This is a genomic window from Candidatus Binataceae bacterium, assembly GCA_036495685.1.
In the GTDB taxonomy this organism is placed as follows: Bacteria; Desulfobacterota; Binatia; order Binatales; family Binataceae; genus JAFAHS01.
In genome coordinates this window covers 1-57,671 of record DASXMJ010000172.1, presented here as the reverse complement: position 1 = coordinate 57,671, position 57,671 = coordinate 1, and the positions used below count along the sequence as shown (strand labels likewise).

The 57,671-nt window shown below is 61.3% G+C and carries 50 protein-coding genes (1 of these 50 running past the window's edge); 22 read left to right on the top strand and 28 right to left on the bottom strand.

What is annotated here, in order from left to right; all coding sequences use genetic code 11:
- The 5 genes from VGI36_15940 to VGI36_15920 all read right to left on the bottom strand — a co-directional run.
- Window positions 1-86: the 5' end (the start) of a lipopolysaccharide kinase InaA family protein gene (locus tag VGI36_15940; GenBank protein ID HEY2486638.1), read on the bottom strand. It extends 760 nt beyond the left edge of the window; only the first 86 of its 846 coding nucleotides appear in the window; its start codon is at window positions 84-86; its stop codon lies off the left edge, out of view.
- A gap of 74 nt (window positions 87-160) precedes the next feature.
- Window positions 161-715, bottom strand: coding sequence for a superoxide dismutase [Cu-Zn] SodC (gene sodC / locus VGI36_15935; protein HEY2486637.1), 555 nt, complete (start codon window positions 713-715; stop codon window positions 161-163).
- An 80-nt stretch (window positions 716-795) separates the two neighbouring features.
- Window positions 796-1,815: a TIGR03617 family F420-dependent LLM class oxidoreductase gene (locus VGI36_15930; protein HEY2486636.1), complete on the bottom strand. Its 1,020-nt coding sequence runs from the start codon at window positions 1,813-1,815 to the stop codon at window positions 796-798.
- A 120-nt stretch (window positions 1,816-1,935) separates the two neighbouring features.
- A complete protein-coding gene (locus VGI36_15925; GenBank protein ID HEY2486635.1) occupies window positions 1,936-2,751 on the bottom strand; it encodes a glycerophosphodiester phosphodiesterase in 816 nt (271 codons plus the stop codon).
- Window positions 2,752-2,809: 58 nt separating this feature from the next.
- Window positions 2,810-4,219, bottom strand: a complete 1,410-nt coding sequence (locus tag VGI36_15920) for a M23 family metallopeptidase (GenBank protein HEY2486634.1) — start codon at window positions 4,217-4,219, stop codon at window positions 2,810-2,812.
- A gap of 148 nt (window positions 4,220-4,367) precedes the next feature.
- Here VGI36_15920 and ruvX point away from each other — a divergent pair, with 148 nt between their 5' ends.
- The 9 genes from ruvX (at window position 4,368) to VGI36_15875 (ending at window position 15,026) form a co-directional block, all read left to right on the top strand.
- Complete coding sequence (gene ruvX, locus VGI36_15915) at window positions 4,368-4,784, top strand: Holliday junction resolvase RuvX (protein ID HEY2486633.1); 417 nt, start codon at window positions 4,368-4,370, stop codon at window positions 4,782-4,784.
- A gap of 58 nt (window positions 4,785-4,842) precedes the next feature.
- Window positions 4,843-5,880: an endolytic transglycosylase MltG gene (mltG, locus tag VGI36_15910; protein HEY2486632.1), complete on the top strand. Its 1,038-nt coding sequence runs from the start codon at window positions 4,843-4,845 to the stop codon at window positions 5,878-5,880.
- A 14-nt stretch (window positions 5,881-5,894) separates the two neighbouring features.
- Window positions 5,895-7,373, top strand: coding sequence for a hypothetical protein (locus VGI36_15905; GenBank protein HEY2486631.1), 1,479 nt, complete (start codon window positions 5,895-5,897; stop codon window positions 7,371-7,373).
- 24 nt (window positions 7,374-7,397) lie between these two features.
- Window positions 7,398-8,414, top strand: a complete 1,017-nt coding sequence (locus VGI36_15900) for an AAA family ATPase (protein HEY2486630.1) — start codon at window positions 7,398-7,400, stop codon at window positions 8,412-8,414.
- Window positions 8,415-8,645: 231 nt separating this feature from the next.
- On the top strand, window positions 8,646-9,545 hold the full coding sequence (locus VGI36_15895; protein ID HEY2486629.1) for a DUF58 domain-containing protein: 900 nt from the start codon (window positions 8,646-8,648) through the stop codon (window positions 9,543-9,545).
- A gap of 5 nt (window positions 9,546-9,550) precedes the next feature.
- Window positions 9,551-11,356: a VWA domain-containing protein gene (locus tag VGI36_15890; protein HEY2486628.1), complete on the top strand. Its 1,806-nt coding sequence runs from the start codon at window positions 9,551-9,553 to the stop codon at window positions 11,354-11,356.
- A 4-nt stretch (window positions 11,357-11,360) separates the two neighbouring features.
- Window positions 11,361-13,943 carry a VWA domain-containing protein gene (locus tag VGI36_15885; protein HEY2486627.1) on the top strand — a complete coding sequence of 861 codons (2,583 nt, stop codon included), beginning with the start codon at window positions 11,361-11,363 and terminating at the stop codon, window positions 13,941-13,943.
- Between the two features lie 163 nt (window positions 13,944-14,106).
- Window positions 14,107-14,673: an NUDIX hydrolase gene (locus VGI36_15880; GenBank protein HEY2486626.1), complete on the top strand. Its 567-nt coding sequence runs from the start codon at window positions 14,107-14,109 to the stop codon at window positions 14,671-14,673.
- 140 nt (window positions 14,674-14,813) lie between these two features.
- Window positions 14,814-15,026 carry a hypothetical protein gene (locus VGI36_15875; protein ID HEY2486625.1) on the top strand — a complete coding sequence of 71 codons (213 nt, stop codon included), beginning with the start codon at window positions 14,814-14,816 and terminating at the stop codon, window positions 15,024-15,026.
- 278 nt (window positions 15,027-15,304) lie between these two features.
- Here the strand turns inward: VGI36_15875 and VGI36_15870 are convergent, their stop codons facing one another.
- The 3 genes from VGI36_15870 to VGI36_15860 all read right to left on the bottom strand — a co-directional run bounded on the left by VGI36_15870 (window position 15,305) and on the right by VGI36_15860 (window position 19,509).
- Window positions 15,305-16,978, bottom strand: coding sequence for an ATP-dependent DNA ligase (locus VGI36_15870; GenBank protein HEY2486624.1), 1,674 nt, complete (start codon window positions 16,976-16,978; stop codon window positions 15,305-15,307).
- A 187-nt stretch (window positions 16,979-17,165) separates the two neighbouring features.
- The gene (locus VGI36_15865) at window positions 17,166-17,981 is read right to left on the bottom strand and encodes an alpha/beta hydrolase (GenBank protein HEY2486623.1); all 816 of its coding nucleotides are present in this window, start codon (window positions 17,979-17,981) and stop codon (window positions 17,166-17,168) included.
- A 217-nt stretch (window positions 17,982-18,198) separates the two neighbouring features.
- Window positions 18,199-19,509, bottom strand: coding sequence for a glycosyltransferase (locus tag VGI36_15860; protein ID HEY2486622.1), 1,311 nt, complete (start codon window positions 19,507-19,509; stop codon window positions 18,199-18,201).
- Between the two features lie 308 nt (window positions 19,510-19,817).
- Here VGI36_15860 and VGI36_15855 point away from each other — a divergent pair, with 308 nt between their 5' ends.
- Entirely contained in the window at window positions 19,818-21,065 is a 1,248-nt protein-coding gene (locus tag VGI36_15855) for a D-alanyl-D-alanine carboxypeptidase family protein (GenBank protein HEY2486621.1), read from the top strand.
- Window positions 21,066-21,204: 139 nt separating this feature from the next.
- Here the strand turns inward: VGI36_15855 and VGI36_15850 are convergent, their stop codons facing one another.
- The 7 genes from VGI36_15850 to VGI36_15820 all read right to left on the bottom strand — a co-directional run bounded on the left by VGI36_15850 (window position 21,205) and on the right by VGI36_15820 (window position 29,891).
- Entirely contained in the window at window positions 21,205-24,660 is a 3,456-nt protein-coding gene (locus tag VGI36_15850; protein ID HEY2486620.1) for an adenylate/guanylate cyclase domain-containing protein, read from the bottom strand.
- Between the two features lie 451 nt (window positions 24,661-25,111).
- Window positions 25,112-25,954: an alpha/beta hydrolase gene (locus VGI36_15845; protein ID HEY2486619.1), complete on the bottom strand. Its 843-nt coding sequence runs from the start codon at window positions 25,952-25,954 to the stop codon at window positions 25,112-25,114.
- A 102-nt stretch (window positions 25,955-26,056) separates the two neighbouring features.
- Window positions 26,057-27,553: a D-aminoacylase gene (locus VGI36_15840; GenBank protein ID HEY2486618.1), complete on the bottom strand. Its 1,497-nt coding sequence runs from the start codon at window positions 27,551-27,553 to the stop codon at window positions 26,057-26,059.
- A gap of 22 nt (window positions 27,554-27,575) precedes the next feature.
- Entirely contained in the window at window positions 27,576-27,809 is a 234-nt protein-coding gene (locus tag VGI36_15835; protein ID HEY2486617.1) for a sulfurtransferase TusA family protein, read from the bottom strand.
- A gap of 90 nt (window positions 27,810-27,899) precedes the next feature.
- Window positions 27,900-28,370, bottom strand: a complete 471-nt coding sequence (locus VGI36_15830) for a nuclear transport factor 2 family protein (protein ID HEY2486616.1) — start codon at window positions 28,368-28,370, stop codon at window positions 27,900-27,902.
- A gap of 86 nt (window positions 28,371-28,456) precedes the next feature.
- Window positions 28,457-29,221, bottom strand: coding sequence for an SDR family NAD(P)-dependent oxidoreductase (locus tag VGI36_15825; protein HEY2486615.1), 765 nt, complete (start codon window positions 29,219-29,221; stop codon window positions 28,457-28,459).
- A 46-nt stretch (window positions 29,222-29,267) separates the two neighbouring features.
- On the bottom strand, window positions 29,268-29,891 hold the full coding sequence (locus VGI36_15820; GenBank protein ID HEY2486614.1) for a DsbA family oxidoreductase: 624 nt from the start codon (window positions 29,889-29,891) through the stop codon (window positions 29,268-29,270).
- 168 nt (window positions 29,892-30,059) lie between these two features.
- Here VGI36_15820 and VGI36_15815 point away from each other — a divergent pair, with 168 nt between their 5' ends.
- Window positions 30,060-30,863, top strand: a complete 804-nt coding sequence (locus tag VGI36_15815; GenBank protein ID HEY2486613.1) for an SDR family NAD(P)-dependent oxidoreductase — start codon at window positions 30,060-30,062, stop codon at window positions 30,861-30,863.
- Between the two features lie 4 nt (window positions 30,864-30,867).
- Window positions 30,868-31,653 carry an SDR family oxidoreductase gene (locus tag VGI36_15810; GenBank protein ID HEY2486612.1) on the top strand — a complete coding sequence of 262 codons (786 nt, stop codon included), beginning with the start codon at window positions 30,868-30,870 and terminating at the stop codon, window positions 31,651-31,653.
- 111 nt (window positions 31,654-31,764) lie between these two features.
- Here VGI36_15810 and VGI36_15805 read toward each other — a convergent pair whose 3' ends face one another.
- Window positions 31,765-32,541: a class I SAM-dependent methyltransferase gene (locus tag VGI36_15805; protein HEY2486611.1), complete on the bottom strand. Its 777-nt coding sequence runs from the start codon at window positions 32,539-32,541 to the stop codon at window positions 31,765-31,767.
- Between the two features lie 104 nt (window positions 32,542-32,645).
- Here VGI36_15805 and VGI36_15800 point away from each other — a divergent pair, with 104 nt between their 5' ends.
- On the top strand, window positions 32,646-33,410 hold the full coding sequence (locus VGI36_15800) for a DUF6081 family protein (GenBank protein HEY2486610.1): 765 nt from the start codon (window positions 32,646-32,648) through the stop codon (window positions 33,408-33,410).
- 326 nt (window positions 33,411-33,736) lie between these two features.
- Here VGI36_15800 and VGI36_15795 read toward each other — a convergent pair whose 3' ends face one another.
- Window positions 33,737-34,516, bottom strand: a complete 780-nt coding sequence (locus VGI36_15795) for an SDR family oxidoreductase (protein ID HEY2486609.1) — start codon at window positions 34,514-34,516, stop codon at window positions 33,737-33,739.
- Between the two features lie 68 nt (window positions 34,517-34,584).
- Complete coding sequence (locus VGI36_15790; GenBank protein HEY2486608.1) at window positions 34,585-36,579, bottom strand: alkaline phosphatase family protein; 1,995 nt, start codon at window positions 36,577-36,579, stop codon at window positions 34,585-34,587.
- Between the two features lie 89 nt (window positions 36,580-36,668).
- Here VGI36_15790 and VGI36_15785 point away from each other — a divergent pair, with 89 nt between their 5' ends.
- On the top strand, window positions 36,669-37,013 hold the full coding sequence (locus VGI36_15785; GenBank protein HEY2486607.1) for a polymer-forming cytoskeletal protein: 345 nt from the start codon (window positions 36,669-36,671) through the stop codon (window positions 37,011-37,013).
- Between the two features lie 9 nt (window positions 37,014-37,022).
- Here the strand turns inward: VGI36_15785 and VGI36_15780 are convergent, their stop codons facing one another.
- Window positions 37,023-37,646 carry a hypothetical protein gene (locus tag VGI36_15780; protein ID HEY2486606.1) on the bottom strand — a complete coding sequence of 208 codons (624 nt, stop codon included), beginning with the start codon at window positions 37,644-37,646 and terminating at the stop codon, window positions 37,023-37,025.
- Between the two features lie 324 nt (window positions 37,647-37,970).
- Here VGI36_15780 and VGI36_15775 point away from each other — a divergent pair, with 324 nt between their 5' ends.
- Together VGI36_15775 and VGI36_15770 are read left to right on the top strand one after the other, a co-directional pair.
- Complete coding sequence (locus VGI36_15775; protein ID HEY2486605.1) at window positions 37,971-38,183, top strand: helix-turn-helix domain-containing protein; 213 nt, start codon at window positions 37,971-37,973, stop codon at window positions 38,181-38,183.
- Between the two features lie 157 nt (window positions 38,184-38,340).
- Window positions 38,341-39,516, top strand: coding sequence for an aminotransferase class I/II-fold pyridoxal phosphate-dependent enzyme (locus VGI36_15770; protein ID HEY2486604.1), 1,176 nt, complete (start codon window positions 38,341-38,343; stop codon window positions 39,514-39,516).
- A gap of 13 nt (window positions 39,517-39,529) precedes the next feature.
- On the opposite strand, the gene VGI36_15765 is transcribed toward VGI36_15770, so the two are convergent.
- The 9 genes from VGI36_15765 to nth all read right to left on the bottom strand — a co-directional run bounded on the left by VGI36_15765 (window position 39,530) and on the right by nth (window position 50,629).
- Window positions 39,530-39,931: a DUF983 domain-containing protein gene (locus VGI36_15765; GenBank protein ID HEY2486603.1), complete on the bottom strand. Its 402-nt coding sequence runs from the start codon at window positions 39,929-39,931 to the stop codon at window positions 39,530-39,532.
- Between the two features lie 338 nt (window positions 39,932-40,269).
- On the bottom strand, window positions 40,270-42,855 hold the full coding sequence (locus tag VGI36_15760) for a VWA domain-containing protein (GenBank protein ID HEY2486602.1): 2,586 nt from the start codon (window positions 42,853-42,855) through the stop codon (window positions 40,270-40,272).
- Entirely contained in the window at window positions 42,848-44,725 is a 1,878-nt protein-coding gene (locus tag VGI36_15755) for a BatA domain-containing protein (GenBank protein HEY2486601.1), read from the bottom strand. The genes VGI36_15760 and VGI36_15755 overlap by 8 nt, the downstream gene beginning before the upstream one ends.
- Before the next feature lie 2 nt (window positions 44,726-44,727).
- A complete protein-coding gene (locus tag VGI36_15750; GenBank protein ID HEY2486600.1) occupies window positions 44,728-45,633 on the bottom strand; it encodes a DUF58 domain-containing protein in 906 nt (301 codons plus the stop codon).
- A 10-nt stretch (window positions 45,634-45,643) separates the two neighbouring features.
- Window positions 45,644-46,690 (bottom strand): MoxR family ATPase, encoded by a 1,047-nt coding sequence (locus tag VGI36_15745; protein ID HEY2486599.1) that lies wholly within the window; start codon window positions 46,688-46,690, stop codon window positions 45,644-45,646.
- Complete coding sequence (locus VGI36_15740; protein ID HEY2486598.1) at window positions 46,687-48,048, bottom strand: hypothetical protein; 1,362 nt, start codon at window positions 48,046-48,048, stop codon at window positions 46,687-46,689. The genes VGI36_15745 and VGI36_15740 overlap by 4 nt, the downstream gene beginning before the upstream one ends.
- Window positions 48,049-48,189: 141 nt before the next feature.
- Window positions 48,190-49,008 (bottom strand): hypothetical protein, encoded by an 819-nt coding sequence (locus tag VGI36_15735; protein HEY2486597.1) that lies wholly within the window; start codon window positions 49,006-49,008, stop codon window positions 48,190-48,192.
- Between the two features lie 4 nt (window positions 49,009-49,012).
- Window positions 49,013-49,903 (bottom strand): NAD(P)-dependent oxidoreductase, encoded by an 891-nt coding sequence (locus VGI36_15730; GenBank protein HEY2486596.1) that lies wholly within the window; start codon window positions 49,901-49,903, stop codon window positions 49,013-49,015.
- 69 nt (window positions 49,904-49,972) lie between these two features.
- Complete coding sequence (gene nth / locus VGI36_15725) at window positions 49,973-50,629, bottom strand: endonuclease III (GenBank protein HEY2486595.1); 657 nt, start codon at window positions 50,627-50,629, stop codon at window positions 49,973-49,975.
- 244 nt (window positions 50,630-50,873) lie between these two features.
- On the opposite strand from nth, the gene VGI36_15720 reads away from it, so the two are divergent.
- From VGI36_15720 to VGI36_15695, 6 genes are all read left to right on the top strand, one after another.
- The gene (locus VGI36_15720) at window positions 50,874-51,848 is read left to right on the top strand and encodes a thiamine pyrophosphate-dependent dehydrogenase E1 component subunit alpha (protein HEY2486594.1); all 975 of its coding nucleotides are present in this window, start codon (window positions 50,874-50,876) and stop codon (window positions 51,846-51,848) included.
- Window positions 51,849-51,872: 24 nt separating this feature from the next.
- Complete coding sequence (locus VGI36_15715) at window positions 51,873-52,844, top strand: alpha-ketoacid dehydrogenase subunit beta (protein HEY2486593.1); 972 nt, start codon at window positions 51,873-51,875, stop codon at window positions 52,842-52,844.
- A gap of 23 nt (window positions 52,845-52,867) precedes the next feature.
- Entirely contained in the window at window positions 52,868-54,076 is a 1,209-nt protein-coding gene (locus tag VGI36_15710; protein HEY2486592.1) for a dihydrolipoamide acetyltransferase family protein, read from the top strand.
- Window positions 54,073-55,539 (top strand): M20/M25/M40 family metallo-hydrolase, encoded by a 1,467-nt coding sequence (locus VGI36_15705; GenBank protein ID HEY2486591.1) that lies wholly within the window; start codon window positions 54,073-54,075, stop codon window positions 55,537-55,539. Before VGI36_15710 ends, VGI36_15705 begins: the two co-directional genes overlap by 4 nt.
- Before the next feature lie 124 nt (window positions 55,540-55,663).
- Window positions 55,664-56,851 (top strand): FIST N-terminal domain-containing protein, encoded by a 1,188-nt coding sequence (locus tag VGI36_15700; GenBank protein ID HEY2486590.1) that lies wholly within the window; start codon window positions 55,664-55,666, stop codon window positions 56,849-56,851.
- 100 nt (window positions 56,852-56,951) lie between these two features.
- The coding region (locus tag VGI36_15695) for an acyl-CoA dehydrogenase family protein (GenBank protein HEY2486589.1) at window positions 56,952-57,671 on the top strand (720 nt) is incomplete at its 3' end.

The window sequence follows — 57,671 nt, the reverse complement described above, 5'->3', positions numbered from 1 at the left end:
AAGCCCGAACTCGCGACCAGTTCCTCCGCGCGCTCCGCAACCTCGCGCCAGCGCGGTTCGCGAGCGTACAGCACTTGCGTGCGCATCGTACCAAAGCCTATCGGTTTGGCGGTCGGCGCGCATCGAGGCGGCGGGCGCGCGCTCAGCGGCGCGTGGAGCGCTACTGAATGACGCCACAGGCGATGCGCGCACCGCCACCCCCGAGCGGCTTGGGTTGATCGGAGTAGTTGTCTCCGCCCTCGTGGATCATAATGGAATGGCCCGTCACATCTTTAACGCTAAGCCGGGGGGCCAGCACCGGCAGGGTTGCTTTTCCGTCGGCGGCAACCACCAGGGGTGGCAAATCGCCCAGGTGACCATCGGCGTCGTAAGGACCAAGATGTTTTTTCGATTGCGCCGGATCGAGGTGTCCGCCGGCCGCGAAGCCCGCTGCCATCTTGCCTTCATTCTCGGCCGGTCCGCACGCGGGCTTGGCATGAATGTGGAATCCGTGCACCCCTGGAGAAAGGCCGGAAAGATCGGGCGTTACCAGGAGGCCCCATTTGCTGTCCGCAAACGTTACCGTCCCGAGGTTGTTTCCGGTGCCGCTCGCGCTTATCTCGGTAACGGTCGCCTTCGCGCTTTCGGCATGGGCCGTCGCAGTCATCGACAGCGCGACCGAGCAGATGACGAGCAATACAGAAGTCGGCGCGGTTGCCAGTTTCATCCGGCTCATTGTGGTCTCCTTCGCCTGCCCGCGGATCATCGGGCCGGGCGCGCGATGCACCGCCAAGACGCGGCGCGTTGTACGAGCTTCTATCCGTTAAATCTGCGGGTGAGTTTGCGCCACTCGGCATCGTCGAGGCCGGCGCGGTAAGGAATGTAAAACCCGACCCGATCCAGCAGCCCTTCGTAACGCGCCATCACCTTGTCGGCAATGTCGTCGTAGGTGCCAGCCACCGCGTAGGTGTCGAGCATCTCGTCGGTTATTTCTGTGGCCATCCCACCCCAATCGCCTTTCGCGGCCTTTTCATTCAAGCGCGCCGACACCTCGCCCCACCCGTGCATGTCGAGGACCACCTTGTAGGTCCGGGTAGAGGCATAGAACGCGATCTGCTGGCGAACCCCGGCCTTGGCGCGTTCGATTTCATCCTGATTGCGACCCACGATCACGAACGCGGTGGTGCCGATCTGAAAGTCCTTGCGACTGCGTCCCGCCTTCTTGAGCCCTTGTTCGATGTGTGGAAGTACGAACTCGCGCAGGTACTTCGGCGAATTGAATGGGTGCGCGTGCAAGCCATCGCACAGCTCACCCGCCAAGCGCAGGATGTATTGGTTCACCCCGGCGATCCAAATCGGGATGTCAGGGTAATTGTGCTTGGGTGGCGTAAAGAACGGGGTCATCAGTGAGAAGTTGTAATACTTGCCCTCGAACTTGAGCCTCGTTCCACCTTCCGACCAGCACTTGAAAATCGCGCGCAAGGACAAAACGTATTCGCGCAAGCGAGGCACCGGGGCTTCCCATTTCACGCTGAAGCGACGCTCATTGTGGCCCTTCACCTGGGTGCCGAGGCCCAGGATGAATCGGCCCTCCGACATTCCGGCCAGGTCCCACGCGGTATAGGCCATCGCCATTGGGCTGCGCGGAAAAGCGATCGCAACCGAAGGCCCCATCTTAATGCGCTTGGTATGCTCGGCAATGAGCGCCAGGGGAAGAAACCCGTCGTTACCGGCCTCTGCCGTCCAGATCGCATCAAATCCTGCCTCTTCTGCCGCCTTGGCGGCCGCGGGGACGTCGCGCAGATTGCGCGCGGAAAGACCGGTGTCGAGTTTCATAAGCGAGTCACCTCTTGCAACAGAAAACCAGGGTGAGGGCGATGGTAACAAAGCTTCCGCGCGACTGAAAACGGTGCGCCTCAATTCCCTCCGCGAGGTCTTCGAAACCTACTGACTTCTTTATTTGAACGGCCCCCTGGAACGGGCGACCGCCAGCGCGCGGGCCGGGAAGTCCGAGATGAGGCCGTCGACGCCGCATTCAAGAAGCCAATTCATTTCGCTCTCTTCGTTCACCGTCCACACATGTAGTTCAACAGCGGCCCGATGCGCGAATTCGACGCTTTCGGTCGTCACCAGCCGCCATCCTTGGTACTCGGGCGGAATTTGTAGCGCCGCACCGCGTGGCTCATAGCCGGGACGTTGCCCCGCCATCGCCTGCAGGAACTCCGCGACCTCACCGTAGGAGAAGTTAGTAGGGATTTGAGGGGCAAGGTGCCGCACCTCGCCGATGGGCTCGTCAAACTCAGACGCGATCAACACCCTGCGGCGCAGGCGGCTCGCATCGACGGTCGCGAGCAGTTGTGACACCAGGCTCGGCTCCGTCTGCTTGATCTCGATGAGGTAGTTTACGTTGAGAAATGCTCCCAGCACCTCAATCAGGCGGGGAATTTTTATGGATCGCCCGCGAAACGGAAATGTCGCCCCTCCGTCGAAGGTGAGCATATATCCCGCGTCGGCGTCCTCAATCTCCGCCCAGTTCATTTCGCGAATCAGCGCGTCGCGTCCGCAGGTGCGGGTCAGCCCCTCATCGTGCGACACGACGATTTCTCCGTCCTGGCTCATATGGACGTCCAGTTCCAGGTAGATGGCGCCGGCGCGGACCGCCCGCTCGAAGGAGACCATGGTGTTTTCCGGAAATTCCCCGGCGGCGCCGCGATGTCCAAAAATCCGTGGCCGCGGCGGGACAAAGAAATCGGTATCGAAAGCGCGGCTCACCCCGAAGTTTCCGTGCCCGGTTCGGACAAAGCGGCCAGCTGGAAAGACTTTGCTCGCGCTACATCGCGCCTTCGTTCGTACCGGTGCCGGTGGGAGCGAAGTCGCCAGTTGCTCGAGTCCCGGCGTGATGGCCGCCGCGACGCGAATGACCAATAGTCACGCGATAACCTCCCGATGTGCGCCCCTCGCCCGGAGCGAAGCGGGCGCCGAGATCGGGAAGTTTTGCGAGCGCCAGTTCATACCGATGTCGCAAGTCGTTGAACAAATCGCGCATCCGCGGAGACACCTGATGGTTTACCCCTAGCTTTTCGGTTAGCGGATCGACGTAGTTGCCTTCGCGCTCGAGAGCAAAATGGAGGTGCGGTCCGGTGGACAGCCCGGTCGAACCAACCCAGCCTATGACCTGACCCAGGTGCACCCACGCGTTCTCATGAACATCGGGACTGATGCTCGAAAGGTGCCCATAGATGCTGCTCATGCCGCGCTGATGCTCTATGCGAATCGCGTTGCCCAGTTCTCCTGCCCAGCCGGCCTGTTCCACCTTGCCATCAGCTATTGCTCTGACCGGAGTGCCGTATTGCGCGACGAGATCGACTCCTAAGTGCGGCCGATAGATATGCAGAAGTGGATGATAGCGATGGTAGGTAAAGCCCGAGGTAATGTACTGAAAATTGAGCGGGAAGCGCAGCGACTGCGGACCGAGCGCACGTCCATGCTCATCGTAGAGGTGGGCGCTGCCATGCTCATCACGAAACGCGTAAGCGCTCAGGGTGCGCGAGCCGAAATGGACCTGCGCAGCCTCCACGTCCCCCACCAGATGATAGCTGCCGTCGCGGCTGATCTTCTCCTGGTAGATAACCTTCACTCCCGAACCGGGCTTCAACGGCGCCACGCCACTGCGGTCGGTGAATGCATCGAGCAGCGAGTCCACAATTGGTGAGGGAACTCCTTGACGCGCTGCCGCATGCTTGAAGTCTTCTTTGACCTCGAAACTCATCTCCACGGGTCTGATGTAATATTCGATCGGAAGCACGGCTGCTTTGATCACCATATTGCCGAGGTTGGCAACCGTGACGCTGGTCTGCAAATCAACATCATACTTGAGACCACGCAACTCACCGGTCTCCGGATCCTTGTAGAGTGTCAGCGGATGATCGCGAGAGAGAACCCGGGTCGCCGCAGCACTCTGGAAAACCAGACTCCAGCGCCGCGCCTCATCGGAGTCGATACCCGCATCGCGCAGGTAAGCGGAGACTGAGGCGGTACGATCGAGGGTGAGGCTTATCGTTATCGCGGTGGGCGCGGGATCGGCGGTGGTTTCCGGAGCTTCCAGTGCTGCCACTTCCGGGCGGCCCGCAAAAATGTCGCTGAGCGCCAGGGTCTCCGGCTGCGGGTCGGGGCGTACAAAAAGATGCAAAGCCGCGATAGTCGCTAAGACACCAACCACCAACGCCGTGAGGGCGCGCACGAACCCCTCTCTGCTTCTCCCCCGAGAATGCATCGGGCGCCAAATTAAGGCATTTAGGCTACGAAAGCAACTACTTGCGACGATTTGTTTAACATATCGCGACATTCTATAGGTGTCCTGACGACTCTATCTGTACGGACGCTCCGACATGGCTATCATTGCAATCGATTTCGGAAAGCGTCGCATAGGGCTCGCCATCGCCGAGTCCACAGATTCCGCGGCTTATCCCCTGGGCACGATAACCCGAGTATCCCTGGACAAGGACCTCGAGCAGCTAGGAAGTTGGATCAGCTCGCGTGCAGCCAGCCAGCTGGTGGTTGGTCTGCCGCTCAACATGGACGGCACCGAAGGTTCCTCTGCACGAGCCGCGCGGACCTTCGGGGCGCAACTCGCAACCCACTTGCATCTGCCCGTCGATTACACCGACGAGCGCTTGACCAGCTTTGAAGCACGCGAGCGGCTTTCGGATCATCGCCGCAAGCGGCATCGCAAAACCGCCGTTGATGCTGTAGCTGCTACGATCATACTTGAAGAATGGCTCGCGGCGCATCGAAATTCGTCATAATCGCTGAGGAAATTCGTCATAATCGCATAAGGAGGCTGGCGCGCCGGGGCACCATCCGATGCGGAAGCTGAAAGCAATCATCGCTCTACTGGGACTCGCAGCGATCGCCTTCGCCGCAATTGCGGCATTTGAATTCTATTGGCTCACCCCGACCGAGATTTTCGCGACTCCCCGCAGCGTAACGATCGAAAAAGGTGAATCGTTTCGATCGGTGGCGCACAAGCTCGCCGCGGCGGGCGCCGTTCGCAGCGCCCTCGCTATCCAACTCTATGGGCAGTTCACGGGGAGTGCGCGTCGGATCAAACCGGGAGACTATGAGTTCAAAGGCGGGGAACGGATTCCGAACGTGATGCACCACCTGGTCGCGGGCGACTTCATGGTCGTAACGGTCGTCGTACCCGAGGGTCTAACCGTTCATCAGATAGGAGAGCGTCTGGAGGCTGCGGGCTTGGTGTGCCAAGGCGATTTCGAGGATGCCGCGCGCGCCGGTGCGCTGGTCCGCGCGCTGGGACTTATGCCGCTAGGGGCGGAGGGTTACCTCTTTCCGGCGACCTACCGTTTTTCGCCGCACGCCTCGGCCGACCAGATCTTGTTTGCGATGCTGTCGCGGTTCTTTCGGGTGCTGACACCGCTGGTGGAAGCGCGGATGTTCGAGCTAGGACTGAACACGCGTCAGGTTGTGACCATGGCCTCGATCGTCGAGCGGGAGGCAAAAGTACCGGGGGAGCGGCCGCTGATTGCCGGGGTGTTTTACAATCGGCTCAGACTGGGAATGCCGCTTCAATCCGATCCGACCGCTGAGTATAGTTTGGATGGAACCGTCGGTGCAGCCGCCCAGGCAGTGAAAACTCCGAGCGCATTCAATACCTACGAAATAGCAGGTCTTCCGCCGGGGCCGATCGCGAGTCCGGGCCTGAAGTCTATAGAAGCCGCGCTATATCCCGCGCAATCGAACTTCCTTTATTTCGTGGCACGCGACGACGGAACTCATGTGTTTTCCAAATCTTTCACCGACCACAAGCGCGCCATCCTGGCGAGCAGCAAGGCCCACCGGTCCAACCCCGCGCGTCCTGTCGCGGCTGGTCGAGCCGATTAGGCTATAATTCCATCGTGCCTAATCCGGTTGAGATTCTAAGCCGTACGAGCGGTCGCATCGCCAAGGTCGCGGCGGCACAAACGCTCGCCTACGCAGTGCTGCCCGCTCTTGCAGCGGCAACGCTCGCAGCGACGCTGCATCGGCTGGGGCAGGCGACCTGGGAGAGATGGGGCTACGTGCTTAGTCCCGCGGGTATTCAGATTCTGACCGGTTCTCTGACGGCCATCGCGCTCCTCATAGTGATAACCGCCGTGGTGCTCGCGTGGCGTGCCTACCTGCGCGCCCGCGATTTTGTCGGCGCTGCCGCGCAAGTTGACGAAGCCGTCGGTGGTCATCAGCAGATCCTAACGTTTGCGACACTCGTTGACCCGGCAGCGCCGGAGGCTACAAAGGCCGGCCGCTCTCCGCTCTTCCCGCTTTTATGGAAGCGCGCGATCTCCTTCTTGGATTCTTTTGACGCCAGCCGCGCCTTTCCGTTCCGGCTCGGCCGTCCTATCAGGCGATCGTCGGTTCTGACCTTCGCCATCGCAATCGCCATGGTGCTCGCCACCCTGGGGCTGGTTCGCCCGCCATCGCCGCTGCAGAGCGAAGCGATGAAACTGCGCGAGAGCGCCAGCGAAATTGAAAAGTCATCCGCCGGCCCCGGGGATCTCGCGCTTGCCAGTAGCCTGCGCGATGTCGCCGATGAACTTGAGAATCCCAAATTACCCCCGGAGCAAAAGCTCAAGCGGCTCGAGGAAGTGATGCAGCAGGTGGCATCGCGCGGCGAACAGGGGAACGGCAAGGAGAAAGGCCAAGGTGGCGGAGGAACCGCCGCTTCCAAAGAGGGGAAGAACCAGGGCACGGGCGAAGGCGCCGGTTCAGCGAATGGTTCGGGCCAGGGCTCGGGACACAATCAGGCCAATACGGGCGCCGGACAGAACGACAAAGGCGACAAGGGCAAGGACAATTCTATTGAGCTTCAAAACGAACTCGCCAAGGCCGAAGCCCAGGTCGAAGAAGCCAAGAGTCCTGAGCAGACCCCGTCATCGAGCAGTGATCAAAACAAAGGCGAAGCGCCCGAAGTCGGAAAGGGAACGGACCAGAAGGCGGCGGGTAATCAGCCAAATCCACAACAGCCTGGGAATACTCCGATGCAGGGTGCCAACGCCGGCCGCAATCATCCGCAGGCCGGCGGCAACAATCAGCAGACCGGCAAAGACCAGGGATCAAACCAGGGCGACACTCGATTGGGCGAATTTCCGACGCCGACCAAGACCGAGCGCTTTTCGAAGGGCGGCAGCGATGCGCTTAACATTCACGACGCGCGCTACGTCATGTTTCGGCTCCCAAGTGCAATCCCGGTCGGCTCCGGAGGAACCACCGTAATCGATCCGAACCGGACCAAAGCAACCACGCCGTATGTTAACGCTCCGCTCAAAGAGACGAGTAGTGATGCTCCTCCGGATGAGCGGCAACTGGTTCCACCGCGCTATCGCGATTTGATTCACTAGGCAGAGGAGCGACGAGGACAAGGGATGGGAGCGGCACCGCAAGTACCACCCGACCAGCGTGTAGCTGAGTTTCGCAGGGTTTTTCTACGCGCCGAGCAGGAAGTCTCACGCGTGATCGTCGGGCATCAGGAGGTAATCCGCAAACTGCTGACCGCTTTGTTCTGCGGCGGCCACATTTTAATCGAGGGTGTTCCGGGGCTCGGTAAGACCCTGATGTGCAAGGCGGCCTCTGATGCGCTCGGCCTCATTTTCAAACGCGTGCAGTTCACACCCGATCTGATGCCTTCGGACATCATCGGTACCCAGGTCCTAGCGGAGCAGGATGGCAAACGGGAGTTTCAGTTCAAGCCGGGCCCGATCTTTGCCCACATGGTGCTCGGCGACGAAGTCAATCGCGCGACGCCGAAGACCCAATCCGCCCTGCTCGAGGCGATGGAAGAGCGCCAGGTTACGGTGTTTGGCGTCACCTATAAACTCGAAGCGCCGTACATCGTGCTGGCCACGCAAAACCCGATCGAACTCGAGGGGACCTATCCTCTGCCCGAGGCGCAGATGGACCGGTTTCTGTTCAAAGTGATCATGAACCCGCCCAAGCCGGAGGAGTTACGCGAAATCCTAAACCGCACGACCGGCGCTGAAGCTCGCAAATCGGAGTCCATCTTTGATGGCCGCAGCGCTCCACAAGTGATCGAGAGCTTGAAGGCGCTGGTGCGTGAAGTGATGGTGGCGGAGCCCCTGGAGCGCTACGTCATAGCGATCGTCGGCGGATGTACCCCAAACACTCCCGGCGCAATTTCCGAAGTATCGCAATATCTGCGCTTCGGACCGAGTCCGCGAGGTGCGCAGGCCATGATTTTGTGCGCGAAAGTGAACGCGCTCCTCGACGGGCGCGTGAGCGTCAGCTACGACGACGTTGACGACGCGATAGTGCCGAGCCTGCGCCATCGACTGTTGAGGAACTTTCAGGCCGAGGCCGAGAACGTTACCACCGAGTCGCTCCTCGAACAGGTGCAAAAGCGTCTCAAGCGCCCGCGCAGCTAGCGGGTCGTTGAAAGCTCCGCAGGTAATGAGGAATGTTCGTTTTCAAGGACCCCGCAATGCGGTGGCCGCCTCCTTCGGTAGTCGGCCGCCAGGGCAGACTGCGGTGAGGGAGCCAGATGAAAATCATTCTCCGTACCCCGCCAGTGTGATGCTCCGTTAATGATGGCGGCGAGACGTTTGACAAAACCCCAAACCAGCTGGGCGGAGGTTAACGCGACTTAAGCGCGGGCGATGTTCGATCTTCCCGACCAGTTTACGGCCCACTTTCTTGCGCGGCTGGAAGAACTCCGCATTCGCACTCGCCGGCAATACGCGGGCATAGGCAAGGGCGCTCATCTTTCGCCCAAACGGGGGTCCTCACTGGAGTTCAACGACTACCGCCATTATGCGCCGGGCGACGATTTTCGCCACATCGACTGGGGACTCTACGGACGCACCGACAAGTACTACATCAAGCTGTTCAAGGAAGAAGAGGACCTGCTCACCTACATATTCCTCGATGCCAGCGCATCGATGACCTATCCGGCGGGTGACGGCAAATTTGAATACGCGGTGGCAACCGCGCTAGCGCTCGCCTACGTCGCGTTGGGATCGGGCGACCGCGTGATGATTCGGGTGCTCGGCGGTAGCGCCCGGGGGCTGGCGCCCGCATTCGTGCACGGACGCCATCGAATTGTGGAGTTGGCGCGCAAGCTGCGCGAGGTTTCGCCTGGCGGGCAATATGATTTCGCGCAGGTCCTCGCCCGCGAGATGCTCTCAATTCGGCGCGCAGGGAAGGTCTTCGTCATCTCCGATTTTCTGATGATGCTCAACTCGGTGACCAAAGGACTCGGCTTATTCCTGGCGGCATCGATGGATCTCACCGCCGTGCAGATTCTTGGGGGACGTGAGCTTAAGGGGCATGGACTCGACGGTGATGTCGAAGTGATCGACTCCGAATCCGGCGAGCGGGTGCGGGTCGCGATCGGGGCCCGCGAGCGTGAGCAATACCAGGAGACGCTGATGCGGCTCACGCGCGAGATCCGTTCGTTCTGCCTCAAGCGGGGTTTACACTATTCGCTGTACGTGACCGATCGTGAGTTCCAATCGTTTTTCTTGCGCGCGGTCGCCGAACTGGGCCTCGCACATTGAGTCCTATGGGGCTGCTGTATCCCGGAGCTCTCGTCTTTCTCGCGATCGTGCCCGCGCTCGTGCTCGCCTACTTGGCGCGCGAACGCCCTGCGCGTGTGGTCGTCTCGAGCGTGCTCGCGTTTCGCGCGCTGCGCGGCCTGCGCAAGGAACGCTTCGGCGGACGGCCTCGTTTCGACTGGATGTTCCTGGTCGAGCTGGTCCTGCTGTTGCTGGCGGTACTGGCGATGGCGGGGCCCTACCTTATTCGCAAGAGCAGCCCGATCGCGCTGGTGATCGACAACTCAGCGGCAATGCATGTTAGGCTCGATTCCGGCGTGACCCGCTTTAAAGACGCGATTAGTAAAGCGCAGAGCAGGCTGTCAGCGACTGATGGTAACGGCACGATTACCATCTTTGCGACGGCCCCCGCGCCGCATCGCATCGCGCCGCCCTTCAATTCCCATGCCGAGGCCTTGCTCGCTATTCACCGAATGGAGCCGACCGACGCCCCCAACGACAGTAACTCGGTAGCAGCGTTGCTGAGCTCACTGGCCGCGGAAGGGCGCTTCAGCAGGATAATTTTCGTGGGCGGCCAGGCGATCGCACCGCCCGTACCCGCAACCATCGATTCAATCCTGGTGGACGATACGATTTCCAACCTCGCGCTCGGTTCATTCGGTTTGCGCCGCGAGGTGTTTGGCCAGGAAGCGCTTCGCGCGCAGATCACGGTCGCCAATTTCTCATCTCAGCCAAAGCGGGTTGAGGTCATCGTCGAGGGCGATGGGAATCAACTCGGCGATGCGCACGAAACCCTGGCAGCCGGCGAAACCGGTTCGCTGGAGTTCCCCGCGCTCAGGCCGGCCCGCGTCTACCGCGCGGTGCTGAAACCCGACGACGCCTTCCCGCTCGACAACGTCGCGTACGCGACCAGCGGATCGGTCAAGGAGGTTTCCATCCTCTTTGTTACCCCTTCCGCCGCCGAGTCCGCGGGGCTCGATTCAATTCCCGGAGTGTCGGTCAAAACCGTAGCGCCCGGTTCCTTTGCTCCTGAGGATTTGAAAAACGCCGACCTCGCAGTCTTCGAGTACTCGGCGCCCAAGGAACTCCCGGGGGTTAACTCGCTGCTGGTGGTCCCGCCGCCGGGGGATCCGGTTTTCGATTTTACGGTGACACCGGCGGCAGGAATCCAAGTCGCCCAGTGGCGCGACACCGACCAACTGACCGATTCCGTGAACTTCCGGCTGTTGAATATCTCGCAAGGCGAGTTCCTGGGTGAGCACCCGTGGATGGCCGCGGTGGTTTCGGGACAAGGGGGCGGGCTGCTTTTGCGCGGCGAACGTCAAGGTCACCGATATATCGCGACCGGCTTCAATCCGTTCCCTTATCTCGGCCGGCGCAACCTGCCGATGTCCGTGCTGACGCTCAACATCCTGAGCTACCTCGCCGGCCTCGGTACCAGCAGCGCGGGCTTTCGTACCGGGCAGCCATGGCTGACACCCGCCGGGGTCGAAACCATAACGCTTCCGTCGGGCAAGAAGGTAAAGGCTACCCCGGGAACGCTGTTCACGGACGTTGGTTCGCAGGGGATCTATGAACTCTCCGGCCCTGATATTCCGGCCACCCCCCGCGCCGTGAACCTTGACAACCTGACGGTATCCAATTTCCAGGATACGCCGCCGTTAAAGGTTGAAGAACGAGGCTCGGCCTCTCCGAACCAGCAGTTCACCGAAAAAGCCTCGATGAGCGCATGGGTGCTTGGGACGATTCTCGCACTGGGTGCGTTGGAAGCGATGCTGATTTACCGCCGCCGACGGAGGGTGCTCGAGGCGTAGCCGAATGGACCTTCACGCCCTTATCGGCGATCTTTCGCTGGCACGGCCTGCGACACTCTATCTGCTCGCGATTCCAGCGATTGTTTTGGCGTGGTCGCTGTGGAACGCGCGCGAATGGATCAAGATCTGGGCACCTCTGCTGCGCGTGATCGCATTGTCCCTGTTCGTCCTCGCAATCGCGAATCCGGAGAAGGTGATGCGTTTTGAGGGTGCCGCGCAACCGGCCGTGGTCGATGCCTCCGAGAGCATCACGCCCCAGATGCGTGCCTGGACCGTGCATCTGCTCAAGGACGATTTGAAACTCCGTCCGGCGGATCCCGCATTCATGTTCGCATCCTCGGCCGTTTCTAGGACGATTGGTGAAGTGGAAGCAGACTTTGAGTCGACCGCCTGCGATAGCTGCGCACCGGCGCACACCAACCTGGAAGCTGCGCTGCTGCGGCTGGCGGCCGATCCCGAAGCCGAGGGCGGCCCCGCCGTGCTGGTAACCGACGGCTGGGAAAACCTGGGCGACTCGACCCGCGCGATCAACGCGCTATATGCCGCGCGCATCCGGCTTGATGTCTTCACCCCTCCCGGGGCCACGTCGATTCCCAACGTGGCCATGACCGAACTTTCTTTGCCGCCGGCGCTGGAAAAAGCCGAGCCCTTCGCGCTAGGCGTCACGATGGACAACTTCAACCCGAGGCCTGTCAGTGGAACGATTTATGTTTATCGAGGTGATGAACTCCTGAGCGCGCGCAAGGTCACACTCAAACGTGGCTCTGAGCGTTTTGACTTTCCGGTGCATAACGAGGCGACCGGACTCGCCTCTTATCGCGCTACGTTTAAAGCCGACGATCCGAGCTTGAACAGGTATCTCGAAGACGATTCTCTGGAGGGCTGGGTCGGAGTCGGTGCTCAACGCAGGGTTTTGATTCTGACCGACTCGGGCAAGGACGCCGCGTACCTCCAGGCCGTCGCGCAGCGGCGCGGGTTCGATCCGTCGGTCGTGCCGGTGACCTCGGGCCAATGGAACGGAAGTCTCTCCGGCTACGATGCCGTCTTTCTGAACAATCTGCCCGCCGAACGGTTTACGCCGGCAGCGCACGATGCGCTGGTCAATTACGTCGAACGGGGGGGCTCGCTTGCGATGATTGGCGGCGACGCAAGCTTCGGCCTAGGGCAGTGGCAAGCGAGTCCGGTCGCCAAAGCCATGCCCGTCATCATGAAACCGCCCGAGCGCAAGGAACGCAAACGTGCTCTGATTCTGATTATCGACAAGTCGGGTTCGATGGGGCGCGCCGACAAGCTGACCTATGCCAAGGCAGCCGCTGAGACGGTGGGTAATACCCTCAAAGATTCCGATTTGATCGCGGTCATCGGTTTTGACTCCCAGCCGTTCGTCGTGGTGCCACTCGAGACTGTCGCCAAAAGCCGGAACTATCTGAACCAAATGATCAACCGGCTCGTCGCGCACGGAACGACTTATCTGCTCCCGGCTTTGCAGGAGGCAGAACGGATGCTTGCCTCGAGCGGCGCGCAACTCCAACACGTTGTGATCCTGACCGACGGGGAAGTTGGCGGTACCCCGTCGATGTACTACGACATCGTTTCGCGAATGCATCACGAAGGCGGCGCCACCATTTCCGCGATTGCGGTCGGCAATGACATGGAAGGGCTTGACTTGCTGCGGTCGATTAGTCGCTACGGCGGCGGCGCCTTCTATCAGACCGAGAGCGCCAAGAATCTGCCCGCACTCTTCGTCTCGGACTTCAAGCAGCACGGTGGTGAAACCACGATGCAGGAGGCGAAAGAGTTCACCCCGCACACCGTCTCTCCCGACCCGGTGCTCAAAGACTTCGCGGGCAAACAGCTCCCGTCGCTCAAAGGTTACGTCTCGACGCAAATCAAGCCGAATACCAACGTGAGCGCCTACATCGATCGCGGCGATACCAGGGAACCACTCATCGCAAGCTCTAGGTACGGGGCTGGCAAGACGCTCGCCGTTACCACCGATGCGAGCGGAAGATGGTCGGGGAACTGGGTGACGTCCAACGTATTCGGCCCACTCTGGGATCGCCTCTTCAACTGGCTGACACCCGAAACCCAGAATGCGCAGAAATTCGATGTAGCGCTGGGTTACCAGGGCGGGCGCATCAACATCAAGCTAAACGATTATTCCTCGGAATTCGGGAAGGGTCTCAGCGTTCTCAACCTGAGCGCGACCGGCCCGAACAACATCCGTTACGAGACAGCTCTGACGGAGCAGGTTCCCGGCGAGTTTTCGGGATCGATCGACGCGCCGGTGCCGGGGACTTACTACCTGACCATGCGCGCGCCGGGCGGATCCAAATCCGCCACTCTTCCGCCCCTTGCGTACACGGTAAGCCCTGCCGTGCTAGCCGAGTTGCCAAGACCCGAAGCGAACTACGGCCTACTGGAAAGACTCGCATCGGCGACCGGAGGGCGCTTGAATCCAAGCGTCAGTGAAACTGGGCTCTCGCGCCCGACGCTCGAACGGCGCGAATCATTGAGCTCGTTTCTGATTATCGCCGCGATGATCGTCCTCATCGGTGAGGCTCTGGTGAGGCGGCTGACTGCGTGATTCACTTCGATCCAACTTTGGGTTCGGTTCGTCCTTCGGGAGCTCAGCGAGGTAGTTTGACTCGTACAAGCTAAGCTTTCTACTTTCCTCGGCGTTGCTGGCGCTCGCGCGCTCGGGCGGCATCGATGGAAAGTGAAAAGCGACCAGCAGACTGGCGGCGGCGTTGAGTAGGATCAACAAGGAAGCAGTTCACCCCAATCACAGCGTGCAGCATCGCTTCCCGCGCGAGGCCCGCTTCTGCCCCTTGTGCGGCGGACCGATGGAGCGCCGTCCGATCCTGCCCGAGGGAAATGAACATCCCGTGTGCGTGCGATGCGGTTTCGTGTTCTTTGCAGCGCCGAAGCTCGCGGTGGGATGCCTGGTGATTGATGGTGGACGCGTGCTGCTGCTGAAGCGTGGTAACCAACCCGCGATGGGCAAATGGACATTCCCGGGCGGGTTCGTAGAGTTCGGCGAACGGGCGATCGACGCAGCCGTGCGTGAAACGAGCGAGGAAGTCGGGTTGCGTGCCATCGTCGATGGCTTGCTCGGAGTGTATACCGATACTTCAAATCACAATGCGCAGCTGATTGCGTATCTGGCTCACGCGCAAAGCGGCGCGGCGACGCTGTCTTCCGAAGCCGTCGAGGTCCGTTATTTTGCGCCGCCCGAGATTCCCTGGAACGCCATCGCATTTTCTAGCACCGCCGACGCGTTGACCGACTGGACAAGGTTGCTCAAGCGATCGTAACAGTCGCGCTAATCCTGAAAAACGTCGTGAATAAGCCGTTTTCCGCGCTTTGGCATTAGCTGGACTGACGCTTTCGTGCTATTTTTCTCATACTAGGTCGGCCAGCGACCACGGCACTTTCTGATTTGGAGGTAGCCATTATGGAACGGGTGGAAGTGGTAGGCTCCAACACCTTTGTCTTGCGAACCCGGCAACTGGGTCCTCACTGCTGGTGCTGCGACGTGTATGAAAGGCGTGAGCAGGATGAGACGGTCGAGCTATTCGCGTTTGAAGACTTCGGGGAGAGTGAGATCGAAGCGATCGCGATGGCCCTGCAGGACGCCCACGAGCCTTCCTATCTGAACAGTCACTGACCGGATGCTTGAAGAGCCCGAGTCGCCTCGGGCGAGCGTTTTTTTATGGGCGTGGAGCCTGGCTCCCCACCGCGCATCAGCAGCACAGCACACGAAGATCATTTCGCACTCACACTAGAAAATGTCCCGGTATCTGGGGTGTGATGCCCGCTTAAGTTCGCGGGCTGTCAATCACCGACCCGCCTGATCGTCATCTCGCGCCGTTTGCTTCCGTCGTCGCAACAAGGCGAAGGAGGTCTTGCGACCTCGTCGCGCAATATGTACTGCACCTATTTCTATCAGACCTTGGCGGCCAGTGGCCTGACGAGCTGGCGCTCGAAGTCGCGCTCGACCGCCTCGATGGAGTCCGCCTCGCTTACGGCTTTGTCGGTGCGGATGCGAACTATGCGGGCGAAGCGCAGCGCCATCCCTGCTTCATATTGCGGACTGCGCTGGATATCATTGTACCCTACTTCGACCACAACCTCGGGCCGCACCACGACCGTGCCGTGTGATTCGCTGATCTTCAACGCGAGCAAGCGCTCGGTCATTTCGCGGAATTGTTCGTCGGTCAATCCTTTGAAGGTCTTGCCGACCTCGCTGAAACCTCCGGTTCGCTCATTGCGCGCCGCCAGATGGTAGTTAGAGAGCCATCCGTGCCGACGACCGTAGCCCCAGTCCGCCGCCACTATGACAAGGTCGAGCGTGCGCGCGTGCTTGATCTTCACCCATCCGCGCCCGCGCACCCCCGGCATGTACGCGCTCCTCAGCGCCTTCCCGACGACACCTTCGTACCCGGCGGCGATCGCATCGCGGAAAAACCGTTCGGCTTCCGAGAGGGACGGGGTCATCAATCTCTGCACCGTGTCCAGCGATGCGGCGCTCGCGAGATCGTCGAGCAGGCGGGCGCGCTCCGCATAGGAATGATCGATTATCAGAGCGCTGTCGAGCGCGAGCAGATCAAACAGATGCAGCCTGATCGGCTGCTCAGCGCGCAGTCGCTCGATGTCCTTGACACGCCCAAAACGGCGCATGAGCTCTTGAAAGGCCAATGGCCGCCCCAGCGAATCGACCGCGATGACTTCACCGTCCAGAATCGCCGAACGCCCCCCAAGCTTCCCGATCGTGTCGACCACTTCCGGCAGGCTTGTGGTGATTTCATTCATGCGCCGCGAAAAAATGCGCGTGGAACCTTCCCCGTGATGGATCTGCACGCGGGCGCCATCGAGTTTGTGCTCGAACGCGAGCTCGGGCCCGAGCATCGCAAACGCTTCGGCAATGTCCGCGGCGGGCTGCGCCAGCATCGGCTTAAGCGGTTTCACCCCCGCCGATCTTCGCCCGGGTCCACTCGGCAGGGCACCGCCCTCGCGGAGAATCCGGACGGTACGGCCCAGATCCGCTTCCAGCATATGGATGCGCCGCACGTCGCTAACCGGTCGATTGGCCATCCGCGCGATCGCCTCGAGCATCATGCCTTCGCTCACTCCATGGCGCATCTCGCGGATCAACACTTTGGCCAGGTACTTGCCTTCGAGCGCGGAGCTTCGCGCAAAGAGCGCGCGCAGAGCGTCCAGCTTGCGATTGCGCGCGTGCCGTCCTTCGATCTCCGCGATGTCGTGAAAGGCGCGATCGACTTCGCCGATCGTCAGGGTCGGTTCGGGATCCGCTGTCCGGCGACGGAGCATGATCGCGACCGCCTCTCCGAAGTCCTCCGCCGCCGCAAAGATATCCTCGCCTTGATCTTCGACCCCGACCATTTCTGCGACGATTTTCCAAATCGCGCGGCCGCTGAGTTGCAGCCGCTTCTCCTCGCCCTGCTCAAGGGCGCGTCCCACCATGAAGCGGGCCGCGACCTCGGCTTCATCGATCGACAATGCGGCGAGGAAAGTACCAACCGCCTCCGCCATCTGCAGGCGACTCTGAGTCTGGCCCAGTTCCTGGCAGACCAGCGCAAAATCGTAGAAGGAAGACACCTCGGGAATTAAAGGCGCCCGCCTAACAAAATCGCAAGCGGCGCCGCCGCCTCCCGCAACTAGTCGTTCCGCGGTGAGTCAGGGGCGCCGGGGCACCGCTATAGCACGAGGGCGAGGAGCACGTTTCTTCGCGACCGTTCCGGGACCCCGTGTAAAGTGGCCACCCTCCCGATAGGTGGAGATCCCTTCAAGCTCCGAGTGGGTGCGATTTCACGAACGGCACAAAGACGCGCAGGAACTCATCGCGGCCTTCGGTGGTAAAACCGTGACCCGCGTTCGCGATGAGATGGAGCTTCGCGCCGGGAATCCGCTCCGCGAGAAGCTCCGAATTGCGCGCAGGGATCAACACATCCTTCGCTCCGGTTATCACGAGCGTAGGTGCCTTGAGGTTAGGCAACCTGTCCCAGGTCTTGAGCGTGTAGGTTCCTTCGAGCTGCCGTTGGAACGCGAACGGCGGGGTCGGATGCTCAAGCAGCCGCGGGATGCGAGCCTCAAGCCGGTCGCGATTATCTCTGATGTACTCCGGCGTCAGCGACAGCGGCCAGCCGCGCCGGATGATGTCCTCTGGCGGAACACCCTCACGGGGTGCTGTCAGCACCTTGAGCGATTCCGGCGGCGGGGGGACGGAATGGGACCCGCCCGCAGTCGTGCATCCCAGTGTGAGGCTACCGGTGCGACCTGGATGGCGGAGCGCGAACTCCTGGGCGATCATCCCGCCCATCGAGACTCCAAAAATATGGGCGCGCGGAATCTTCAGCCCGTCGAGCACCCCGGCCGCATCGTCGGCGAACATCTCGATGGAGTAGGGCTTGTCGGGCTTGTCGCTTTGCCCGGTACCGCGATTGTCGAAGGTGATGGTGCGGAAGGACTTTGCCAACTCGTCCACCAGTTCAGGATCCCACGCCGCCGAGCTGGCGCCCAATCCCATGACCATCAGGAGCGGCTCGCCGCCTCCGCTCACGTCGTAGTGAACATTGATATCGGTAACCGTAAGCTTGGGCATCTGCCATCCTCCGCACTGGTCTGTTCGCCCTGACCATTCGTCCCCAGGTTTCCATTCGGAACGATCAGGACTCGTATAGTTACGCCCTGCCGTCACCCCGCAATGCGTAGCGCCATCTGCGATTGCCGCCGAGGTTTCGCGGAGAAGTCTCTCTCAAACGAAGCGAAAATGACACCCCGGCGCCGCGCTGTTCACCGGACGTTGTCGCTCTCCCCCATCATGCGGCGCTGGACTCCGGGGATGGAGCACTTTGCTGTGCCGGGATCGGCAGGTCGCGCTTGCGGCATCGCATGATCAACTCGCTGCGAACGATGTAGGCGGTTTCCTCCACCCCAAAGCCGTGTCGCATGAGGATCTCGGTCAATTTCTCACGAGTATAGTGGGTGATGTGCTCGTCGGCGTAGCCGCCGGGCAGGAGAAAACGGTAGGTCGGCTCGATAATGCGCCATCCGATGGTCGCATAGTCGGGCGTGCCGAGAATCAGCATGCCGCCAGGTCGCAACACCCGCCGCATTTCGGAAAACAAGATTTCGTCGTAGGCGAGATGTTCAATTACCTGTGAACTAATCACACAGTCGAAGCTCGCGTCCTTGAACGGGAGGGCGAAGGCCGAGCCGCGAGCAAGTGGGATTCCGTGGTGCCGAAGGAAGCGCAACTTGCCAAAGTTGAATTCCATGCCGACCGCGTTGTTGAGGCTTTGGACGATCAGGCTTGAGCCACAGCCCGCGTCGAGGATGCGGCCTGCGCCGCGCGCCCAGGAGACCGCGATGGAATGACGGCGGCGCTGCCAATAGCGCTGGAACGGAATGATGCTGTAGTAGGCGCGCTCATCATAGTCCGCGGACTCCAGCGAGTTACGCAGCTTCCACATTCGCAGCGCCGATCGCAACTGGGCCATGCCGAAGCGAAGCAGGCGGATATGCGAGCGTCCCGCCCTGCGCGGGAAGTAGGTAAACGGCACTTCAACCACGGCGTAACCGCGCGCGTAGAGCCGCACCAAAATTTCCCCCAGCACCTCGAAATTGGTTGAAGTAAGTTTGAGTCCCTCCAGTGCGGCGCGCCGATAAAGGCGGTAACCGCTCGAAACATCGCGCACCGGTAGCGACCAGAAACGGCGCAGAAACATATTGAGCAGCCGGCTCAGCGTTTTGCGAAACACGTCGGTATAGGCCACTCCGCCGCGCGTGTAGCGCGACGCGATCACGATGTCACCGCGGTCGCGCGCGCGCCACATTTTGGCGACGAAGTCGGGATCGTGCGAGAGGTCCGCGTCGAGCGTAAGGACCCAGTCCCCGCGGGCCTCCTCAAATCCGGTCTGAATCGCAGCGCCGTATCCCTTTCCTCGTTCGGAAACCACGCGGACCCCGTGAGCGGCGGCGGACTCGCAGGTGCCGTCGCTCGAGCCGCCGTCGACCACCACAATCTCCCCGACGAGCCGCGCATTGTTGAGCAGCGACTTGAGGCGCGGGATCAAGATGTCAAGATTTTCCCTTTCGTTAATGACCGGGAGGATTACGGAAATATCCATCGAGTAAATACTTCATTTATCCGCATCGCCGTACAAAGGGAACCTCGATGCGTGCGGCAGGCCGGCCGCCGGGCCACCCCGCAGCCCAGCTTTGTCCGAAGACACTTTTAAAAAATTGGCAACCGCTCCCATCCGCGCTGGGTTTTGACGTCGTATGTGGTGGGTTTTCCAGAGTCGACAAGTGAGGCGATTGAGGTCATTGCAGTTTTCTTCTCAACAGCTTTCGAACTCACGTCATCCGATGGCTGGTCTTGCGGTCGCGGGCCCCGCACCGTAGCTTCAAATTGGTGGAGGCGGAGCGGATAGCAATGCGTGCGCGACTCATCGGTTATCGAGGCGTTCCCTGGCTCGTCTTATTGATAGTATCGCTGTTGGCAACGTCCGCGTGGGCGGCCCGGACCAGGTCGCACACCTCGCGCCGGGCTGCGTCCCAAGAGGCGCCCGCGGTTTCTCTTTCCGATATCCATGTCTTCGGCGATCGTCCGGCACCGTTCGCGCTCGATGCGAAGTCCGCGATGATGGTCGACCAACAGACCGGCGCGGTTCTGTATTCCTATAACGAACATGCGCGCATGCAACCGGCCAGCCTCGCCAAGATCATGACCTTTTTCCTGGTGCTTGATGCGCTGGCACAAAAGCGCATCACGCTCGACACCATGATGCCGATTAGCGAGCAGGCCTGGAGACTCTCGATGGATGAAAGTGTCTCGCGCATGTTTCTAGGCGTCGGGCAAAAAGTCGCCGTACAGGATCTCCTGTTCGGGCTGATGGTCTCGTCCGGCAATGATGCCGCGGTAGCGCTCTCCGAATACCTGGGCGGAAGCCCCGACGGTTTCACGACGCAGATGAACGCGAAGGCGGCAGAATTGGGGCTCAGCGAGACTCATTTCACCAATCCCGATGGTCTGCCGGTTGAGGGCGAGTACACGACCGCGGCGGACATGGTGAAACTCGGTTGCGAACTTCTTCGCCGTCACCCGGAGGCGCTGACCTATACAGGGGCGAAGGACTTTACCTACGACAAAATCAAACAGCCCAATTTCAACACGCTGCTTTTCTACGATGGACGCGTGGACGGAATCAAAACCGGCCACGTCGAAGAGGCTGGCTACCATCTGGTCGCGTCGGCGAAGTCGAACGGGATGGTCCTGGTATCAGCGGTAATGGGCACGCCCAGCTCTGAGAAGCGGCGCGTCGAAACGGAAAAACTGGTCGACTGGAGCTTTCGCACCTTCGCGACGGCCAAGCCCGATGCGCACAAGGTGATGCCCGCGACTGTCCCGGTCTTCTATGGAGTAGCCGAGACCGTCGCGATTGCCCCGGTGCACGAGACTTACGTGACGGTTGGTAAGGGCGAGGAAGGAAAGATCGATGTCGCTTGGAATCCGGCGGCCAAGTACATGAGTGCGCCGGTTGCCAAAGGCGCGGGTGTGGGGCAGCTGGCCATCACCCAGGATGGCAAGCAGATCGATTCCGTACCGGTGGTTACCCAGGCGCCGGTCCAGAGCGCCGGATTTTTCAAGCGTCTGACAGATCACTTCCGCAGGGTTAAGTAGTTCCAGGCGGCACTCGGAGTTCGGCGGGTCGCGGAGCCGGTTAACACTTTAAAACCCACGCCGTCGTGCAGTCAGAGCCTTTCGTGAGCGTGGCACGCGACTCCCGCGCGCCGATAGTCTAGGAGGTGCCGGACCGGAGTCAGCGCCGGGGTTGCTCAACCTGCAGCCGGTCCAATAACGTTTTCGCCAATACCAAGTCGTTCGTATCGAAGCCTTCGGTGAACCACTGGTAAACCGGCGCGAGAATCGCATCCGCCTGCGCGGCGTGGTCCTGCGATGCCAACATTTTTGCGAGGCTGAAGGTCGCCCGTAACTCCCAGGATTTGCCTTGTTGCGCCCTTGCCACCCCGATGGCACGACGAAAATTCTCCGCCGCCGCGCGCTCCTGCCTCTTCGCCAGCATGAACTCGCCGCGCAGCCGCCAGATTTCCGCCTCGTTAAATCGCTCGTCGGCCTCAATTCCCTCCGCTGCCTCATCCACTGCCCTCAGTCCTTCCTCCACGTTGCCCGCGCGCAGGAAGGTGGTGGCCATCAGTACCAATCCGTATCGATAAACCGGCAGAGTTCCGTATTCGCGGGTGCCCGCCATGCCTTCGCGCATTAGCGCGATGCCGCGATCGAAATCCTCTTCCTCCACAATCGAGGCGCCCAGCGACATCGTTCCCGAGGCGAGCCAGTGCGGATACCCATGCTGCTGCGACAGTTCGATCAACGCCTCTGACTGTGCGCGTATTTGAGCGTAGTCGCCGCACAGCGCTTCGGCCGCGATGGCGAATTGGAGGGCGAAGGCCATGCTGTAGGGGCGATTCAACTTGCGCGCGAGGCTGAGAGCCTCGCGGATGCGAGTGCGCGCTTTTTCCGGGTAGCCCAGCGCCCACAGCGTCCAGGCGAGTTGGCTGCGTCCGGCAATTACTCCCGCCCTGGGCATCGGCAGGTAGCGGTCCAAATCGCGATTGTAGATCGCGGCAGCACGCTCGAAGTGATCTCGTGCGGGTACCAGATTTCCGCGCCACATCTCGGTCGAACCTGTCGCATGCTGCGCATTGGCAAGAGCATCTTCGGCACCAGTGTTTTCCGCAATCGCGAGCATTCGTTGCGCAGTCGCCGCAGCCGCCTTGACCTGCCCGCGCGAAATTTCGACGTCCCACATCCCGGCCAGCACCATCTGGATTTCCGGGGACTCGCCCGCCCTGCTTAACAGTTCGCGGGTGCGCTCTAGCTGCGCGTCGAGTTCGCCCGTGGCGAACCCGTGGATGGCCGCGAAGATGGTTCCGTACTGAACCCGTAGAGCGATTTCACGCCGCACCCGCTCCCGTGTGTCGGGGAGTTCCGCGATAAGGCTGAGAGCCTGAGTAAGATAACGCTCCGCTTCCGCATAGGCGGAGCGTGCGTGGGCGCGAGTGGCGGCACGCTCCAGAAATTCAACCGCTTTGGCCGGGTTGCTGCTGCGCGAGTAGTGATTAGCCAACTCATCGAGGTGATCATCGAGCTGCGCGTCGAAAATCGTTTCAATTCCGGCCGCGGCGCGCTCGTGAATTGCCTTGCGCCGCTCGGCCAGGATCGAATCGTAGGCAACTTCCTGGGTAAGCGCGTGCTTGAACGTATAGTCCGGCTCGGGGGCTGCGGGTTGTTCGTAGATGAATTCGCCGACCTGAAGATTGGATAGCAGCGGGGTGAGCGTCTGGTTTGACTTGCCGGAAACGTGCCGGACCAGGCCGAGCGGAAATTCTTTGCCGATCACGGCCAGCGTCTGAAGCAGGTCTTTCTCCTCCGCTGCCAGCTTATCGATTCGCGCGGCGATGATTCCCTTGACGGTCGCGGGGAGGCGGATCGATGAAAGCGGCTTCACCAGCTTGACGGTCCCGTTACGCGTGAGCGCGCCCTCGTCGAACAGCACCTGCACCATTTCCTCCATGAAGAACGGATTGCCCTCGGTGCGCTGGACGATCATTTCCTTGAGCGGAACAAGCGGCGCGTCTTCGCCGATCAGACCATTGAGCAGTTCGCCCGCCGTTTCGGGCCCCAACGGATCAAGGCGAAGCTGGCTGTAGTAAGTCTTGTTGCTCCACTGATGGTGATATTCGGGCCGATAGTTGACCATCAGTAGAATCCGCGCCGTGCCGATGGAGTCCGCAAGCAGGTCGAGAACCTCGCCGGACTCATCGTCGAGCCAATGGAGGTCTTCGAAGATGACTATGAGCGGCTGGTTCATGCTCTCGCGCAGAAGCAGACGCTTGATCGCATCCCGGGTGCGCGCGCGCTGGATGGATTGGTCCATCCCCTCCAACGAGTTGCCCTTGGCACTGGCTGCGAGCACCTGCAGGCGGTCCAGGCTCTGCTCCCAGAATTTGCTGTATTCTTCCAGCAGCTGCGACGGGTCCTGGACTGGAGCGGCAGAGAGGATGGACTCCTCGCCAATGCCCATCAACGGGGCCAGATACGGAAGCGTATCTTCGAGGGACCGGTCGAGGGCGAGCACGCGCCCGGTGATCTTCTCTCGCCGAGCGCGGTCGTCGTCGGAATCCGCGATTGCAAAATAGCCCTTAAGCAGATCGATCACCGGATGGTAGGCGCTCGCCCGCCCGTGGGAGACCGAGAATGCCTCGAGCACCCGCCAACCGCTCTGCTGCATCTGCTTGAACTCGTAAAACAAGCGCGACTTCCCGACTCCTGCCTCCGCCACCGCCGCGACGATTTGTCCATGACCCGTGCGCGCCAGCTCGGCGACTCGCTTCATGTGCGCAATCTCGACCGTCCTGCCTACAAATTTGGAGAGGCCCCGGCTGGCAGATCTATGCAGCCGGCTGCGCAGCGGCCCCAAACCGGTAACTTCAAAGACCTCGACCGGCTCGGTGACTCCCTTAATCCGTGCCGGACCGAGCGAGTTGAGCTCGAAGTAGCCGGCTACGATTTTACGCGTCTCGGCGGCAATCACGATCGAGCCCGAGGGTGCGAGGGTCTGCATGCGAGAGGCGAGGCTTACCGCGTGTCCGATCGGGGTGTACTCAACCTTGGCATCGCCGGTGCGAATTGAGCGGACCACCGCTTCTCCGGTGTTGACCCCGATCCGAATCTCGACCGGAGGCTGGCCCGCCGCGCGAAGTTCACCGGCGTAGCGGCGCATCTCTTCCTGCATCTTGAGGCCGGCGTAGAGGGCGCGCTGGGGATGATCTTCCTGGGCGTGCGGCGCGCCGAACAATGCAAAAATTCCGTCGCCGGTAGATTGAACGATATAGCCGTCATAGTAATGGACCGCGTCGATCATCCTCGCTATCGCGGGATCAACGATTGCGCGCGCATCCTCGGGATCGAGGTCCTCGATCAGTTCCATCGAGCCCTTCATGTCCGCGAACAGCGCGGTTACGACCTTGCGCTCGCCCTCCAGTGGACCGGTGCCAACCTCGCGAGCGGCCGGCCTCGTCTCGGGGCGGGCGGCGGCAGGCACGGCCAGAGCGGCGCCGCACTGCCCACAGAATTTGAAACTGTCAGGGTTCTCAAATCCGCACTTCGGGCAGAGATTGCGCAGCGGCGCGGCACAATTGCCGCAGAACTTCATCCCCCCAGGATTTTCGGTGCCACACTTGCCGCATCGCATAGTGGAGACTCTAGTCGTGCCATCGCGGTCGGCCTAGTGGTGCACCTCTTGAGCCTGCGGCGGATTCGCGACTCACCCGCTCTGACCTTCCCGCATTACGAGAAGCGAGCAGGAGAAACGGGCTTTCCACTGCCAACCATCACGCTCGCTGCCATCGGAAAATTCAGGCCTGCGCGGGGGCTCGCCGCGCGGATCTAGCCACATCACGTGAAAGCAGGGACCACTCAAGAGAGACCGAAACGCCCCTCGGTTATGGTAGCAGGCCGGCTCCTCGCCCGGGACGGTTCCCATCTAACGACACCAGTCTCGTGGGGGGCATCGCGAATCTTTTCCGCTTCCTTCGAACCCTCGCGGAGCCACGCGAGGGGAAGTTGCTTGAAAATCCTGGGACAATGGCCTTTGCCCAACCAGCGTCAATCCGATTCCGCAGGCTGCCCGACCCGACCCCTTGTCACGACGCGATGAACTCCCGGACCACGCGGTCGAACTTTTCGGGATCGTCGCGCTGCACGCCATGGCCCGCATTTTTGAAAAGTTCCAGACGAACCAGGTTGGCCGGGAGCGCGGCTGCCATGTCCTGCGAGTTCTGCATCGGTGTGATCGGATCCATGTCGCCGACCGTGATCAGGGTGGGACATCGAATCCGGGCCAGCTGGGGCAGCAAATTGAAAGTGCGAATTTCTCCCTGGAAAAAGAACGAGGTCAGCTCGACATTCTGCACCGAGCGCGCCATCCATTCCGGACTTCGCTGCCGCCGGGTGTAGAGCGGCAGGCACTTCTGAATATATTCCGCCATCACGCTTTGCGAAGGATTGTCGAAGAAGCGTTGCGCTGCGTCGCGCGCTTGCGCACCACCAAGGCGCGCGAAGACTTCCAGCGATCGATCGGGCCGAATTTGGGCCGCTGTGCTCGCGAGTATCAGCTTGCCCGGATGGTCTGGATGGCGGCTTGCGTAAGCCATCGCCACCATGCCGCCGAACGATTCGCCGAGAACGATCGGCCGCTCGATTTCCAGCACGTCACAGAATGCGCGCACGTCGTCTCCCCATCTATCGAGGTTCCAGTACTCCGGACGGCTGCGATCGCTGCGTCCGTTGCCGCGATGGTCGAGATAAATAATCTGCGCGATATCGACGAGGCCGGACAGGTCCGGTTTGAAGACAGAATGATCGAACCCCGGGCCACCATGCAGCATGAGGATGGTCGGCACTTCGCGCATCCTGGGGCCATCGGGCCGAAGCCTCGCACCGTCAACGTCGAAGAACAGGCGCACATCGCCAACTTGAACGCGCATAAGAAGAACTCCGGTACTCAGATTCCGCGGAGGCCTCAATCTCGGCCATCCCCAGCGGAAGGCAACTTACACCACCAACCCTCTAAACGAGCCGTCCATGCTTCAGGAGTTGCGGCGTAACGCGCGCCCGGGGCGGGCGCCGGTGTGGAGGCCGTCGCGCACGACGACGATGCCGTTTACCAACACGTAGTGCAAACCTTCCGGATAGCGGCGCGGCTGTTCGTAGGTCGCGGTATCGAGCAAAGAGGAGGGATCGAAAATGACCAGATCCGCATAGAAACCCGGGCGCACCTGCCCACGCTCCTTCAGGCCGAATTTCGCGGCGGACATTCCGGTCATTCGATGCACTCCCTCCTCCAGGGTCATCAAGCCTGCGTCTCGTGCGTAGCGCGCCAGCACCCGCGGGAAGGTTCCATACAGACGCGGATGCGGCCGACTGCCCATGGCGAGTCCGTCCGATCCGATCATGGTGCTGGGATGCCGCATCACGGTGCGGACGTCATCTTCGTTCATGGTCTCCATCACCACTACCGCTCCTGGACCCTCCTCGGCGGCAACGCGCTCGCCCGCGGCCCGTGGCGCGAGCTGCCATTCGTCGCACAAGTCTTTCAGCGTCCGCCCTTCCCATTCGGGATGCTTGGGAGTCGAAGCAAACAGCAGTTTTTCCGGCGCTATACTGCCCACGGCTCCCGTGTCTGCTCGCTCGTCCAATCCGCCGTTTTGGATTACCGCCTGGAGAATGGTGCTGCCGGAGGTATAAGGGTATTGATCCGCGGTCACATCGATGCCGCGCCCGCGCGCCGCTTCAATAAGTTTGAGTGATTCATTGACCAGACCCCAATTTTCTCGACCAGAGGCCTTGTGGTGCGATATCTGCACTGGCACGCCGGCTTCCTCACCGATGTGAATCGTCTCGCGGACCGCATCCAGCAGGTGCGCGGCTTCATCCCGCATGTGACTGGCGTAAAGCCCACCGGTCCGGTTGGCTTCGCGCGTCAGTTCGATGATCTCCGCAGTCCGCGCGTAGCGGCCGGGCTCGTAGATAAGGCCGGTAGACATGCCAAGCGCGCCGCCTTCAAGTCCCTCGCGCACCACCGCGCGCATGTGGTCGAGTTCTTTGGCGGAGGGCTCGCGGCATGCATTACCCATCGCGCTGTAGCGCACGGTGCCGTGTCCTACCAGCGCCGCAACGTTCAGGCTCGGCGGATTGCGATCGATTTCAGCAAGATAACCGGCGTACCCATTCCACTCTGGAACATTGCTGCGGCCGTGCAGACCGCTGAACATCGCGACCGCGATCGGAAAAGGAGCCGCGCCCATTCCGCAATTACCAACCACGTCGGTCGTCACCCCCTGCATCACCTTGAAGTCCATCGCAGGAGTGAGGAACACGGCGAAATCGTCGTGGCTGTGAACGTCGATAAATCCGGGAGCTAGGGCGCGATTGCGCGCATCAAGTTCTTGCACGCCCTCGCCGGAGACATCGCCAACCGCGGCGATCCGGTCGCCATTGATCGCGATGTCGCCGATAGTCGGCTTGGCACCGGTACCGTCGTAGATGGTGGTGTTGCGGATAACCAGATCCCAGGTGCCTGCCATAGTCTTACGTCTCCCACAGCTTCTATTTTTCGATTCGCAGTCTGAAACTCCGGTCTTCCGCCTTGGAATCCAGGACCACGTACCCTTCGGTTTCGGCCGCCTGCGGTATGTCGCGTGCCCCGCGCGGATCATCGAGCAGAATCTCCAGCACCTGCCCGCGCGACATCTCCTCCAGTCGCACCTTGGCGTGGGCCCAGTTTAGAGGGCATTTGATGCCTCGTAGATCGAGAAACACGGCGGGCTGGCTTTTGTTCATGTCCAGCCGCCCGTGCGGCACTTGCAGGTGGGAACTTTCACAGCCAGTTCCTCTCTCTTATCGCTCCGCTTATGAGGAGAGAAGGAGGGGCTAGCCTTTCGGCGCTGGGGCCTTCGACTCGGCCCACCCGCGCTTGAGCGGGACCACGTGATAGAAAGTGATCTTGCGCTGGACGAAGCGCCATTTTTCGTTGTCCCGTCGGTAGCGATCTTCGTAGTAGCCGGCCGCGGTCACGCTCTCACCGTTGCGCGTGAAGCGCGCTTCGATCCCGCAGGTACCTTCGGCCTCGTCGCCTTTTACTTCGATGATGTGATTCTGGATAAACGGAATCGCCAACTCGGGCTGATTGACCGATGCTCGATAGAAGCTGAGCAGCGCGTCGCGTCCGCGTACCGGCTTAAAACTGCCGTCCGTGACCTCCAGCACCCCATCGTCAGTGAAGAGTCCGGCCACCGCTTCGCCCTCACCATGCGCGACGTGCCAGCAGTAGCGGGCGGTTAACTCTTTGATCTGATCCCGATCTTCCAATTCCTGGATGCGCTGCTCGAGGGGTTTAGCCATGACCGTTTCTCCTGTGAAGGCATCTGCTCGCCGTTTTTTGCGCTCTTTGGAACCTAATGCGATACTTTAAGTGGCTGCGAGCAGGCTTATTGCGCGATATAGCCGCCGTCGACCACCAGCGTCGCTCCGGTCACGAAGCTCGATTCATCCGACGCCAGGTAAAGTGCGCAATTGGCGATGTCCTCGGGCATGCCGAGGCGGCGAATCGGCGAGGTCATGAACGGCTGCCCGCTCTTTTTTAGAGGATCGATCACCGGAGCGATCATCGGAGTATCGATTGCGCCGGGACAGATGCAATTGACCCGGATATTTTTCGGCCCGAATTCCACCGCCAGCGCGCGCGACAGCGCCACCATCCCGCCTTTCGCCGCGGTGTAGGCATGCGCGGCTCCGGATCCGATGAGCGCAGCGATCGATGCGGTGTTGATGATCGAGCCTCCACCCGATTTGATCATCTCGGGAATGCCGTATTTTGCGGTCAGGTACATACTGCGGAGATTGATCGCGATGACGCGGTCCCAATCCGCTTCCGGCGTGTTGATGACATCCGACATCGACAGCGGTGACGAGAAGCCGACCCCGGCGTTGTTGTAGAGAATGTCGATCCGGCCGTAAGTGCTGACCGTGGTTCGCACCAAATTCTGCACGTCGGCTGACTCGGACACGTCGGTGCGGATGAAGATTGCCTCACCGCCGGCCTTCTTCACCAGGGTGACGGTTTCATCGCCAAGCTCGGGCTTCCAATCCGAGACCGCGATCTTGGCCCCTTCTGTGGAGAAAATTAGCGCGGCAGCGCGGCCCTGACCGCTGCCGGCGCCGGTAATGATCGCAACCTTGTTTTTGAGACGCATCGTATGCTCCGGTGCTGACCGAACGGAGACGCTTTCGAGGCGGGACTCAGGCTGTGGCGATAACGCGTTCGGTCGCTCGCTGAAGAATCTGTCGCATTACCTGGGAGCTCTGCGCCCCAACCAGCGGATACTCGCCGATAAAGAAGGTCGGCACGCCGCTGACCGAGCGCTGACGCGCCACGAGCGCATTGTTTTTCAGCCGCAGCTCGTATTGGGGCGCACGAATTGCCTGCGCGACTTGGTTTTCGTCGAAGCCGCACTCGGCCCCGAGACGCGCGACCAGGTTCGCATCGCCGATGTTCGCGCCCTCAACGAAATACGCGCGATAGATGCGCCCCTCAAGTTCGTCAGCGCCGCCTTGCTCGCGCGCAAATTCGCATGCCGCGAGAGCGGCACGCGAGCTGGTGAATACCGTAGGCGCCTTGATCTCAAGACCCTCCGCTTCGGCCATCGCGGTTATCCGCTGCCAGGCGGCGCGGCGTGCATCCATATCCGAGGGTGCACTGACCTGCTCGGCCGGGATTCCCTCCGGCGGCCATTCGGGATGAATCTGGTAGCCGCGCCATTCCAGATCGATATGGAACTCGGGTTTGAGCTTGCGGATTACCTCGAACCCGATGTAGCAGAACGGGCAAACGAAGTCGGAGAACATCGTGATCTTTAACGCCATGGGAGCGGCCTCCGGCTTCACTATAAGACCGCTCAACGTGCGCCGTCAAAAGCGGTCTCGGCGACTCGCCTGGAAAACAATTCGTAGCGTCGTTTGCGCATGCGTGCTGCTATGTTAGTTAGCTGTCTGCACTGCCGAGCGAACGGCAGCTTCTATCGAGGTGACATCATGATTCTCGATGATCTCAAACTTGACGGCCGGGTCGCGGTTATCACCGGAGCGGGCCGCGGGCTGGGCCGCGCAATGTCGATAAAATTCGCGCAGGCGGGGGCGGATATCGTGGCGGCATCACGCACCCGGGCGCAGCTCGAAGAAACCGCGGCCGAGGTAGAGAAGACCGGGCGCAAATGTGTCATTGCCCCGACCGACGTCACCAGCTCCGAGCAAGTCAACGCGCTGGCGGCGACCGCGGTCCGCGAACTCGGTCGCATCGACATTCTGGTGAACAATGCCGGCGGCGGCGACGATTCGCTGGGCAAACCAATCGAACAAATTACCGACGCCGAATGGCGCCGGGGACTCGATACCAACCTGACCAGCCAGTTCTATGCGGCGCGGGCAGTGATTCCGCAGATGCTCAAGCAGAACCGCGGCAAGATAATCAACATCGCCTCCGGCTACGGTCTGCGCGGCGGCAAACACAACTATATGTACGCTTGCTCCAAGGGGGGAGTGCTTCAGCTCACGCGCTCGCTCGCCCTCACCTACGCGCAATACAACATCCAGACCAATTGCATCGTGCCCGGCATCTTTCCGCACAACGAGGAGATGATGCGGTTCTTCAAGGGCGGAAAGTTTATCCCAATAGGCCGACCCGGCGACGACGCCGAGTTGGGACCGCTGGCAGTATTCCTTGCCGCGGACCTGTCCAACCACATCAACGGCGAAATTATTGCCATCGACGGCGGCGGACTGGCCGGCGGTGTAACCCCGACGGGAGTTGTCCCGGTGTTGCCCGCGGAGTCACGGTGAAGCCATGCCATCAGACGGAATCGCGAATGACTTCTCACTGGAAGGGCGCGGCGCGCTGGTAGTTGGCGCGGAAACCGTGGTCGGACGCGCCGCCGCGGTTGCGCTGGCCGAGGCCGGAGCCAAACTGCTCATCGCATCGCAGGAGCCGGGGACCGACGCCAAGCTGAGAGAAATCGCCAAGGCCGTTCAGGCGGTTGGCGAGAAGCCCATCCTCCAGGTCCAGAACAGCGCGGTACGCGCCGATCTCAGCGCGACTGCCGATCTCGCGGCCAAGCAGTTGGGCCGACTCGACATCCTGGTCAATGCCCTCGATGCACCCTGGTACGGCCCTGCCGAAATCGCCGACGACACCGCCTTCGATCGAGTGATGGACGGCAACCTCAAGCGCGTGTGGACTTCCTGTCAGGAAGGCGGCCGGGTGATGCTGCGCCAGGGCAGCGGCGTGATCGTAAACATCATTTCGGTGCTCGCCGATCGGGGCGTACCCAATGCCACTCTCTACTGCATGGCCAAGGCGGGCGTTTTAAACCTCACTCGCGCGCTGGCACTCGAATGGGCGCGCAAGGGGATCCGGGTCAACGCGCTGGAGACCGGGTGGCTCGAAGAGCCAGCGAGTCCAACTAACGCCGACGAGAACTTCAAAAAGACCCTGCTCAAGTATTTGCCTTCCAATCGGCTGGTCAAACCGGAGGAAATCGGGGGCGCCCTCCTCTACCTGGTTTCGCCGGCGGCAGGGTTCGTTACGGGCGAGGCGATCATCGTGGACGGCGGCTTGATGTGCCGCGTATGAACCGGGGTGGCCGAGAAGAGCAGGGGCGCAGCCGGCAGATGTTCCGCTGCAGGGAAACGCAGTTGGCGGTTTCCGGGACGTGGCCGTCCGCCCGGTTTTTTGGAGAACCGTCTATCGAACTGCGACGGTGAAGGTATAGTCGCCACCGTCCCAGGCGTACTTTCGCTGCACCTCGGCGATTCGGCCCGAGACAATGTCCTTTCGCAGTTTCTCGACGCCGCCTTCAATTTCGCTTTGGTCGCGCGCAGCGGCAAACATTGAAATTCCGGCACGCACGTTCGGATCGAGGTAAAGCTCCGGCCGGTTTTTTCCGCACAGCAGAAACCAATCACGCAGATCTTCGCTGACCACGTAGGGTTCCACGGTCCTGATCACAAAGTCCGCGGCCGCCAGCGCGTCACGCGCCTCGTAGCGCTCGATGGGAGCGGCGGCCTGGGCCAGGGAATTGGGAAAGTATTCGCGAAGCCAGTAGTGGCGCATCTGCTCCACGGTGCTGTTGAAAAGAACCAGCCGGGAACCAGGACGAAGGACGCGATGGACCTCGCGAAATGCCGCGACTGGGTCGTCCATATGGTGATGAACGAAGGTACAGGTAGCACCCGCAAAGGATTCGGTCTTGAAGGGGAGAGCTTCGGCGCGCGCATTGTGCAAGGCGAGAGCGGGACTTTTCTCGCGCGCACGAGCGAGCATCGTGCGCGAAGGATCGACACCGGCAATCCGCACGCCCGCCGCGCCGATCGCGGCGGTGTAGTTGCCGGTCCCGCATCCCACGTCGAGATAAAGACGACCTTTGACGGGAGCAAGATGATGGAGCAAACGCGAGAGAATAAATGGATCCGCACGCCGGGTGGTGTCGTAGCCAATTCCGATGTTGTCGTAAAGCGCCACCTCCAATTGACTAGCCGAAACCAACCCACGAGCACAGCTTGCGTCGCTCGCCAGTGAATGATTCGCTCGATAACGCTGACTCAGGAACTGAACGGATGGTGGTGATGAGCAACTCGGTGACCGGCGAAGAGACCATCGATTATTCAAATTTTTCGTCGGTGATTACCGGCGAAGGCCAGTGGGTTCCCGCCGGCTTTCCGCTCCCCGACGGAAGCTTCTGGCAATACCAGGAGCCGGGAGCGGTGGTGATCATCCAGGACGGATTTCTGCGCGTCGCCGCGGTTCCCTACACGCGGCACCACGACAGCGAACAGATCCTGGACAATGCCAAGCACATGTACTTCAGCACTGCGTCGTTCGCGCCGCCGGCCAGCGGTACGATTTCGTTCTCCTTCGACCTCGCGGCAACCATCGTCGGTGGGCGTCCGCAGGATCTGTACGACGGGTTCGTATCGTTCAACGTGCTGGATTTTTCAAGCGGCGCTGCGCTGGATTTTTTTGTAGGCAACGACATGGTGGCGACGGTCTACGGCAAACTTCCCTTCCCGGGCGTCCCCGATGCGACGCCGGCGCGCGGGCCCAAGTATTTTTGTCTGTTCGAGGAAATGCGAGGCTCGACGCAAACTGGCCAGCAGCATCACTACGAGATTGTCTACGACTCGAGTGCGGACCGGATAACTTTCCTCATGGATGAGACCGAGGTGCGTTGCTATTCGAACGTGCCTTTCAGGCTTGGCCCCTGCACCCTTGCGATGGGACTGATGAGCGAAAAAGACCTCCAACCCGGCAAGGGGAGTGTCTCGTGCCACGGGCAAGGGGCGATCGGCAGGTGGGGCAACATCAAAATAGTTCGCCGCCCCGCGAAATAGTCGGCTTGAGCGCGCAGGCGCTCCTGCGCTTCCGGGAAAGTACGGCTTCGATCGGCCCAGACAACCGAGGCACGGCCCTGTGTAATTCGCCGGCGGGCCCTCATCGGACAGCTCGTAGCGCGAGTGAGGCATTCGAGGGACAACAAGGATGCAATCGCGCTTTCTTGGACTCTTCGCCTTTCGCTTCAGGCGGTGAAAATACGCGCTCTACGGCTATTCCTATTCTCTAAATCGATGCGGGGAACCCGAATTCCACACCACCTCCTGGTGGGCGTTGATTCCTTCGCACGAGCCCAGGCTTGGTCGCCGCCCTTTAAGACAGCCGCTCACTCAGCGCCAGGAAAGTGCAAGGTAAACCCGCCATCCACCAGGATGGTCTGCCCGGTCAGGTAGCTGGCCTCCGGCAGGCAGATCAGACAGGCGACCGAGGCGACCTCGTCGAGAGAGGGCAGACGCTTCAGCGCCGATCGCTGTTCGCATCGGCCCTTGAATTCTTCCCATGAGATCCCGAGATAGCGCGTGTAGAAGCGTGCAGAATCGGTGTCGATATAGCCAACGTTCAGCCCGTTGACCGTGATCCCGCGGGGGCCCAGCTCGAAAGCGAAGTCGCGCACCATGCTTTCCAGCGCAGCCTTGGCAGCACCGAGCACGCCATGTCCCGGCAGATTCCGAATCGAATCGATTCCCGAGACCATGAGCACGCGCCCGCCGTCCGGCATGACGCGCGACGCTTCCTGCACGGCCGCGACGAACCCTCCTACGCTCAGGTTGAAGGTACGTTGGAGATTGTGTGGCTTGGCTTCCAGCAGAGGCTTAAATGCGGTAGCGGCCGCGTTCGCCACCAGAATATCGACGTGCCCCAGCTCCGATGCCGCCCGCGCGACCATGGTTCGTACCTCGGCCTCGCTCTCCAGGTCGGCCCGGATGAGTATCGATTGAGGCGCGATCGCACGGACCTCGGCGAGCGCGGCTGTGGCGCTATCCTCATCGCGCCGATAGTTCATCGCGACGGTCGCGCCCAACATGGCAAAGCGCCGCGAAATCGCGCGCCCGAGACCCCGCGTCCCTCCCGTTACTAGTGCGACTTTGCCCTCGAGATCGTGCATACCACCGAGCTTAGCACGGCCTGATGCGGGCCGAAAAAAATGATGCGAGCCGCCGAGGTCGGAGGCGATCAGGACTTGCCGTAGAGCAGTTTCTTCAAATCCGGACGGATCGGCGTGCCGTCTCCCGTGACCGTACGTGAGTTGAAATTCGGGTGCTCGATTCGCACCGTGAGTTCGCTGTCACTCAGGTTGGCGGGGGTCGCGAAGGCGGCGCTGCCCGATTGCGTGGTCAGTGCCTCGCCTATCGGGCTCTGCTCGCGGGCGACAACGGTGACCCGTGCTTCGGCGACCGGGGGGTGCACATCATCGGGCAGACGGTCGTTGTCGGTCACCACTACGCGGAGGCTCCTCAGATCCCGCGCCCGTTCACAAGCGACGGCGAGATCTCTCAGATAGATCATCGGCTCGGCGAACACGCCCTTGATTCCAGCTGCGCTCGGCGCGCGCGCCGGATTCGCCTTCAACTCGGTACGTTGCGCCGCCATGCCGTGATCAGAGGTCAGGACGAACAACGCGGAGTCAAACAGTCCGCGTTCGCGAAGCATCGCAAAAATCTTCCCGATGCGTCGGTCGGTGCGATAGATGGCCTCGCGCAGGCCGTCGTGATGCGGTCCGTAGTCGTGCCCCGCCCCGTCGGTGAGCACGAATTCGTGAGCCACAAACACGGGATGATTCGCGCCGCAGTGGTCGAACAGATTGAGAACCTGCGCCATCCCGCGTACGTCGACGATTTCCTCGCGATACATGCCGGGCAAATTGTCGGACATCCAGCGCGGGCTGACCTCAGCCGACATCTCCTGGGTCAAGGCCTTAAGGCGCGCCTTGTCGCCCAGGATGCGCCGTTCGAAGACCGCGTGATCCGCGCCCCGGGATTGCGGCTCGTGAATCGATGCGGTGATCGCGTCCGATCCGAGTGCGCGCTTGAACGCCTCGTAGAGGGTTTCGACCTCGGGGTTGAGGTGGTGTTCCATCTCAAAGATGTTGCCCTGAATTGGAACGGTCTCTCGATGCTCGCGCAGATGAAAGGTTGGATTGACGATGTCGTGATGGCCGCACCAGGTGCCGGTCATGATGGTCGAATGACTCGGCCAGGTGATGCTCGGAAAGTTTACAATCGAGCCGTACTGGAGAAACGCGCCGCGTTCGACCAGCGAAGCGATGGCGGGAATCGCCGACCGATTGTGCTGCAACTGCCAGACCAGCTCGCTGTGCGACAAGCCGTCGAGCAAGATCAGGTACACGAGCTCCGGTGCGCGCGCGTTGTGATCGACAATGTCCATCAGTGCCACGCCGTCCTGGCGCTTGAGCATCACCCGCGCCGGCGCACCGTCTGCACCACGCCCCTCCAATTCTGGAAAGTGCATGATGCGCGCGATGGTTGGAGCGATATCCACCTGTCGCGCGGGAAGCTCGTACTGGCCGCCGGTGATTCCACAACCGGCCAAGACCAGCGGCGCGCGCGATTGCACAACATCGAGGGCACCGTGCTGCCCGGGCTGGAGCCCGTATGCATAAGCTTTGGGGCTGACGATCAGATCCGGCCCCCGAGGACTATCGAAAACTTGCGCGATACGCTCATAGGCGTAGGGATGGGACAGAACCTCGGGCTCGAAAAAAGCGCGGTTGGGATCGCTGGAACTGTTCCCGCTGCGAGCGGAGGCTTGCAGCTCTTCGTCGATTGAGGCGATCGCGAAAGGGTCCTGGTTGGCTACTGGGTTCTCGCCGATTTGCTCGATCACCTTGAATCGGAGCGTGCCTCCCGGATGGGTGTAGCGTTTGAATCGCACCATGCCCCGGCGTGACCAAACTTCGTAGGCGCCATCGCGGAAGGTCGCGACCAAGTCGGTCTCATCGGCGGCCCGGGTATTTTTCAGCAAGGCCAGGATCGCACGATCGCCCGATTCGAACTGATTGCGATCCAGGCCCTGACCGCCACCACGTTCGGGACCGTGCTCCGCCGGGTTGTGGTTTCCCATGGGAGCCTTATTGTGACCTGCTGCGACCTGGCGCGCAAAAGTCAAGATCGCGGAAGTTCCGGGCTCTTGATATTCATTTCGTAACATCAGATGCGATTATCCATCTCGGATGAGATTGCCGATCTGTGCGCTTATTCGCTATTGGTAGCCGAAACGTTGAAAGGAAACATCAAACGATGCCAGCGCCGGAAGACGCAACCGATTCCAAGGTCGGCAAGGGCTCCAAGATCTCGGGCAAGTTGAATTTTCGCGGTCCAGTAAAAATCGAAGGCGAGGCCGAGGGTGAGATAACCGGCGAGGACGTCGTGATCGCCAGCGGCGCAGTGGTGACCGCCCGCATTTCCGCCACGCGGGTCACTATCGCGGGTGTTTTCAGCGGCGAGGTGACGGCGCGTGAACGTGTCGAATTGCTTGCCACCGCCCGGGCGCAATGCACGATCAGCACCCCGAGCCTAGTGCTGAACGAGGGCGCGACCTTTGACGGAGACTGCCGGATGCCGCGCAACAAAATTGCGGCTTAAGCCGCCGATTCAGCCGACCACGAGCGTAGCCTCGCCGCCGCGGTTGTCGCGACGGCAAAGCACCCTTCCCTGCGGGTCAATTTCAATGTCCTCGACGTCCCCCATCCGCGGCTCGTAAACCCATCTAAGTCCGCCATCGTCCGCCGCCCGAGCCGATTGTTTGTTGGACGTGGCGACCAGGGTCGCGGAATCGATAGTGACTACTCTGCCGGTCCATCGTGTCTGCCGCCGCTCACGAACATGTCCGAGAGTGAGCGCGCGGAAGAGTAAGAAATCGGCACTCACCTCGCGGAATCTGCCCAGCTTGGCGGTTACCGCGTTACGCCCGCCCAGCGCGCTCACGCTCCCACGCAGAAAATCGTCGCCGGCCTCGTAGCTTGCGTTGCGCGAGAAGGGCCCGCGTACGTAGCGCAAGCGCACCCGTACCACCAGGCCCTCGGGTGAAATTTCGGCTTCGACTTCGTTGCGATTGGCTCCCTCCAGTGATTGCCGCCAGCCGGCAATCTTCCTTCCGTCGAAAGTCGTCTCCTCCCGCGCCAGGGCTTCACCGGTGCGGCGAATCTCGTATCGATACTCTCCCGCCGGGGGAATCATTTCGACTCGCTTGACGAACGACTTGGCAGACTTTTCCAAACAGCGCCCGAACCCTCGCAACCTAGATTTACTACAGAACTTGCCAAGGCGGATTCATTTTCGGGGCTCCGGGAGTTGGTGAATGGCCGAACGACTGCGACATGTACGGTCAGTTCGCCGCTCCGAGCGCCGGCTTCAATTTGGTTCAAACTCATTGACTCACAGAGACCTTCAACACTAACGAACATTAGAGAGCCGTCCTTATAAGATCAAAAACTTGTTTAATTATCGTAAACAAAGAGTTGCCCCATTCGAATCTTTATGGCGTTATAGGTATGAATTAAACCATGATAGACGAAGCGTGGCGGGGGTAAGATTGACTCGATGGCACAAGCTGTAAAAGTCTTGACTGTGAACGAACTCGCCGAATACCTGCGGGTACACCGTTCGACAATCTACCGATTGCTAAAGAAGGGACTACTGCCAGGATTCAAAATAGGAAGCGATTGGCGCTTCAACGTCGAGGTCATTGATCAGTGGCGAATGAAGCAGGGTGCCATCCTGCTGGCCGAGGATGCCGACACGCTGAAGGAGTGACGCGCCCTATCTTTTCTCGTCGCCTACTGACTTTCACCAACCGACCCACTCCGCTGGTGGCCACACAGAAAAACGCTCGTCTTCCTCAGAGTATCGCGAATGTGGCGCAGTCCGCCGCGATGGTCCGACAAGCGGTTCGCGCGTAGACTGGCGCTGGATGCCAACTGAAGTTTCGCTAAAAACCCGGTTCTTCACCGAGTCCGTCATCCGGGAGATGACGCGGCGCGCGCTGAAATGTGGTGCGGTGAATCTGGCGCAGGGTTTTCCTGACTTCGCGGCACCCCAAGAGCTTAAGCAGGCGGCCAAAGCCGCGATCGATCAGGAATTCAATCAGTACGCCATAACTCACGGTTCCCCCAACTTCCGGATTGCGATCGCCGAGAAAGTCCGTTCCTACAACGGAATTACCTGCGATCCCGATTTGAACATCACTGTCACCTGTGGCGCGACCGAGGCAATGATCGCCACGATGCTGGCGGTCATCAATCCGGGCGACGAGGTGGTTATTTTCGAACCGTTTTACGAGAACTACGGACCCGACGTTATCCTTGCCGGCGCGACTCCTCGATACGTTGCGCTTCGCGACCCCGACTTCTCGATCGATCGGCGCGAGTTGGAAGCGGCATTTAGCCCAAACACCAAGGCCGTCGTCATCAACACTCCCCACAATCCCAGCGGCAAGGTATTCACGCGCGCAGAACTCGAGACGATAGCCGCGCTGTGCCGCCGCTATGACACGCTGGCGATCACCGACGAAATTTACGAACACATCATCTACGATGGTGCACGCCACGTCTCGATTGCGACCCTGCCCGGCATGGCCGATCGAACCGTGACGATCAGCGGCCTGTCGAAAACCTATTCGATAACCGGGTGGCGTCTCGCGTACGCGATTGCCTGCGAGCGCATCACCTCAGCGATACGTAAAGTTCACGACTTCCTCACCGTCGGTGCGCCACATCCACTGCAGGAAGCTGGCGCGGTCGCCCTGCGCCTGCCGGAGTCGTTTTATGCGGAGCTGGCAGCGATGTATGAACGCAAGCGTGGGATGCTGCATCATGCGCTGACGGAGGCCGGGCTGCGATGCAGTCAACCTGCCGGGGCATACTATATCGTGGCAGACATCGCTCACCTGGGCTTCGCTGACGATTTCGCCACCGCGGATTTCATGCTCGACGAGGTCGGCGTTGCAGCGGTACCAGGATCAAGTTTCTACAGCCGGCCCGAATTGGGGCGGAGCAAAGTTCGCTTCACTTTCTCAAAGAGCGACGAAACCATCGCCATGGCAGCACAGCGATTGCGGCAGCTCCCGAAGAAAGTTGCAGCTCGATAGGGGGGCGACCGAATCAGGTACGGCCGCCGCGCACGATCTTGAGGCGCGGACGCTCGATGCCGCCGGAAATATACACGAGAACGGTCCACGCACTGCGCGTGATCGGGTAGCACGCAAGTACACTGGCCACTGTCACAACCGAAATGATGATCCACTGGGCGGCGTCGGACAGCGAAGTGGTCCACGACAACACGGCCCACATCACGATGAAGACCGCCGTGGCCACTGCATAGTCCAGATACATCGCCCCTAGAGACTCGCCCGGGTCAGCCCAGAACACCACATTGCATTTCGGACACGTCCGGTTCATCCGGAAGTGCGACGCGAAAACTGCTCCGCGTCCGCAAACCGGACACTTTTGCGTCAGGGCTCGCCTAATCAGGACTGAGGGAGTTTCCTGGATCACCGACGTCATAGTATCGCAGTGCGCGAGTTGAGGCACGTGCGACGGATGGCACGGGCAGAAACCGAGTGCAGAGAAAGCAGGCGGGCGCAAACGGGATGCGCTCTACTTTCCAGTTTTGTCGGCGAGGTCTCGATCGGCATCTGCTCGTCTCTGCTCCGATGAGCCAAACCGGGGTCTGATCGGCTTCTCTTCGAACTATCGCAATGTTGAGAAGCTCGTTTTCCGGAAAGCCCGGTGGTCAGGCTCTGAAGGCCGCCGGCGGCAGAGCGCTCACGCTCGCGACCGCACGCAAACCTTCCTCGCAGTCGCGTTACTCCCGGCGCTTCACCGCACTAAAGCGGCATTGACTAGTCGCCAAGAAACCTGCGGCGGACGAAAACCTCCCCGAGAAACAGCAAGATAGCGAGCGGGAGCAGCTCGGGCGATGCTTCGCGGCGAATGGTCACGGTCCCTCCACGATGTGCGGCCACCGTCTCCGGAGCGGCATCGAGAGCACCTCGCGTAGCTAGGGCCAGGCGTCCGAGAAGATCGACGTTGGCGGGACGGAGGCGAAGCTCGGCAGCATCGGAGGGCAGCTCACCCAGCGACGCAAAGTCGCGATGGGTTAGCACCCGTTCCGTATCGCCCGCCTTGATCATCAGGGTGGCTACGTATCTTCCCCGCGCCAGCGGCCCGACTTCACCGGTGTACAGCGATGCATCGGTCTGCGTCATGGGAACGTCGACCAGGTGGCCGGGTCCGCTGATCCGGCATACCAGGTTGGGAACTGGGATGGCGTCGGCCTTCTCGGCCTCTACTGACAATGCGCCGTCGCTCTGAGTCCGCACTCGTATCGCGAAGGCGCCCGGATCTCCCTCCCGCATCGTCCATGCAACCAGCTGGTACCAGAACTCCGCGTAGCGGTCCCAGCGAATCCAGCTCAGGGTCGCCAGCGAGTCCGGATCGGCGGCGAAGATTGCGGCCCGGCCCAGGCCGTACTGCCAAGCAGCCAACAATGGCGTGGCCCGATCGCCGCGCGCGATCTGTAGAGGAACCTGCGCTCCATTCTTTGCAACCGAGGAAGCGTAGAAATCGATGGGCGGAATACTGCGTGGATCGATCCCGGTAAGAATGGCACTGGGCGGCCCGACCTCCACACTGGTCCGTCCCTGTTTGCGGCGATTCATCGCTTCGCGGGTCAGGCCGACCAGCAAGAGTGGAAGCTTCTCGATGTCCTGCACCCGGTAAAAGATCCCGCCGGTAGCCTGTGCGAAGTCCTGCAGAAGACGAAGATTTGCCAGATCGGGCCCGATCCGAATGGTCGAAACGGGTATATGTTCGTTTGAAAAATCAGCGATCAGCGCGTCGTGATCGTGGTATTGGCGATTAGTGTCGCCGTCGGTGAGCAGAATTATCTGTCGTACCGGGATACCGCTCTGCATGATCTCGCGCTGCGCGATTTCGAGAGCGTCTTTGAAATCGGTGCCACCGCCGGGTTGCAGCCGTTCGATTCGATTCTCCAGCTCGGAGCGATCTTCGCCGAGCGGCTGCAGATGTCCGAGCACGTAAGGCTGGGAGTCGAAAGCGATAACGCCGGCATAGTCGGTATCATCCAGCTGGCGCAGCAAAGCGATTGCCGCCTGCTTCGCGTAACGGATGCGTTCACCGTCGCGCACCGCGGGATAGCGCGAGTCGTAGCTCATTGAATTGGAGCGATCGATGCACAGGTACACGGCGATCGGCTCGCGCGATGGTGGGGGCGGTTGCGCCTCGAAGTTCACCGGCAGGGTTTTCTCGAGATCGCCGCCCTTGTACCGATCGTCGCGCAGAGCTTCCCCGGTCACCACCAACCCCCCGCCCAGCTCGGCGACATACCGGCTGATTGCATGCTGCGCGCCCGGTGCGAGGCTTGTCGCCGACGCGTCGTTCAGAATCACCAGTTGATACGGCAGGTAGTCATCGGGCTTGTTCGACAGGCTACGTGGCGGCACCAGGTCCACTCGATAGTTGCGCGCTTTGAGCGCACTCAGAAGGCTTTCGGGGCGGCTCTGCGATGCGATCAGAACTTGGGGTGCGACGCTCACCGACAGGGGCGCCTCCGCGCGCGAATTGATTGCGCTGTACGGGGGAGCCACGGCTATCTCTACCCCCATCAGGTAAGCACCCGCCCGGTCCACCTGGTATGGCATCTCGAAGTGATTCATTCCCAGGCTGAGCGTGACATGCTGTCCGCCTACCGCCTTGCCATCGCGCAGCAAGCGCAGCTGCACGTCGACCTTGTCGGACGATTCGCTTTCGATGCCGATTCTGAGGTTGAACTGTTGCTGCGCGCGAATGTTCTCGGGAGCCTGAAAGTCGGTAAGCGCCACCCGCTTGGCATTTGAGGGCGGAGGCGCCGCGGCGTAGATTCGGACGCCATCTTCGACCATCGCCGGTATTTCGGCGGCCGCGTCGCCGCGGGTTTCGTTACCGTCGCTCAGGAGCAAAATCCGCTTCTCGTTCTCAGGGGCAAACAGGCTTTGCGCGGCGGTCAGCGCCGCGGCAATGTCGGTCGCGCCGGGATCAGGACGCGCCATGGGATTGCCGATCAGCCGCGGGTCGGACGGTGGCACCGCGAGTTGTGCATCGCGGCCGAACCCGACAACCCCGAGCCGATCACGGGCACTCAAGTGGCGGGCCACCTCGTGAAGCTGATGGTACATCCAATCGCTTTGGTCGCGCGCGATCGATCGCGACTCGTCGAGCACTGCCACCACTTCAACGCTACGCGCCGCCGTCGTCCCTCTGATTTTGAGCCCCGCCAATAGCGCTACCAAGACCGCGAGCAGGGCGAGCCTGCAGGCAAGCGATGCTGCGCCGGCAATTCTCGCTCCACGCAGGATGGCCACAACCGCGGGATAGGCCACCAGCGGGGCGAGAATCAGCAGCCACAGCGCGGCGGGATGATCAAACATGGGCGGCACCCCACAGTGCTGAATGGCGGATCAGCACGACGGACTCCACCGCAAAGGCAACCATCGCAAGCCCGGCGAGGACCAGCAGAAGTGGCTGCACCTGCCGAGGACCGTGGCTCGAGGGACGCTCCGAGAAAGGAGCTGGCGCGGGGGAGAGAGTCGCAGCCGGAGTAGGTGCAAGGTCCGACTCGGAAGCATCGAAGTAATTCGCGTAAACCTCCACGATCCTGGTCCCTGACTCGATCGCGTAATGGCCGGACTGAAGCGGACGAATTCGTACCCGGCTCCACTTGTCGGCTTCCGCCTGACTCCGGGAGCCATCGGGTGCGGTAACGATTGCACTGCCCGCGACCGGAACGTCCACGTAAGAACCGGTGGGAACAACCTGAATATCGGCCGGCGCGGTCAATTGCTTGATCAAATTGATCGTTACGACCAGAGCGTCGAGTCGATCCGCATCGAGCAGCAGCCGGTTACGCACATCGAAAGCGATAACGCCAATACGGCCGCTCGGAATTCCGCCAATCGCCGCCAGCGGCACCAAATCGGACTCGCCGGGTGTCGTACCCTGCACGAGAGGATTCATCCATTCGGGCAGGGTCATGCCTCGGACCGCGGGAAGAACGGTGCTCTGTCCGACGCTGAAGGGCATATCGCGCGCTGGCTTCAGAATGACCGGCAAGTTCTGGGCCGAAACCACGAGCCCGGGGATCCTGGCCGCAGGTGGCACTACCGGCGGCGGAAAGATCAGCAGCATCGAGGCCGTCGAAATTCCCGGCATGTAACAGTCATGCATCACCGCAAGGTCGAAAGGAGGTCCAGCCTTTTGCGGAGAGAATTGGGCAGGGTCGGCGGTTTCGATCTGCAAGTTTGGATTGATCGCCAGCAGCACCCGCGCGAGGTCGTCGCGCACGGCGGAATCAGCGGACAACACCAGCGCATGTCCGGCCTGGTTGGCGGGCGCATACACCCAATGCTGATTGTCGGCCTCGATAGCATCGGGGGTAAGAATGTGGGCCGAGATCAAGCCGCCCGTAGTCAGGGGGCCGAAAGGCACCACCATCTGCTCGCGCGGAGCGAACATCAGGGTGTTATGAAAGACCTCGCGGTCTTCCGCTTTTACCTGAAACTCCGCGAGGCGCGGTTTGTTCGAGAAGTTGCGCAGTACCGCGCGCCCGCGCGAGGAGCCGACCGCGCCCGGGTCTAGTGAAACGATCGCCACGTTGTCGTCGCCGTGCGCGGTCCGGTGCAAATGCAGGGGTGTGGTCCCTTTCGCGTCGCCGAGTGCGCGCGCGGGCGGCGCCCGGTCGGTGAACAGTTCAATCTCCGACGATCCGCGTCCCCGCATGAGTGCGGCCGAGAGCGCCGAGGGGTGCGCGGCGACCGCAAGCGACTGGAGGGCGTGAATAGCATTGCGAACCGCGTCGAGATTTTGGGTCTGGGGCAGCGCGACCTGCGCTTCGAGGGCATAAGTTATCACACTGAATTCGTCGCCGGCCGGGGCTCCATCGATCAGCTCGAGCGCGCGCTTTTTGGCCTCTTCAAGACCGCTCCTTCCGTCGAAGCGGGCACCCATTCCCGCCCCCAAATCAAACACCAACGCATGACTGCGCCCACGGCCAGCGCGTGCCGGGACCATCGCGTAAAGCCCGCCCACCGCCAGAACCAAGGCGGTCAACCCGGCGAGCTCGAGCCAGAACAACGGATCGATGCGGACGTGACGCACGCGCGTCACCGGCGCCGCGGCCTCATCGAACAGCATCAGGCTCGATACCGAGATAGTCGGACGCGAGCGTGAACGCAGATAGATCAGGGCGAGAACCACCAGCGCGACGCCCCACAGGAGATTTATGGGGTTAAGGAATCCCATCCTTAGCGCACGACACCCAACGCGGGCAGTTCGCGCTCCATAAAGTTTTCCAGATTGTGGGCGCCGAATGCCTGTGTGTATGCGATGCCGCGCTGGGTACAGAACCCACGAACCTCCTGGGCGAGTTTGTCAACCTTGCGGCGGCAGGCAGCCGCGGCGTCAGCTCCAAAGACCGTCTCGCGAACCTCGCCAGTCTCCGCGTCGCGTACCCGATAGAGGCCCGGCGGATAGCTTCCGGTTGACTCAATTTGGCCGAGAACTTGTATCACTTTCACCTGATGGCGCGCGGCCAGCAGCCGCGCCAGCGCATCTTCATAGTCGGTTCGACTGACCAGAAAATCGGAGACCACGATCACAATTCCGGCTGGCCGGCGCTGATGCAGTAGCGAATCTACGGCTGCCCCGAGCCGAGTCTCGCCACCGGTCCGGATGGCGCTCACAAACGGACGAAAGTCGAGGTAGGACTCGCGCCGACGGTGGAAGGGCGACGAGTCCAAGTGCATGTTCCCGCGGCGCATCGCGAAGGCCGCGATGCGCACCGCATCGTTGTCGCTCATTCCGACGTAGGCCAGCGACGCTGCCAACGCGAGTGCCAACCCGAGCTTGTCGTCACTCTCCGGAAACGCCATCGATGCGCTTGCATCGACCAGCATGGTGATCTCGACCTGTCGCTCGGCGCGGAAGGTGCGAATGGAAAGCTGATCGAGGCGCGCGTACGTGTTCCAGTCGAGAAAGCGTAGATCGTCGCCCTCGTTGTATTCGCGGAAATTTTCCGGCTCGATTCCGAGGCCTTGCACGCGTCCCAGAGTGCGCTGCCCGGAGCGCACGGTCCGGGCGCGTTTGATCCCCAGTACCAGGCGATCGAGTTTTCTCAAAAATTCGGGCTCGAACGCGCGCGCCTCGAGCATTACGACAACCTCAGGCGCGCGTCGCGCGTACCGACTTGATCACGCGCTCCACGATCTGCGGCGCATCGATCCCGTCAGAGTGGGCCGCGTAATTGAGCATGATTCGATGGGCTAGTGCGGACACCGCCATCGCTTCGATATCCTCCCGCGCCACGTTGGCGCGGCCATCGAGCAGCGCCCGGACCTTGCCTCCAAGAATCAGGGCCTGCGCGCCGCGCGGCGAGGAGCCGAACATCACGTAGCGATTAACCATCTCGTCGTGAAGCGATTTCACCGAGTCGCCGACGTAGCGTGAGTGGTCTGGCTGCGTGGCACGCACGATGCGCGCGGCATAGTGCTCCATCGCAGGTGCCGCGATTACTTCGCGCACCAACTTTTTGAGCGTCTCGACGCGCTCCTGTGCTTCGTCGCCATGGAACACGGGCACTATGCCGGCTTCATCGGCCCCGGTGGTCGAAGAAATGATGCGGACCAGGTTGTCCTCTTCCGGATAGTCCAGCCGCACTTTGAACAGAAATCGATCGAGCTGGGCCTCTGGCAGTGGATAGGTACCTTCCATTTCGATCGGGTTCAGGGTGGCCATCACCAAATACGGCGGCCGCAGTGGATAGGTGGTGCCCGAGACAGTCACCTGTAGTTCCGCCATCGCTTCCAGCAGGGCGGATTGAGTTTTGGGCGTCGCGCGGTTTATCTCGTCACCGAGCAGAATGTGACAGAAGGCCGGGCCGGGTTGGAAGGTGAATTCGCGCCGGCCATCCTCGCTGCTCAGGATCACGCGCGTACCGGTAATATCGGCCGGCATGAGGTCGACGGTGAACTGGATGCGGTTGAAGCTCAGATTGAGAGCGCGGCCCAGCGTCTTGACCAGCGTGGTCTTACCGGTTCCCGGCACTCCTTCGATCAGTACGTGGCCGCCCGCGAAGAGCGCCGAGAGCAACTGCTCGACCGCCTGCTCGTGGCCCACGATCACCTTGTGAATTTCGGACTGGATGCGGCGGAAAGTGCGGGCAAAGTCCGCCACCGTCGGCAGCTCGAGCGCAGCTTGCGTCTCGCTCATCTTTCGAACACTCGCTGAATGGTAACTCGGTCATCGGGCGGCACGGCCGCGCGGGGGACGGGTTCATCGGGCTGCTGGTGCGCATTCAGAGGTGTATGCACCTTGGGAGGAAGGTAGGCTTGCCCAGCGCCCTTGGCGCCTTGCTCGACCGGGCGTGCCTCGATCGCAATTTCAAAACCTTCGGCACTCATCTTCGACTTTGAGGCCTCGCCGAACAGGCTGTCCGGATCGGCTCCGATTCCATGTACCGCTCCGCCGTTGTACGACTGCTCACCGCGCTGTTCATCGGTCTGCGCGGATTGACTGGAATCGTCGGCGCCGGCCAGCGATTTGCCCTTACTGGCGGACTCCGGACCGTTCTCGCCGTTATCGTCTGCGTTGCCTTGCGCGTCGGGTTCTCGTAGCGCATCGTCGATGGGAGGCAGCGCGGGCTCGTCTTCGCTGGGATTGTCACGCTTGAATTGCCCGGCCTGCTCCCCGCGATGCGAATTGCGCCGGGTATCGGGACCGCGATGATCAGAAGGATCGAGTCCCGCCTCATTGTCCGCCAGCCTGAGCGTTAAGCGTTGCTGCGGTCTGGAATCGCCGCGCAGTTTACTCTGTACGTCGCCCGCCAGGTTGCGCGCACGATCCAGCAGCCCGCCGAACTTCCCCGAGTCTCCCTGCCCCGTGGTCACCCCCTCGCGCGCCAGTTTTTCGCGCAGCTTCGCCATGGTGGCAGGGTCGGCCTGGACCTGCAGTCCGTTGCTGTCTCCGGGCTCCGCGGGACGCAGATGAAGATCATCAAGATCGACCGTGATGTCCGGGGTTCCCGAGTTGGATGCAATTTTGAGGTTCTGGCGGGTTCGAGCTATCGGGATCAGCAGCGCCGCGACCGCGAGCGCCGCGAGTGGAGTCCACCAGGATCGCGCGATGCGCCGGCGCTCGACGCGTGCCGGCAGGAATTCGTCGCGATGCGCCAGTGCGTCTTCAATCAGATACGCCCACAGCACCCCGCGCCTGCGAGACGAGACGGTCTCAACGATCGTGGTCAAGCGGCCCTTAAGCCCCGCGCGTTCATCGGCCAGCGCCGCGGCCCGCTGCGCATTTGAGCGCCTGCCCAACGCCGACCGCAGCGTGGTCCAAAGCGCGAAAACCCCAAGTAGCGTCATGGCACCTGCGACGCCGAGGAACTGTAACGGTGGCAGCAGCATCGCACCCGCGAACACCACGGCGGCGACCGTTATCCCGATCGCCAACACCAGGTACAAGCCGTGTTGCAGCGCAAGCCAGTTCAGTCGTGCGCGCAGGCTCGTTACCTGGCCCAGAACGATGTCGAGCTTTTCTTGAGCTCGCGATAGGTGAGTAGACGCGGGCATCTCTATACGGAGAAAGATTCAGATTAACCAAGCGCAGCGCGGCAGGCAACGGAGAATCCTCTGTGCAATTCCGTGAATTTTCACGCCGCGGAGCATCCGACTCGCTCGGCACGAAACACCTTCCCGTTGCGCTACGCGAAGCTAGAATGTCCAGCCGACGATCGACTTGATGAACAACCCGTTGCTCGTCCGCGTGAGTCCGACCCCAACCCCGAAGTTCAATTCGAGCTGGGGCAGAAAATCGAAATTGAGCGCCGGCACTATGAAGTGCTGTTGTCGTTGCACGCCCGGCAAATCGGAGAGCGGGCCCATGTCTCCATAGTATTCTACGGCGGGCGAAACCCAATGGGTGAGTTGATAGACGACTTCTCCCGAGGGATCGAACTGCACACCTTTGTGGGTGTCCGGGCCACTAAACGGTTTCTCGAACGCGAAATTCCCGACGATCATAAGGCTCCCAAGCTTCTTTTCGAGAATCGGACGGATTTCCAGGGTCAGGGGATTTTCCTCGGCCTGAAAGCGCATGTAGTCCAGTTCGATGTTGCCGCCGACTTCGAGAGGCCAATTTTCGGATTGCGGCACGCCAAAATGTACCTTGCTGCGTGAGCCCGCGTAGTTGTAATTCCCATCGCTCATCTTGGCCGTGCACAGATACTGCCCGACCTCGAGCCACGGCAGCACTCCGTAGGTCGCTTCCAGAGTTAAATGAATCTGGTAGGGGTCGATCGCTTCGCGCGCCCATTGACCAGTCGCGGTCGTGGTAGTGTTGGAATGCAGTTCGAGTGTCAGATGGTGAAATGGGGCGGTTTCCACCTCGTAAATTTGAATTTCGTAGAAATCGATCGCGTGGGCGGGTCGCGCTCGGGCGAGCATCAACAACACCAGAGCGATCGGGAGAATCGAAGGTGGAAGCCCGTTTCGACTGACGCCGCCGTCGCGGCGGCGAGCGCGCCGCGTCATGTCGCTAATCCGTGAGACCCGCGTCCTCGCGCGCGCCGAGCGCGAGTGCCGACCAATCGAGGTCGGCGCGGCCCAGCGCTAGCGCGTGAACGAACCGATCCCGCAGCAGGCTCGCAGTGGGCATCGGCGCATTCACCTCACACGCGCTGCGCAGCACAATTTCAACATCCTTGAGCCCAAGCGGGAGACGAAAGCCCGGGGGACTGTGGCGCCGATTGGCGATCGCGCCGCCGTACCCCTGGTAGACGGGGCATGCGAACAGCGTCTGCCCCAGCATGGTCGCCAGCGCCGAGCGATCGACCCCGTTCTTTTCGGCCAACACGAACGCTTCGCCCATCGCCTCCATGGCGGCGGCGATGAGGAAGTTGCCGCATATCTTGGCGACGTTGGCAGCCTCGGTTACTTCGCCGAAATCGAAGACCCGCTGCCCCAAGGCTTCCAGGATCGGCTGAGCCGCCGCTTTCGCGGCAGCCGGACCCGAGACACAAATCCACAGGCGCTTCGCCGCGGCCGCGTCGGGGCGCCCGAACACCGGCGCAGCGACCATCGTGGACCCCACCCTGCGATGGACTTCGGCGAGTTCGCGCGTGGTCGCCGGCGCGACGGTGCTCATCGAGATATGGATACCACCATCACCGAGACGCTCGGCTAGAGCAGCGTCGCCCGCGACCAGTTCCGCCAATGCCGCATCGTCGGCCACCATCGAGACCAGCACGCCACCGCGCCTGACGGTGTCGGCGGCTTTAAGCGCGACGGCGGCGCCTTTGCTCGAAAGCGGCTCGGCCCTGGATTGGGTTCGATTCCAAACCGTCACGCGGTGGCCGCCTGCCAGCAGATTCGCGGCCATCGGCAATCCCATGGCACCAAGACCCACAAATCCAATTTCGAGGCTCATGCCTGCACCCTACCATGGCGACGTGAGATTCCTCGACTCCGACTCGTGCCACGGGTTGCGCGCGCGAGGTTATCTGGATCTCACCACGCCGAGGCGGGGGCAGCGATGCTCGATCGGGCACCGCGAGCACCATGGCGAGGTCGGGTGACATAGGGTTTGCCCGAAAGCGACCAGGAGCGAGTTGTACTCGAGCCAATGACGCCGAGGCAGCACTTCGCGCAACGCCATCTCGGTCTTGTCGGGCGTGGTAGTCTTCACCAAGCCCCAGCGGTTGGAGATGCGGTGCACGTGGGTGTCGACGCAGATCCCCGGTTTGCGAAACGCTTCCGTCACTACCAGGTTCGCGGTCTTGCGGCCGACTCCTTTTAGGGTAAGCAGCGCATCTAGATCATCGGGTACCTTGCCGCCGTACCTGGCTTTGAGATCGCTGATGATTCCGCGAATGACGCGCGCTTTGGTCCGATAAAATCCCACCGGAAAAATCAGGCGCTCGAGCTGTCGAAGCGGAATCTTCAGCATCGCTTCGGGAGTCGATGCACGCTCGAACAGCCGTTTAGTTGCCACCGCGGTGGTTTCATCCTTGGTGCGGAGGCTCAGAATGCAGCTGATCAGGGTCTGGAACGGGTCCCGCGTGTGGGTCGCCACCAAGGTAACAATCGGCGCGTTCCACGAGGCTGCCTCCCGGCGCAAGGTCTCGATGAGATCGCCGACGGTCTCCGGCGTCACCTTAAATCGTCTGCGCGTAAGCGACTTTCGATTAACGACCGCGGCGCGCTTCACAGCGTCTCTTCTAGCACGGCTCCATCAATCCTAGGGACGGGGCGCCAGCCCCGTACGGCCAACTTCGATGCAGGCGAACTAGTCCGCTCCCTCCTGGGTATCTTACCAAGCAATTCTCATTTGACCGTCCGCGCTGCTGCGGACTAGTTGTAGTCGCCGGGGAACCGCTCACCCGTAGGAGGCAATGGCGATGGACGTCGGCAAAGACAAGCTGCTCGAAATGTACCGGTCGATGCAGAAAATCCGGCACTTCGAATCAAGTATTCGCGACCTGGCGATGGCCAACGAGATTCCGGGCTTCGTCCATGTGTCGATCGGCGAGGAAGCCAGCGCGACGGGTATCTGCGCAGCCCTGCGCAAGACCGACCGCATTACCTCGACCCATCGTGGTCATGGTCATCTGATCGCCAAAGGCGGCCGACTCGACAAGATGATGGCCGAGATTTTCGGCAAGCGCAGTGGGTACTGCAAAGGCAAAGGTGGTTCGATGCATATCGTCGACTTCTCGTTGGGGATCCTGGGCGCCAACGGCATCGTCGGCGCCGGATTGCCGATCGCGACCGGCTCCGCGCTCGCGGCGGTGATCGCGGGACGCGACGAAGTCAGCGCGTGTTTCTTCGGCGACGGCGCTTCCAACGAGGGCACCTTCCACGAATCGCTCAACCTGGCCGCGATATGGAAGCTCCCGGTCGTGTTCGTGTGCGAGAACAACGGCTTCGGCGAGTTCACCCCTATGCAGACCGTAACCTCGGTTAAGGACATCGCGGTGCGCGCGCAGGGTTATGGGATTCCCGGGCACATCGTCGACGGCAACGACGTCATGGAGGTGTATCAGTACGCGACCGAAGCGGTGGCGCGCGCTCGCGCGGGCGAAGGACCCACCCTGCTTGAGTGCAAGACCTATCGCTGGGAAGGGCACGTCGTCGGCGAGCAGGCGTTCCTCGGCGAGGAGGCTTACCGCAAGAAGACCGAGGTCGAGGAGTGGAAGCGCAAATGTCCGATCATCCGCTTCCACCAGTGGTGCCTCGAGGGCGGCAAAATTTCCGAGGCGGAATTGAAAAAGATCGTGAGCGAAACCGAAAAGGAACTGGACGAGGCGATTGCGTTTGCGCGATCAAGCGAGTTGCCCGATGTGTCCGAAGTCACCGACGACGTTTACGTCTGAGTCCGGAGCGGGAGGCCTAGAGCCATGCCCCAGTTAAATTTCATACAGGCGATCAATTCCGCGTTGGCCGAAGAGATGGAACGCGACCCGCTCACCTTCCTGATGGGCGAGGACGTCGTGCTTGGTGCGTTCGGCGCGACCAAAGGGCTTATCGACAAGTTCGGCGCAAAGCGCGTGCGCAACACTCCGATCAGTGAAGCGGGCTTCGTGGGCGCGGCGGTGGGCGCAGCGATGGCTGGAACCCGGCCGATCTGCGAGGTCGAGTTCGCGAGCTTCTTCTATTGCGCCTTCGACCAGGTCTGCAACCAGGCTGCGAAGTTGCGCTACATGTCCGGCGGACAGGCCCGCCTGCCGATCACGTTTCGCGCGGTGTTCGGTGCGATGGGCGGGGCGGCAGCGCAGCATTCCGAAACCGTGTACGCACAGTTCCTGAGCGTACCCGGACTGAAGCTGGTCGTGCCGTCTGGACCGGCGGATATGAAAGGGCTGCTCAAGAGTGCGATTCGCGACGACAATCCGGTGATCGTCTTCGAGCATGGCGGACTCGGGCGGCTGAAAGAGGAAGTGCCCGCCGGCGACCACCTGGTTGCGCTCGGAAAGGCCGCCGTCAAACGCGAGGGCAAGGACGTCACCCTGGTCGCGATCGGCGCGATGGTGCCGAAGGCGCTCAAAGTCGCGGACAAGCTCGCCAAGGACAACGTCTCGGTCGAGGTCATCGACCCGCGCACCCTTATGCCGCTGGATGAAGAGACCATTCTGGGTTCGCTGGCCAAAACCAATCGCATCGTGGTCGCCGACGAAGGACATCTGCGCGGCGGGGCGGCGGCCGACATCGCCTCGATGGTCGCGGAAAAGGGTTTCGACTCCCTCGATGCACCGGTAAAACGGGTCGCATCGCTTGACGTTCCGATTCCCTTCAGCCCGCCTCTGGAGCGCGCGGCTGTGGCCGATGAGGCGCGCATCGAACGTGCGATCCGCGAGCTGCTGGGCAACTGAAGCGACGACTCGGGATCAGACGCGTGGCCATCGAAGTGGCGATGCCCAAGTTTGGGCTGACGATGCACGAGGGAACCGTGCAGCGTTACTTCAAGGTCGTCGGCGAGTCGGTGACCGTGGGCGAGCCGTTGTACGAGGTAGAGACCGAAAAGGTGCTCTACGAAGTTGAGGCACCTTCTGCGGGAATTGTCGCTGCGTGGCTGGTAGAGGAAGGGGCCACGGTGGAGTGCGGAGTAGCGGTCGCGGTGCTCGCTGAGCCGGGTGAAGACCTAGCGGTCGTGACTGGCCGCTATGCCGATCGGGTTTCATCCAACGGTGCAAGCATGGCTCCCGAGCGGCTGGTTCGAGAGCGGGCGGCGCGCTCCGCGTCGGTCTCCACGCCTGCGGAGAGTAGCCGGCGCGCGGTCAGTCCCGTCGCGCGCAGACTCGCAGCCGAAATGGGGGTTGACCTCGAAGCGATCGAAGGTAGCGGACCGGGTGGTCGCGTCACCAAAGAGGATGTGGAGCGCGCCGCCAAAAGTCCGCAATCGCCGACACGATCAGCACGACCCACAGCCCCTGCACCATCGGGCGGCGCGCGAACCCCGTTGCGCGGGGCCCGCAAGACGATCGCGGAGCGGATGCATCAGTCGCTGCGTGATTCGGCTCAGATCACGATCACGACCGAGGCGGATGTGACGGCCGCGACCGAATTGCGCGCGCGCCTCAAGAATGAGTTCGACGCCACCTATACCGACATGCTGATTCATGCCGCTTCGCACGCGCTGCTGCGACATCCACGGGTCGCCGCACGGCTGGAAGGCGCGGAGATCGTAACGCCCGCCGAAATCAACGTGGGCATCGCGGTGGCGCTTAGCGAAGGACTGATCGTCCCGGTGGTACGCGATGCCGCGCGCAAGGGCCTGCGCGAGATCGCGATCGAGGCCAAGGCGCTGGGAGAAAAGGCCCGGACCGGCCATCTCAAGCTCGAAGACGTCACGGGCGGCACTTTTACGATCACCAATCTCGGCACCTACGGCATCGATGGGTTCACCCCGATCCTCAATCCCGGCGAAACCGGGATTCTCGGGGTCGGCCGAATTGTTGAAAAGCCCGCCATCTACCGCGGCGAGATCGCGCGGCGCGCGATGATGACGCTATCGCTCACGTTTGACCATCGCGTAGTCGACGGCGCGCCCGCCGCGGAGTTTTTGCAAACCGTCATCGAGTTCTTCAACTACGGCGAGCGATGAACCGCGCGCGCTGGAGGCTTAAGCTCGCTTTAGCACTCTGCATCGCAACCGGCATCGCGACGGCGCCGGCTTTCGCCCAGTCAAAATCCTCACCCAAGTCCGCGCACGAAGCGGTCGCGGTGCGCGCCCCACAACCCAAGGCTATCGACTACGACAAGCTGACCCAGGAAGCGACGGACCTGCTATCGAAGTACATTCAAATCAACACCACCAACCCGCCAGGCAATGAGCTGACGGCGGCCAAGTTCCTGAAGGACAAATTCATTGCCGACGGAATTCCGGCGACTACCTGGGAGCCGCTACCCGGACGCGGGATCGTCGCGGCGCGCCTGCACGGCATCGGGAAGCATCAGAAGGCTCTGCTGCTGTTGAGCCATTTGGACGTAGTCCCCGCCGATCCGAAGGAATGGAAGACACCTCCGTTTTCCGGTGAGGTCAAGGACGGGGCGATATGGGGCCGCGGCGCGCGCGATGACAAGGGGCCGGGAGTGGTGTTCCTGATGTCGATGCTGGCGGTAAAGCGGGCCGGAATTCTGCTCGATCGAGACATCCTCTTCGTCGCGACCGGCGATGAAGAAGAGGGTGGTATAGCCGGCGCCGGATGGTTCGTCGACCACCAGCAGCCCGTCTACTCGGACGTCGCCTATGTCCTGAACGAAGGCGGCTTCATCCGGATGTTGCCTAACAAGAAGGTCTACTACGCGGTCGCAGTCACCGAGAAGACGCCTTTGTGGCTTAGGGTAACTGCGAACGGACCGACCGGGCATTCGTCCCAACCGCCCGCGGAAACCTCAGTAACCGAACTCTTGCGCGGGTTGCAGCGTCTAGTGGAGTACCACCCTCCCATACACCTCATTGGGCCGGTGGAAGACTACTTCCGAGCGATGGCTCAGCTCGGAGAAGGCCCCAAACAGTGGCTCGACCTCGCAGCCGCGCTGCGTGACCCGGTTTTCCAGAAACAATTTCTCGCTGTCCCGGAGCAAAACGCGCTCGTGCGCGACACGCTTACCCCGACCGTCCTGGGTGCGAGCAGCGCGGTCAATGTTCTCCCTGCCACCGCCTATGCGGAACTTGATTGCCGCCTATTGCCGGGAAGCGATTCGAAAGCCGTGGTGGCTACGATTGACAAGGCGTTAAACGACAAGAACCTCAAGACCGAGGTGGTCCGCAACTGGCCCCCGGTTTCGTCGCCGCACAAATCAGAGCTGATGAGTGCAATTCAAGCGCTGGCGCGCCATATGGACAAGGACGCGCCCGTGCTCCCGACGTTGATCGCCGGATTCACCGATAGCCACTACTTTCGACAGAAGGGAATCATCGCCTACGGTTTTGTACCGATCGAAGTCACGCATCCAGAGGAGCCCAAAGGCATCCACGGAAATGATGAGCGGATTTCGGTCGATGAGCTGGAGGGTGGCATTCGGCGCACCGTCGAATTGCTGAAGATCATGGGCGGACGCTAGACTTCCCGGCGAGCTGCATGTTTCCCTACCCCGCTAGGTTTAGGGTGAGAGCCGAGCTAGACGAATCCGCGAAAATCTGCTCATTCACAGTAGTGGCGACGGCCACCACGAGGACCAAAACGGGATGATTCGCGCGGGAGTCGGATTTTCGAACGCACTCAACCCCAAGACCGCCGCCCGCGAGGCGACTGCGGCCGCGATGCAGGAGGCAGGCGTGGCGCAGGCTCAGGCCGCACTCTGCTTTGCGACAACTGCCTACGGTGCGGCCTATCCCATGATTCTGCGGGTGGTTGGAGCCGAGGCGAAAACCCGGGAGGTTGCCGGATGTTCCAGCCTCGGAGTGATTGCGCACGAGCAGGAAATCGAGTCCGGCAACGCCGTGGTGGTCATCGTCTTAGGCGGCGAAGAGATCGGCGCACGCCGGTTCTTCGTCCCGACGCTGCGTGGGCGCGGCTCTGAAGTAGCCGCCGAAATCGCCGCCGCGGTGCGCCCCGCGCTGCGGCAGAACAATCTGCTTTGCCTGTTTGCTGACACCTACAACATGGACGCGGAGAAGCTGTTACCTGCCCTTTCGCGCGAGCTTCCCCACGTGGCGGTGACGGGGGGCGGGGCGAGTGAGGACGGCTCGATCGGTGAAACGTTCGTGTTCTGTGGTGATGCGGTTAGTAACAACGCCGTATCGGGAATGCTAATCGCGGGCGACTTCGATCTCACAATCGCAAGTTCGCTCGCGTGCGCGCCGGTCGGGCCGCCCCATAGAGTCACTGCCGTGCGCGACAATGTGATCCTGGAGCTCGATGGCCGCCCCGCTTATCAGGTATTTGCGGAAGCGGCCTGGCCGCTGGCGGCTGATTTGCGGCGCGCGCTCGCGTTCGTGTTTCTCGCCGTGCCCATGGATGCCGCGGCCGGCAAAATCGAGCGCGGTAAATTCCTGGTCCGTAACATCGTCGGGGCCAGCCAGGAACACGGTGCGCTCGCGGTGGCACATCATCCGCAGAAGGGCGACACGGTCGGCCTGGTGCTGCGCGATGCGGAGCGGTCGCGCAACAATCTTAAAGAGACGCTTGAGGATCTGAAAACCCGGCTGGTGAGCGCGCCGGCGTTCGGTTTGTATTTTGATTGCGTTTCCCGCGGGTCCGGGCTCTACAACATTCCAGGCCACGACTCGGCCTATATCCGGCAGTACCTGGGTGAAATTCCGATGGGCGGGTTTTTTACCGGCTTCGAAATCGGCCCGGCGGGTGAGCACACTGCCCTGCTCCAATACTCCGGCGTTCTGGCTTTCATCTCGGCACGAACCACGAAGAGTTGAAGCTCGCTGGCTTGCAACGCTGAAACGCTTAGTGGTACCTGAAATCTTGGATTCGAGCCTGGGCGCCGGATTCCATCCATTCACGACGGAGGACGAGAAGTTGGACTTCGGATTTTCTGAAGAGCAGGAGATGTTGCGCGACGCGGCCAAGCGCTTTCTGGCCGACAATTGTCAGACCAAATTTGTCCGCCAAATGATGGCGGACGCAAGTGCCCACGATCAGGGCTTCTGGAAAAAAATCGTCGAACTCGGATGGCCCGGACTGCTGATTCCGGAAAACTACGGCGGCCAGGGCGGTAGCTTCCTCGACATGACCGTGATCGTCGAGGAAGCCGGCAAGGCCCTGGTTCCAGGACCATTCTTCACCAGCGCGCTGTTGGGAGTGCCCTTGCTGATCGAAGGCGGTTCGGAAGATCAGAAGAAGTCGATATTGCCGCGTATGGCCAAGGGCGAGTTCATCGGCACGGTCGCCATCGCCGAAGCTGCTGGCCGCTTCGATGCGGGCGGTATCCAACTGAAGGCGGCCAAGAGCGGCTCAGATTACGTGCTTAACGGTGAGAAGTTCTTTGTACCCGATGCGCACGTCGCAAACGGATTTGCGGTCGCTGCCCGAACTAGTGGAAGCGGTGAGAACGGAATAACCATCCTGCTGGTGCCGTCGAACGCCAAGGGTGTCACCGTGACCCAGCTCAAGACCGTCGATATGACTCGTCGCTTGTGCCACCTGAAATTTGACAACGTGAAGGCGGAGGGCATGCTAGGCAAAGTCGATCAGGGATGGCCTATTCTGCAGCGGACCCTGGACATCGCCACCGCGGCG

What these genes read in the sequence shown, in the direction of transcription:
- sodC (HEY2486637.1), bottom strand. Translation starts at nt 715, where the DNA reads ATGAGCCGGATGAAACTGGCAACCGCGCCGACTTCTGTATTGCTCGTC.
- VGI36_15930 (HEY2486636.1), bottom strand. Translation starts at nt 1,815, where the DNA reads ATGAAACTCGACACCGGTCTTTCCGCGCGCAATCTGCGCGACGTCCCC.
- ruvX (HEY2486633.1), top strand. Translation starts at nt 4,368, where the DNA reads ATGGCTATCATTGCAATCGATTTCGGAAAGCGTCGCATAGGGCTCGCC.
- mltG (HEY2486632.1), top strand. Translation starts at nt 4,843, where the DNA reads ATGCGGAAGCTGAAAGCAATCATCGCTCTACTGGGACTCGCAGCGATC.
- VGI36_15900 (HEY2486630.1), top strand. Translation starts at nt 7,398, where the DNA reads ATGGGAGCGGCACCGCAAGTACCACCCGACCAGCGTGTAGCTGAGTTT.
- VGI36_15895 (HEY2486629.1), top strand. Translation starts at nt 8,646, where the DNA reads ATGTTCGATCTTCCCGACCAGTTTACGGCCCACTTTCTTGCGCGGCTG.
- VGI36_15890 (HEY2486628.1), top strand. Translation starts at nt 9,551, where the DNA reads ATGGGGCTGCTGTATCCCGGAGCTCTCGTCTTTCTCGCGATCGTGCCC.
- VGI36_15885 (HEY2486627.1), top strand. Translation starts at nt 11,361, where the DNA reads ATGGACCTTCACGCCCTTATCGGCGATCTTTCGCTGGCACGGCCTGCG.
- VGI36_15875 (HEY2486625.1), top strand. Translation starts at nt 14,814, where the DNA reads ATGGAACGGGTGGAAGTGGTAGGCTCCAACACCTTTGTCTTGCGAACC.
- VGI36_15865 (HEY2486623.1), bottom strand. Translation starts at nt 17,981, where the DNA reads ATGCCCAAGCTTACGGTTACCGATATCAATGTTCACTACGACGTGAGC.
- VGI36_15860 (HEY2486622.1), bottom strand. Translation starts at nt 19,509, where the DNA reads ATGGATATTTCCGTAATCCTCCCGGTCATTAACGAAAGGGAAAATCTT.
- VGI36_15855 (HEY2486621.1), top strand. Translation starts at nt 19,818, where the DNA reads ATGCGTGCGCGACTCATCGGTTATCGAGGCGTTCCCTGGCTCGTCTTA.
- VGI36_15850 (HEY2486620.1), bottom strand. Translation starts at nt 24,660, where the DNA reads ATGCGATGCGGCAAGTGTGGCACCGAAAATCCTGGGGGGATGAAGTTC.
- VGI36_15845 (HEY2486619.1), bottom strand. Translation starts at nt 25,954, where the DNA reads ATGCGCGTTCAAGTTGGCGATGTGCGCCTGTTCTTCGACGTTGACGGT.
- VGI36_15840 (HEY2486618.1), bottom strand. Translation starts at nt 27,553, where the DNA reads ATGGCAGGCACCTGGGATCTGGTTATCCGCAACACCACCATCTACGAC.
- VGI36_15835 (HEY2486617.1), bottom strand. Translation starts at nt 27,809, where the DNA reads ATGAACAAAAGCCAGCCCGCCGTGTTTCTCGATCTACGAGGCATCAAA.
- VGI36_15830 (HEY2486616.1), bottom strand. Translation starts at nt 28,370, where the DNA reads ATGGCTAAACCCCTCGAGCAGCGCATCCAGGAATTGGAAGATCGGGAT.
- VGI36_15825 (HEY2486615.1), bottom strand. Translation starts at nt 29,221, where the DNA reads ATGCGTCTCAAAAACAAGGTTGCGATCATTACCGGCGCCGGCAGCGGT.
- VGI36_15820 (HEY2486614.1), bottom strand. Translation starts at nt 29,891, where the DNA reads ATGGCGTTAAAGATCACGATGTTCTCCGACTTCGTTTGCCCGTTCTGC.
- VGI36_15815 (HEY2486613.1), top strand. Translation starts at nt 30,060, where the DNA reads ATGATTCTCGATGATCTCAAACTTGACGGCCGGGTCGCGGTTATCACC.
- VGI36_15810 (HEY2486612.1), top strand. Translation starts at nt 30,868, where the DNA reads ATGCCATCAGACGGAATCGCGAATGACTTCTCACTGGAAGGGCGCGGC.
- VGI36_15800 (HEY2486610.1), top strand. Translation starts at nt 32,646, where the DNA reads ATGAGCAACTCGGTGACCGGCGAAGAGACCATCGATTATTCAAATTTT.
- VGI36_15795 (HEY2486609.1), bottom strand. Translation starts at nt 34,516, where the DNA reads ATGCACGATCTCGAGGGCAAAGTCGCACTAGTAACGGGAGGGACGCGG.
- VGI36_15790 (HEY2486608.1), bottom strand. Translation starts at nt 36,579, where the DNA reads ATGTTACGAAATGAATATCAAGAGCCCGGAACTTCCGCGATCTTGACT.
- VGI36_15785 (HEY2486607.1), top strand. Translation starts at nt 36,669, where the DNA reads ATGCCAGCGCCGGAAGACGCAACCGATTCCAAGGTCGGCAAGGGCTCC.
- VGI36_15775 (HEY2486605.1), top strand. Translation starts at nt 37,971, where the DNA reads ATGGCACAAGCTGTAAAAGTCTTGACTGTGAACGAACTCGCCGAATAC.
- VGI36_15770 (HEY2486604.1), top strand. Translation starts at nt 38,341, where the DNA reads ATGCCAACTGAAGTTTCGCTAAAAACCCGGTTCTTCACCGAGTCCGTC.
- VGI36_15765 (HEY2486603.1), bottom strand. Translation starts at nt 39,931, where the DNA reads ATGACGTCGGTGATCCAGGAAACTCCCTCAGTCCTGATTAGGCGAGCC.
- VGI36_15760 (HEY2486602.1), bottom strand. Translation starts at nt 42,855, where the DNA reads ATGTTTGATCATCCCGCCGCGCTGTGGCTGCTGATTCTCGCCCCGCTG.
- VGI36_15755 (HEY2486601.1), bottom strand. Translation starts at nt 44,725, where the DNA reads ATGGGATTCCTTAACCCCATAAATCTCCTGTGGGGCGTCGCGCTGGTG.
- VGI36_15750 (HEY2486600.1), bottom strand. Translation starts at nt 45,633, where the DNA reads ATGCTCGAGGCGCGCGCGTTCGAGCCCGAATTTTTGAGAAAACTCGAT.
- VGI36_15745 (HEY2486599.1), bottom strand. Translation starts at nt 46,690, where the DNA reads ATGAGCGAGACGCAAGCTGCGCTCGAGCTGCCGACGGTGGCGGACTTT.
- VGI36_15740 (HEY2486598.1), bottom strand. Translation starts at nt 48,048, where the DNA reads ATGCCCGCGTCTACTCACCTATCGCGAGCTCAAGAAAAGCTCGACATC.
- VGI36_15735 (HEY2486597.1), bottom strand. Translation starts at nt 49,008, where the DNA reads ATGACGCGGCGCGCTCGCCGCCGCGACGGCGGCGTCAGTCGAAACGGG.
- VGI36_15730 (HEY2486596.1), bottom strand. Translation starts at nt 49,903, where the DNA reads ATGAGCCTCGAAATTGGATTTGTGGGTCTTGGTGCCATGGGATTGCCG.
- VGI36_15720 (HEY2486594.1), top strand. Translation starts at nt 50,874, where the DNA reads ATGGACGTCGGCAAAGACAAGCTGCTCGAAATGTACCGGTCGATGCAG.
- VGI36_15715 (HEY2486593.1), top strand. Translation starts at nt 51,873, where the DNA reads ATGCCCCAGTTAAATTTCATACAGGCGATCAATTCCGCGTTGGCCGAA.
- VGI36_15705 (HEY2486591.1), top strand. Translation starts at nt 54,073, where the DNA reads ATGAACCGCGCGCGCTGGAGGCTTAAGCTCGCTTTAGCACTCTGCATC.
- VGI36_15700 (HEY2486590.1), top strand. Translation starts at nt 55,664, where the DNA reads ATGATTCGCGCGGGAGTCGGATTTTCGAACGCACTCAACCCCAAGACC.